This window comes from Pseudomonas sp. GW822-FHT04C11 (genome assembly GCF_058800905.1).
The window spans coordinates 283,628-341,042 of sequence record NZ_JBXAMS010000007.1; the positions used below are offsets into that span (position 1 = coordinate 283,628).

At 59.6% G+C, this 57,415-nt stretch carries 53 protein-coding genes (2 of these 53 cut by a window edge); 50 read left to right on the plus strand and 3 right to left on the minus strand.

The window, feature by feature from the left end; translation table 11 throughout:
• The 3 genes from tssC (AC1RJ3_RS14490) to tssA (AC1RJ3_RS14500) all read right to left on the minus strand — a co-directional run.
• On the minus strand, positions 1-1,246 hold the 5' portion of the coding sequence (tssC, locus tag AC1RJ3_RS14490) for a type VI secretion system contractile sheath large subunit (RefSeq protein WP_054598202.1). The gene continues 248 nt to the left of window position 1, outside the view; the window shows 1,246 of its 1,494 coding nt (coding positions 1-1,246); the start codon lies at positions 1,244-1,246; its stop codon lies beyond the left edge, outside the window.
• A 15-nt stretch (positions 1,247-1,261) separates the two neighbouring features.
• Positions 1,262-1,771: a type VI secretion system contractile sheath small subunit gene (tssB, locus tag AC1RJ3_RS14495; RefSeq protein WP_007894500.1), complete on the minus strand. Its 510-nt coding sequence runs from the start codon at positions 1,769-1,771 to the stop codon at positions 1,262-1,264.
• Positions 1,772-1,851: 80 nt separating this feature from the next.
• Positions 1,852-2,877, minus strand: a complete 1,026-nt coding sequence (tssA, locus tag AC1RJ3_RS14500) for a type VI secretion system protein TssA (RefSeq protein WP_054594706.1) — start codon at positions 2,875-2,877, stop codon at positions 1,852-1,854.
• Between the two features lie 403 nt (positions 2,878-3,280).
• On the opposite strand from tssA (AC1RJ3_RS14500), the gene tagH (AC1RJ3_RS14505) reads away from it, so the two are divergent.
• From tagH (AC1RJ3_RS14505) to AC1RJ3_RS14750, 50 genes are all read left to right on the plus strand, one after another.
• A complete protein-coding gene (tagH, locus tag AC1RJ3_RS14505; protein ID WP_493079340.1) occupies positions 3,281-4,702 on the plus strand; it encodes a type VI secretion system-associated FHA domain protein TagH in 1,422 nt (473 codons plus the stop codon).
• Between the two features lie 72 nt (positions 4,703-4,774).
• Positions 4,775-5,287, plus strand: coding sequence for a type VI secretion system lipoprotein TssJ (tssJ, locus tag AC1RJ3_RS14510; protein WP_054594704.1), 513 nt, complete (start codon positions 4,775-4,777; stop codon positions 5,285-5,287).
• Between the two features lie 15 nt (positions 5,288-5,302).
• Entirely contained in the window at positions 5,303-6,637 is a 1,335-nt protein-coding gene (gene tssK, locus AC1RJ3_RS14515) for a type VI secretion system baseplate subunit TssK (RefSeq protein WP_493079341.1), read from the plus strand.
• A gap of 6 nt (positions 6,638-6,643) precedes the next feature.
• Positions 6,644-7,942, plus strand: coding sequence for a DotU family type VI secretion system protein (locus AC1RJ3_RS14520; RefSeq protein WP_347928374.1), 1,299 nt, complete (start codon positions 6,644-6,646; stop codon positions 7,940-7,942).
• Entirely contained in the window at positions 7,939-11,439 is a 3,501-nt protein-coding gene (gene tssM / locus AC1RJ3_RS14525; RefSeq protein WP_493079342.1) for a type VI secretion system membrane subunit TssM, read from the plus strand. Before AC1RJ3_RS14520 ends, tssM (AC1RJ3_RS14525) begins: the two co-directional genes overlap by 4 nt.
• Positions 11,436-12,089, plus strand: a complete 654-nt coding sequence (gene tagF / locus AC1RJ3_RS14530) for a type VI secretion system-associated protein TagF (protein WP_493079343.1) — start codon at positions 11,436-11,438, stop codon at positions 12,087-12,089. The genes tssM (AC1RJ3_RS14525) and tagF overlap by 4 nt, the downstream gene beginning before the upstream one ends.
• A complete protein-coding gene (locus tag AC1RJ3_RS14535) occupies positions 12,090-12,821 on the plus strand; it encodes a PP2C family protein-serine/threonine phosphatase (RefSeq protein ID WP_054594699.1) in 732 nt (243 codons plus the stop codon).
• Positions 12,818-15,862, plus strand: coding sequence for a serine/threonine-protein kinase (locus AC1RJ3_RS14540; RefSeq protein WP_493079344.1), 3,045 nt, complete (start codon positions 12,818-12,820; stop codon positions 15,860-15,862). The genes AC1RJ3_RS14535 and AC1RJ3_RS14540 overlap by 4 nt, the downstream gene beginning before the upstream one ends.
• Positions 15,862-16,578, plus strand: coding sequence for an ABC transporter ATP-binding protein (locus AC1RJ3_RS14545; RefSeq protein ID WP_054594697.1), 717 nt, complete (start codon positions 15,862-15,864; stop codon positions 16,576-16,578). Before AC1RJ3_RS14540 ends, AC1RJ3_RS14545 begins: the two co-directional genes overlap by 1 nt.
• Positions 16,578-17,774 (plus strand): ABC transporter permease, encoded by a 1,197-nt coding sequence (locus tag AC1RJ3_RS14550; RefSeq protein ID WP_054594696.1) that lies wholly within the window; start codon positions 16,578-16,580, stop codon positions 17,772-17,774. Before AC1RJ3_RS14545 ends, AC1RJ3_RS14550 begins: the two co-directional genes overlap by 1 nt.
• Positions 17,775-17,817: 43 nt before the next feature.
• On the plus strand, positions 17,818-19,509 hold the full coding sequence (locus tag AC1RJ3_RS14555) for a formylglycine-generating enzyme family protein (RefSeq protein WP_489110841.1): 1,692 nt from the start codon (positions 17,818-17,820) through the stop codon (positions 19,507-19,509).
• A gap of 84 nt (positions 19,510-19,593) precedes the next feature.
• Complete coding sequence (gene tagQ / locus AC1RJ3_RS14560) at positions 19,594-20,523, plus strand: type VI secretion system-associated lipoprotein TagQ (protein ID WP_054594694.1); 930 nt, start codon at positions 19,594-19,596, stop codon at positions 20,521-20,523.
• Between the two features lie 434 nt (positions 20,524-20,957).
• Positions 20,958-21,341: a hypothetical protein gene (locus tag AC1RJ3_RS14565; RefSeq protein ID WP_489110817.1), complete on the plus strand. Its 384-nt coding sequence runs from the start codon at positions 20,958-20,960 to the stop codon at positions 21,339-21,341.
• Complete coding sequence (locus AC1RJ3_RS14570; RefSeq protein ID WP_489110816.1) at positions 21,338-21,733, plus strand: hypothetical protein; 396 nt, start codon at positions 21,338-21,340, stop codon at positions 21,731-21,733. The genes AC1RJ3_RS14565 and AC1RJ3_RS14570 overlap by 4 nt, the downstream gene beginning before the upstream one ends.
• Before the next feature lie 892 nt (positions 21,734-22,625).
• A complete protein-coding gene (locus AC1RJ3_RS14575; RefSeq protein WP_493079345.1) occupies positions 22,626-23,012 on the plus strand; it encodes a hypothetical protein in 387 nt (128 codons plus the stop codon).
• Positions 23,013-23,164: 152 nt separating this feature from the next.
• A complete protein-coding gene (locus tag AC1RJ3_RS14580) occupies positions 23,165-23,578 on the plus strand; it encodes a hypothetical protein (protein WP_493079346.1) in 414 nt (137 codons plus the stop codon).
• On the plus strand, positions 23,578-23,964 hold the full coding sequence (locus AC1RJ3_RS14585) for a hypothetical protein (RefSeq protein WP_493079347.1): 387 nt from the start codon (positions 23,578-23,580) through the stop codon (positions 23,962-23,964). Before AC1RJ3_RS14580 ends, AC1RJ3_RS14585 begins: the two co-directional genes overlap by 1 nt.
• The gene (locus AC1RJ3_RS14590; protein ID WP_054594690.1) at positions 23,964-24,395 is read left to right on the plus strand and encodes a hypothetical protein; all 432 of its coding nucleotides are present in this window, start codon (positions 23,964-23,966) and stop codon (positions 24,393-24,395) included. Before AC1RJ3_RS14585 ends, AC1RJ3_RS14590 begins: the two co-directional genes overlap by 1 nt.
• Before the next feature lie 80 nt (positions 24,396-24,475).
• A complete protein-coding gene (locus tag AC1RJ3_RS14595) occupies positions 24,476-24,619 on the plus strand; it encodes a hypothetical protein (protein WP_493079348.1) in 144 nt (47 codons plus the stop codon).
• Entirely contained in the window at positions 24,616-25,095 is a 480-nt protein-coding gene (locus tag AC1RJ3_RS14600) for a hypothetical protein (RefSeq protein ID WP_493079349.1), read from the plus strand. The genes AC1RJ3_RS14595 and AC1RJ3_RS14600 overlap by 4 nt, the downstream gene beginning before the upstream one ends.
• 90 nt (positions 25,096-25,185) lie before the next feature.
• Complete coding sequence (locus AC1RJ3_RS14605) at positions 25,186-25,404, plus strand: hypothetical protein (RefSeq protein ID WP_103314760.1); 219 nt, start codon at positions 25,186-25,188, stop codon at positions 25,402-25,404.
• Positions 25,401-25,826 carry a hypothetical protein gene (locus tag AC1RJ3_RS14610; RefSeq protein ID WP_493079350.1) on the plus strand — a complete coding sequence of 142 codons (426 nt, stop codon included), beginning with the start codon at positions 25,401-25,403 and terminating at the stop codon, positions 25,824-25,826. Before AC1RJ3_RS14605 ends, AC1RJ3_RS14610 begins: the two co-directional genes overlap by 4 nt.
• Positions 25,823-26,242: a hypothetical protein gene (locus tag AC1RJ3_RS14615; protein WP_102667305.1), complete on the plus strand. Its 420-nt coding sequence runs from the start codon at positions 25,823-25,825 to the stop codon at positions 26,240-26,242. The genes AC1RJ3_RS14610 and AC1RJ3_RS14615 overlap by 4 nt, the downstream gene beginning before the upstream one ends.
• Before the next feature lie 546 nt (positions 26,243-26,788).
• Entirely contained in the window at positions 26,789-28,345 is a 1,557-nt protein-coding gene (gene tssA / locus AC1RJ3_RS14620; protein ID WP_493079351.1) for a type VI secretion system protein TssA, read from the plus strand.
• 32 nt (positions 28,346-28,377) lie between these two features.
• The gene (gene tssB, locus AC1RJ3_RS14625) at positions 28,378-28,881 is read left to right on the plus strand and encodes a type VI secretion system contractile sheath small subunit (protein ID WP_054594684.1); all 504 of its coding nucleotides are present in this window, start codon (positions 28,378-28,380) and stop codon (positions 28,879-28,881) included.
• A gap of 28 nt (positions 28,882-28,909) precedes the next feature.
• A complete protein-coding gene (tssC, locus tag AC1RJ3_RS14630; RefSeq protein WP_054594683.1) occupies positions 28,910-30,385 on the plus strand; it encodes a type VI secretion system contractile sheath large subunit in 1,476 nt (491 codons plus the stop codon).
• 15 nt (positions 30,386-30,400) lie between these two features.
• Complete coding sequence (tssE, locus tag AC1RJ3_RS14635; RefSeq protein ID WP_054594682.1) at positions 30,401-30,808, plus strand: type VI secretion system baseplate subunit TssE; 408 nt, start codon at positions 30,401-30,403, stop codon at positions 30,806-30,808.
• Between the two features lie 10 nt (positions 30,809-30,818).
• Positions 30,819-31,343: a PAAR domain-containing protein gene (locus AC1RJ3_RS14640; RefSeq protein ID WP_493079352.1), complete on the plus strand. Its 525-nt coding sequence runs from the start codon at positions 30,819-30,821 to the stop codon at positions 31,341-31,343.
• 44 nt (positions 31,344-31,387) lie between these two features.
• On the plus strand, positions 31,388-32,341 hold the full coding sequence (locus AC1RJ3_RS14645; protein ID WP_493079353.1) for a DUF6402 family protein: 954 nt from the start codon (positions 31,388-31,390) through the stop codon (positions 32,339-32,341).
• Positions 32,328-32,741, plus strand: a complete 414-nt coding sequence (locus tag AC1RJ3_RS14650) for a hypothetical protein (RefSeq protein WP_493079354.1) — start codon at positions 32,328-32,330, stop codon at positions 32,739-32,741. The genes AC1RJ3_RS14645 and AC1RJ3_RS14650 overlap by 14 nt, the downstream gene beginning before the upstream one ends.
• Positions 32,742-32,877: 136 nt before the next feature.
• Positions 32,878-34,665, plus strand: coding sequence for a type VI secretion system baseplate subunit TssF (gene tssF, locus AC1RJ3_RS14655; RefSeq protein ID WP_493079355.1), 1,788 nt, complete (start codon positions 32,878-32,880; stop codon positions 34,663-34,665).
• Positions 34,629-35,636, plus strand: coding sequence for a type VI secretion system baseplate subunit TssG (gene tssG, locus AC1RJ3_RS14660; RefSeq protein ID WP_103314751.1), 1,008 nt, complete (start codon positions 34,629-34,631; stop codon positions 35,634-35,636). Before tssF ends, tssG begins: the two co-directional genes overlap by 37 nt.
• 13 nt (positions 35,637-35,649) lie before the next feature.
• Positions 35,650-38,304: a type VI secretion system ATPase TssH gene (tssH, locus tag AC1RJ3_RS14665; RefSeq protein WP_493079356.1), complete on the plus strand. Its 2,655-nt coding sequence runs from the start codon at positions 35,650-35,652 to the stop codon at positions 38,302-38,304.
• 10 nt (positions 38,305-38,314) lie between these two features.
• Positions 38,315-39,832: a sigma-54 interaction domain-containing protein gene (locus AC1RJ3_RS14670; RefSeq protein ID WP_493079357.1), complete on the plus strand. Its 1,518-nt coding sequence runs from the start codon at positions 38,315-38,317 to the stop codon at positions 39,830-39,832.
• 267 nt (positions 39,833-40,099) lie between these two features.
• A complete protein-coding gene (locus tag AC1RJ3_RS14675) occupies positions 40,100-40,240 on the plus strand; it encodes a hypothetical protein (protein ID WP_008030659.1) in 141 nt (46 codons plus the stop codon).
• A gap of 17 nt (positions 40,241-40,257) precedes the next feature.
• Complete coding sequence (gene tagH, locus AC1RJ3_RS14680; protein WP_493079358.1) at positions 40,258-41,457, plus strand: type VI secretion system-associated FHA domain protein TagH; 1,200 nt, start codon at positions 40,258-40,260, stop codon at positions 41,455-41,457.
• Between the two features lie 5 nt (positions 41,458-41,462).
• Positions 41,463-41,963, plus strand: coding sequence for a type VI secretion system lipoprotein TssJ (tssJ, locus tag AC1RJ3_RS14685; protein WP_493079359.1), 501 nt, complete (start codon positions 41,463-41,465; stop codon positions 41,961-41,963).
• Positions 41,964-41,965: 2 nt separating this feature from the next.
• Positions 41,966-43,297: a type VI secretion system baseplate subunit TssK gene (tssK, locus tag AC1RJ3_RS14690; RefSeq protein WP_493079360.1), complete on the plus strand. Its 1,332-nt coding sequence runs from the start codon at positions 41,966-41,968 to the stop codon at positions 43,295-43,297.
• Between the two features lie 5 nt (positions 43,298-43,302).
• Complete coding sequence (gene icmH / locus AC1RJ3_RS14695; RefSeq protein ID WP_054594672.1) at positions 43,303-44,178, plus strand: type IVB secretion system protein IcmH/DotU; 876 nt, start codon at positions 43,303-43,305, stop codon at positions 44,176-44,178.
• Between the two features lie 14 nt (positions 44,179-44,192).
• The gene (gene tssM, locus AC1RJ3_RS14700) at positions 44,193-47,726 is read left to right on the plus strand and encodes a type VI secretion system membrane subunit TssM (protein WP_493079361.1); all 3,534 of its coding nucleotides are present in this window, start codon (positions 44,193-44,195) and stop codon (positions 47,724-47,726) included.
• A complete protein-coding gene (locus AC1RJ3_RS14705) occupies positions 47,726-48,454 on the plus strand; it encodes a PP2C family protein-serine/threonine phosphatase (protein WP_103314744.1) in 729 nt (242 codons plus the stop codon). The genes tssM (AC1RJ3_RS14700) and AC1RJ3_RS14705 overlap by 1 nt, the downstream gene beginning before the upstream one ends.
• Positions 48,451-49,473, plus strand: a complete 1,023-nt coding sequence (locus AC1RJ3_RS14710) for a serine/threonine-protein kinase (protein WP_493079362.1) — start codon at positions 48,451-48,453, stop codon at positions 49,471-49,473. Before AC1RJ3_RS14705 ends, AC1RJ3_RS14710 begins: the two co-directional genes overlap by 4 nt.
• 21 nt (positions 49,474-49,494) lie before the next feature.
• Complete coding sequence (locus AC1RJ3_RS14715; RefSeq protein WP_493079363.1) at positions 49,495-51,576, plus strand: type VI secretion system Vgr family protein; 2,082 nt, start codon at positions 49,495-49,497, stop codon at positions 51,574-51,576.
• Between the two features lie 11 nt (positions 51,577-51,587).
• Entirely contained in the window at positions 51,588-52,394 is an 807-nt protein-coding gene (tla1, locus tag AC1RJ3_RS14720) for a toxin Tle1 chaperone Tla1 (RefSeq protein WP_493079364.1), read from the plus strand.
• An 89-nt stretch (positions 52,395-52,483) separates the two neighbouring features.
• Positions 52,484-52,960: a Tli1a family immunity protein gene (tli1a, locus tag AC1RJ3_RS14725; protein WP_493079372.1), complete on the plus strand. Its 477-nt coding sequence runs from the start codon at positions 52,484-52,486 to the stop codon at positions 52,958-52,960.
• Positions 52,961-53,135: 175 nt separating this feature from the next.
• Positions 53,136-53,780, plus strand: a complete 645-nt coding sequence (tli1a, locus tag AC1RJ3_RS14730) for a Tli1a family immunity protein (protein WP_493079365.1) — start codon at positions 53,136-53,138, stop codon at positions 53,778-53,780.
• Complete coding sequence (locus tag AC1RJ3_RS14735) at positions 53,765-56,398, plus strand: T6SS phospholipase effector Tle1-like catalytic domain-containing protein (RefSeq protein WP_493079366.1); 2,634 nt, start codon at positions 53,765-53,767, stop codon at positions 56,396-56,398. The genes tli1a (AC1RJ3_RS14730) and AC1RJ3_RS14735 overlap by 16 nt, the downstream gene beginning before the upstream one ends.
• A gap of 114 nt (positions 56,399-56,512) precedes the next feature.
• On the plus strand, positions 56,513-57,025 hold the full coding sequence (gene tli1a, locus AC1RJ3_RS14740; RefSeq protein ID WP_493079367.1) for a Tli1a family immunity protein: 513 nt from the start codon (positions 56,513-56,515) through the stop codon (positions 57,023-57,025).
• An 89-nt stretch (positions 57,026-57,114) separates the two neighbouring features.
• On the plus strand, positions 57,115-57,312 hold the full coding sequence (locus tag AC1RJ3_RS14745; protein ID WP_493079368.1) for a hypothetical protein: 198 nt from the start codon (positions 57,115-57,117) through the stop codon (positions 57,310-57,312).
• A gap of 70 nt (positions 57,313-57,382) precedes the next feature.
• On the plus strand, positions 57,383-57,415 hold the start of the coding sequence (locus AC1RJ3_RS14750) for a hypothetical protein (protein WP_493079369.1). 465 nt of this gene lie beyond the right edge of the window; the window shows 33 of its 498 coding nt (coding positions 1-33); it begins with the start codon at positions 57,383-57,385; its stop codon lies beyond the right edge, outside the window.

The window sequence follows — 57,415 nt, forward strand, 5'->3', positions numbered from 1 at the left end:
CTTTGAAGGAACCAATCTTGTCGCGCACGATGCACTTCAAGTAATGGGCGAAACGGCAGGTGGCAAACAGGTAGGGCAGGCGCGCGGCCAGGTTGGCGTTGGCGGTGGCATCCGGGTCGTCGTATTCAGCCGGTTTCTGCAACGACTGGGCGCCGATGAACGCGGCGAAGTCGGTGTTTTTCTTGTGCAGCAGCGGCATGAAACCGTTCTTCGCCAGTTCCGCTTCACGGCGGTCCGAAATGGCGATTTCGGTCGGGCACTTCATGTCTACGCCGCCGTCATCGGTCGGAAAGGTGTGAGCCGGCAGGTTTTCCACTTCGCCGCCAGATTCCACGCCACGAATGCGCGAGCACCAGCCGAAGTGTTTGAACGAGCGGTTGATGTTCACCGCCATCGCGTAAGCGGCGTTGGCCCAGGTGTACTTGGAGCTGTCGGCGCCGTCGGTGTTTTCTTCGAAGGCGAAGGCTTCCACCGGGTCGGTCTTGGCGCCGTAGGGCAGGCGCGCCAGGAAGCGCGGCATGGTCAGGCCGATATAGCGCGAGTCTTCCGATTCACGTAGCGAGCGCCAGCCGGCGTATTCCGGGGTGGTGAAGATCTTGGTCAGGTCGCGCGGGTTTGACAGTTCTTGCCACGAGCCCATGCCCATCACGGTCGGCGAGGCGGCTGCGATGAACGGCGAGTGCATGGCGGCGCAGACTTTCGACAATTCGCCCAGCAACTCGACATCCGGCGGCGACTGGTCGAAGTAGTAATCGCCCACGAGGCAACCGTAGGGTTCGCCACCGAACTGGCCGTATTCTTCCTCGTACATCTTCTTGAAGATCGGGCTCTGGTCCCACGCAGTGCCCTTGAATTTCTTCAGGGTCTTGTGCAGGTCGGTCTTGGAGATGTTGAGCACGCGGATCTTGAGCTGCTCGTCGCTCTCGGTGTTGTTGACCAGGTAGTGCAGGCCACGCCAGGCGCTTTCCAGCTGTTGGAAGTCCGGGTGATGGATGACCTGATTCACCTGGGCGGTGAGCTTGGCGTCGATGGCGGCAATGATCGACTCGATCGACTTGATCGCGTCGTTGGACACCAGGTCGGTCTGCGCCAGGGCCTGTTCGGCCAGGGTGCGCACGGCGGTCTCGACGGCTTCGCGAGCGCGGTCGGTCTTGGGTTTGAATTCTTGCAGCAGCAGGGAGGCGAACTCGCTGGCTTCTTCGGTGGTGCCCAGTGTCTGAGCGTCTGCACGTACTGAATCGGTCATGATCATTCGTCCTGATTAAGCCTGAGGCTCGGCTGGCTTCGGCGCACTGGCAAGTGCCTGGAGCAGCGCCGGGTCCTTGATGGCCTTCATGATGATTTCTTCGGCGCCAGTCTTGCCGTCCATGTAGGTCAGCAGGTTGGCCAGTTGGGTGCGCGCTTCGAGTAGCTTGTTCAGCGAGTCGACCTTGCGCGCCACGGCGGCGGGGCTGAAGTCGTCCATGCTTTCAAAGGTGATGTCCAGGCTCAGGTTGCCTTCGCCGGTCAGCTCGTTGGGCACGTGGAACGCGACGCGTGGCTGCATGGCCTTGAGGCGCGAGTCGAAGTTGTCGACGTCCACTTCAAGGAACTTGCGATCGGCAACAGGGGCCAGGGGCTCGGCCGGCTTGCCGGCAAGGTCAGCCATAACGCCCATTACGAAGGGCAACTGGACCTTTTTTTCGGCGCCGTAGAGCTCGACGTCGTACTCGATCTGCACTCGAGGCGCGCGGTTGCGCGCGATGAATTTCTGAGAACTTTGCTTCGCCACGTTGCTGCTCCTGGTCGCTCAAGCGACGGTGTTGGCGTCATCGGTGGTACCGGTGACGTGACTGCGTGATCCTTTCGCTTTTATTCGCTGTCTGGTCCGCGCAGGTTTTCAAATTGGCTCATGCCGTCGGGAATCAAATTGCGCACGATGGCCGCAAAGTCGGCGTGCACCAGATTCTTTGCCCGGTTCAGCAGCACCGGCAGCGGGCTGGAGGGCTCTTGACGCGTGTAGTACGCAAGAATCCGGTCCAGGCTGCGCAGCACGTCGTCGCGGTTGTTGATTTCGCCAGTGCCGGTACTGCGCGGTGCGCTCGGTGCGGTGGCGTATTCAACTGGCGCGGCGCTGTCGTCGCTAATGGCATCGGGCAGGGGGCCGTCGCCGCTCTGGGGGGCGAACTGACTGAGGATCTGCAGGGCCATTTTGATCGGCTGTTTCAGCGGGCCAAGGTCAACGCCCTGGGCGGAACCGACGTATTCGCTAACCTGTTGCTCAATGGTCTCGGCCGCATTGCGGGCCTCGTGCAAGGCCGCGCGGGTGATTTCCAGTTGCTCGGGATCGCTGCCGAGGAACGCCCCGGCGAGCTGCTCGGAGCCGAGGCTTTCGTCAGGGAAGCTTTGCAGGCCGCTGGCATTGGCGGCGGCGCGCAGGCTGACAGGGCCAAAGGTACGCGAGCGGGCCAGGATGCTTTCGCGCAGCAGGCGGATGGTGGTGTCCGACGTCAGGCCGGCAAGGGCATTGATGCGCACGGTAGGATCGTTGTCGTCATCGGCATCCAGTCGCGGATGCAGGTCGGCCCAGTATTGCTTGAGTAATTCGCCGATCAGCGTCAGGACGCGGGCCAGGCCCGTGACACCTTCGAGGGCAAGGGAGCTTTGCAAAAGGAAATGAGTGATACGCAGGTCTTTACTGCGTTGCAACAACTCCAGGCTTTGCTGCTGGATGCTGCTCCATTCAGGGGGTTCGGCAGGCAATATCGAATCGCCCATGCTGCGCTCGGGCTGGCCGCGGGAGTCGCGTTCCAGGCGCAAAAATGCCTGGTCATATTCCAGATCTTCACCGCAAGGCGAAGTCTCGGAAACGGCGGCGAGCAGCGAAGGTACTTCCACTGAATTTGATCTCCCTATCGCCCGCTGACAGAGTCGGGCATTTCACACGCGAGTTCGCGATGGAACTTCACATGTTTCCTTGACGGTAATTGCTCTTTTGAGGGGCAATGATCTTGAAGTACCGTCGCTCATATTCAAGAACTTGCGCATTTTTGGTGTAGTACTTATGCCTTGTCAAGGTAAGCTATTATCCTGTGCGACAGATGTGAGGTGCTTAACAACCCGCGCGACCGGTGGGTCGAGGCGGGCACTTATGCAGGTTTTTTGTCACGCAAGCCGGTTAAGATCAGCAATCATGCTGGTTGAAAGGCGTTTTCGACGTTGTTTGCAAGGTATGTCGGCGAGAGTCACTCGGGCGTAGGCCCTCACTCGCTGCGCGCAAAGTGTTCAGCAAGGAGGCAAGATGTCGCTGTGTTTGACTATCACTAGTTATCACAAGATTACCCCAGGTCAGTGCTCTGAAAAATCCATGGACCGGGGCATGATGGCAATTGGCCGCAATTCTGATAATGACTGGGTATTGCCTGACCCTCAGCGCCTTATTTCCGGCAAACATTGCGTTATTCAATACAAAGATGGCCGCTACTATTTAACCGATAACAGCACTAATGGTGTGGAATTGGTCAAGGCCGGCATTCGTCTGCGCAAGGGAAACAGCGAGCCGTTGCAGGATGGCGAAGTTATCCGTATCGGTGATTATGACATCCAGGCGCGCATCGATTTCAGTCTGCCGGTGACTGACAGCAACCCCTTCGCCGATTCGTCCAACAGCTTCGAGGCCCTGATGGGGCACCAGGGCGCTGCTGCGAATACGCCGACGTCGTTGCCCATGACTCCGCCCGCACATTTCCAGGGCGGGTCGGCCATGGACACAGTGTCGGACCTTTTCGACTTCCTGTCCCCGACCAGCGTCCCGCCTGCCACCCAGCCCGACCATGTTCCGGCCGAGCAGCATGACTTCCGCCCACCGACCCCGATTCCCAACCCAACGCCCGTGGCAGTGCCTGTACCGTTGGCGTCGGCCTCGGTGATTCCGGAAGATTGGGACCTGTTCAGCGATAAGTCTGCGCCGGTTGCGGTTGCCCCGCTGCCTGTCGCCCCCTTGCCTGTTGCAGAGGTTACGCCGTCACCCGCGCCTCAAATCAGCACACCGATCGCGCCGGCACCCCTGCATGAACCGCCCGTGGCCATCGTCGAACGCGAGGTCAATCCGGTCAGCCCGGCCGACAATGCTCAACCCGACCTGTTGCAAGCCTTCCTGCGCGGCGCAGGTCTGGATCAGTTGCGCCTGGACAAGGCCCAGGCCGAAGCGCAGATGGAAAGCATCGGCCGCAGTTATCGACTGATGGTCGAAGGCCTGATCGATGTCTTGCGCGCCCGCAGTAGCCTCAAGGGCGAGTTCCGCATTCAGCAGACGATGATTCAACCCGTGGAAAACAACCCGCTGAAATTCGCTCCCAACGTCGATGAAGCCATGCTGTTGCTGCTGCGCCACAGCAGTCAGGCGTTCATGGCGCCGGACCTGGCGGTGCGCGATAGCTTCGACGACTTGCGTGCCCACCAATTGGCGGTGATGGCCGGTGTGGAAGCAGCGATCAAGCATCTGCTGGCGCGCTTCGAGCCGGCGCAACTGGAAGAGCGCATGGGCAAGCCCGGTGGTCTGTCGAGCCTTTTCAATGGCTCGCGACAGGCCCAGTACTGGCAGCAGTTCACCGAGCTCTACAGCAAGATTTCCCGCGAGGCCCAAGAGGATTTCCAGGACCTGTTCGGTCGGGAATTCAGCCGCGCCTACGAAGAGCACAGTACAAGGCCGCGCCGCGGCTGAGCACCGACTCATAACGCGATACATAGCAACGAACGGAACAATGGATAGCTGAAACGTCATTGAGGACGCAGGATGATTCACAGGTTTTTACTCGCAGTTGCCACCGCGCTTCTGCTGACCGCGTGTGCGAAGGATACGGCCAAACCCCAGCCCGAAGTGGCTGAGGCCGAGGCCGACACCGCCGCCGTCGAGTTGCACTTCCACGCCATCGCCGGGCTCAACCCCGGTAGCACCGGCCAGCCGGCCCCGGTCCGGGTGCGCATTTTCGAATTGAAAAATGCCGCCACCTTCGGCCGTTCCGATTATTTCGCCCTGGCCGAACGGGCCCAGGCGACGCTCGGCGCGGATCTGCTCGACCAGGACGAAGTGCTGGTCGAGCCCGGCCAGCAATTGAGCTTGCAACGCGACCTCGACCCAGCCACCCGCCACATCGGTGTGCTGGTGGGGTATCGCGAACTGGATCAGGCGCAGTGGCGCACGGTGTTGAATGTCCCGCCGCGCCAATACACCGAATACCAGATCAGCCTCGATGTGCGCGCCGTGCGCAGCGCCGTCGTTGTTCCCCCATCCAGCCCTGCCCAATAAGCAATCGGAGCCCCCATGTCCTGGAACAATCGCGTGGTCTGGTCGGAAGGCATGTTCATTGGAACGCAGCACTTCCAGCAGCATGACCGTTATCTGGAAAACCTCATCGACGCCCGAAGCCGCCCGTTGTCGGCCGGCGCCTGGGGTTTTTCCGAATTGCTGATTGATCAGGGTCTGTTGGCCCAGGGCAAACTGGCAATCATCTCGGCGCGGGGCCTGTTGCCGGACGGCACGCCATTCAACATTCCCCAGGATGACCTGGCGCCGAGCCCGCTGAATGTCGATGCCGACCTGCGCGATGGCCTGGTGTACCTGGCCTTGCCGCTCAAGCGTGCCGGAGCGCGTGACACCGTTGATGAAGGCGAAACCCCGGGCGCTGCGCGCTACGTGAGCCAGGTGCGCGAAGTACGGGACGACAACGCGCCGTTTGAAAACCGTGCGCCGGTGGCAGTGGCTTCCAGGGCGCTGCGATTGTTGATTGCCGAGGATGGCATCAGCGACTACGCCGCCATCGGCCTGGTGCGAATCAAAGAGAAGCGCGCCGACCGCGCCCTGGTGCTCGACGACACTTACATCCCACCGCTGATGGATGTATCCGCCTCCAAACCCCTGGCCGCGTTTCGCAGCGAACTGCTGGGCCTGCTTCATCAACGCGGCGAAGCCCTCGCCGGGCGGGTGGTCGCTTCCGGTGCCGGCGGTGCCTCGGAAATTGCCGACTTCATGCTGCTGCAACTGGTCAACCGCGCTCAGCCGTTGATCCAGCACTTGAGCCAGTTGAGCCCGTTGCACCCCGAGCGGTTCTACAGCGAGTTGGTGAGCCTGGCCGGTGAGTTTTCGACCTTTACCGCTTCCGGGCGGCGACCGCAGGAAAACCCGCAGTACCAGCACGACAACCTGGCGCTGAGTTTTGCGCCGGTGATGCAAGCCCTGCGCGAGGCGCTGTCGATGCTGATCGACAGTAAGGCCACGCCGATTCCGATCGTCGAAAAAGCCTACGGCATTCATGTGGCAATGCTGGCTGACAAGGCCCTGCTCGACAGCGCCAGTTTCATCCTGGTGGTGCGCGCCGACGTGCCTGCCGAGACCCTGCGCAGCCACTTCGGCCAACAGAGCAAGGTCGGCTCGGTGGAGCACATCCGCAACTTGGTCAACCTGCAATTGCCGGGCATCGGCCTGCTGCCGCTGCCGGTGGCGCCACGGCAGATCCCGTATCACGCAGGCTCCACCTATTACGAACTCGACCGGGGCAGCGAGCATTGGCAGCAACTGGCCAACTCCGGAGGATTTGCGTTCTACATCGCGGGGCAATTCCCGGGGCTGAACCTGGCTTTCTGGGCGATCCGAGGATAAACCGCAATGAACAACGACGATCGTACCCAGTTCATGCCGACACCCGGTGGCCGTGGCGCCGACCCGGGCCGCCCGGATACTGGTCGCGCCCAGTCCACGCCGCTTTCGATGCCGGCCGCGCCGGTGTTGACCGGTAAAGCTGAAGGTCTCAACCCTCTGGAGAGCGCCGCGGGCCCGCTGCTGGCTTTGATGAGCCGCTTGCGCAACACCATTGCCCACCCGGCGCCGGCGAGCCTGCGGGCGCAATTACTGGCCTACCTGCGCCAGTTCGAGGAACGCGCCGAGGCCGCCGGTGTGGTGCGCAACGATGTGTTGCTGGCCCGTTACGCCCTGTGCACTGCGCTGGATGAAGCGGTGTTGAGTACGCCGTGGGGCGGCAGCAGCGACTGGGGCAAGCAAAGTTTGCTGATCACCGTGCACAACGAAGCCAAGGGTGGCGAGAAGGTGTTCCAGCTCTTGGAGCATTGCCTGCAAAGCCCCCGCGAACGGTTGTATCTGCTGGAGCTGTTGTACCTGTGCATGTGTCTGGGTTTCGAAGGGCGTTATCGGGTCATCAACGACGGTCGCAGCCAACTGGAGGCCTTGCGTGAACGCACCAGTGCGGTCATCCGCAGCGCCCGTGGCGACTATGAGCGTGAACTGTCGCCCCATTGGCGCGGCGTCGCCGTAGCCCGCGACCGGCTGACGCAATTCATGCCGCCATGGATCGCCGTGGCCATCGGCGTGGCATTGCTGCTGGCACTGCTGTTCGGCCTGCGCTTGAAACTGGCCGCCGATGCCGAGCCGGTGTTTAAAAATATCCATGCCCTGGGCGAGATCCCGGTGCAGGCGATCGACCGCCCGGTGGTGCAACCGAAACTGATCGAGCGCCCCCGTCTGGCGGGCTTCCTTGCCGATGAAATCAAGGCCGGTCGGGTGGCTGTGGAAGATGCCGTTGATCGTTCCGTGGTGACCATCCGTGGCGATGAGCTGTTCGCTTCGGGCAGCGCCAGCATCGTCGACAATTTCCAGCCGCTGATGCTGCGCATCGCCGAGGCCATTCGCATGGTCAAGGGCCAGGTCCGGGTGACCGGGCACAGTGACAATCGCCCGATTGCCACCCTGCGGTTTCCATCGAACTGGGCCTTGTCCGAGGCACGGGCGACTTCGGTGCTGCAAATCCTTTCGGCCAAGACCGGCCAGCCCGAGCGCTTCAGCGCCGAAGGCCGCAGCGACACCGAACCGTTGGCCTCGAACGCTACGACAGAGGGCCGCGCACGCAATCGTCGGGTCGAAATCACAGTATTGGCGGAGGGGGTCGAGTGAAGGCGTTTTTGAGTTTTATCGTCCGCTGGGTCATTCCGTTGCTGGGGCTGATAGCCCTGAGCCTGATCATCTGGTTTATCGGGCCGCTGCTCGAATTCCTGGTGCCCGAAGGCCGGCGCTGGGCGCTGATCATTCTGGTGTTCTCGGTGTGGATCGCCTACCGGGTGTTTCGAATCATTCAGGCCCGCCGTCAGGCCGCCGAAGTCATGCGCAGCCTGGCAGCGCAAACCCCACCCGACCCGACCAGCATCGCCACGGCGCAAGAGCTCGAAACCCTGCGCCAGCGCATGGACGAAGCCTTGGCGCTGTTGAAGAAAGCCAAGCTGGGCGGTGATGAGCGTCGCAATCTCTACGAACTCCCTTGGTACGTGATCATCGGCCCGCCGGGTTCGGGCAAGACCACTGCGCTGGTCAATTCCGGGCTGCATTTCCCGTTGGCGGCGCAGTTGGGCGCCGGGGCGGTACGCGGCGTCGGTGGCACGCGCAATTGCGATTGGTGGTTTACCGATCAGGCTGTACTGCTCGACACCGCCGGGCGCTATACCACCCAGGACAGCGATGCGACGGTGGATAAAGCCGCGTGGCTGGGCTTTCTCGGCCTGTTGAAAAAACAGCGGGCCCGTCGTCCGATCGACGGCGCGTTTATCGCCATCAGTCTTTCCGATCTGCTGCTGGGCAGCGACGCCGAGCGCGCCGCTCATGCCGCCGCGATCCGCCTGCGTATCCAGGAGTTGTACACCCAACTGGGCGTGCGTTTTCCGATCTACCTGATGCTGACCAAACTCGATCTGGTGCCGGGGTTCATGGAGTATTTCGATACCCTGAGCAAGGAAGAGCGGACCCAGGTCTGGGGTATGACCTTTGCCCTGGATGACGGTAAAAGCAATGACAGCCCGCTGGCCCATCTGCAAAGCGAATTCGCCGGCCTGGAACAGCGCCTCAACGATCGTTTAGTGGAGCGTTTGCAACAGGAACGCGACCCGGCGCGGCGCGAGTTGATCTACGGCTTCGCGCAACAGTTCGGCGCGTTGAAGGATTGCCTGCAAAGCTTCCTTGAGGGCGTATTCAAACCCAACGCCTTTGAAGAGCGGGTGCTGTTGCGCGGGGTGTATTTCACCAGCGGTACCCAGGAAGGCAGCCCTATTGACCGGCTGATCGGCTCCATGGCCCAGAGCATGAACCTGGACCGCCAACATCTGGCGCGCCAGAACGGCACCGGGCGCAGTTACTTCATCGAAAAACTCTTCAGCGCCGTGGCTTTTGCCGAGCGTGGGCTGGTGGGGGTGAACCCGAAAGTCGAACGTCGGCGCAAGTGGATCACTCGGGGTGTGCTGGCCTCGACGGTGGCCCTGGTGCTGGTGGTCGGGACCTTGTGGGTGGTCAGCTACCGCGCCAACCAGGCGTATATCGCGCAAGTCGATCAGAAAGTCGTGCCCCTGGGCCAGACCGTGCAAAACCTCAGCCCGGCCCAGCGGGACGTGCTCGCCGTATTGCCGTTGCTCAACGCGGTGAAGCACCTGGCCGGCGACGCACCGAGCTGGGCCGAAGGCCTGGGCCTGTATCAGGGCGACATGCTTGAAGCCGAGTCCGGCAGCGTCTATCGCAAGCTGTTGATCGCGGTCTTTGCGCCACGCTTGCTCACGCGCATCGAAGAGCAACTGCATGGCGGCGGCAATTCGGACTTCCTTTATGAAGGTTTGAAGGCCTACCTGATGCTCGCCGACAGCGAGCATTACGATGCCGACTTCATCAAAGCGTGGATCGCCCTGGACTGGGACCGCAATCTGCCGCGCGACTTGCCGTCCGAGCAGCGTATGGCCCTGGCGGAGCACTTGCAGGCCCTGTTCGAGCGCCATCCGCCCACTGCACGTCTGGACCCGCGCCTGATCGACGACCTGCGTCGGCAGTTGCAACAACTGCCGGTGGCCCAGCGTGTCTACGATCGGGTCAAGCGGCAGAAACTGCCGGACGGCATCCCGGACTTTCGTATCAGCGAAGCGGCCGGGCGCGATGCGGCGCTGGTGTTCAGCCGCAAGAGCGGCAAGCCGTTGGGCGAACCCTTGAGCGGCTTCTTCACCGCCAAGGGTTATCGCCAAGGGTTTTTGCTCACAAGCCTGAACCAGACCGGCACCCTGGCTGAGGAGCAGTGGGTGCTCGGTCGCGACCAGGCAGAACAGCAGAACGTCGCCAGTCTGGCCGCCGACGTGCGTCGCCTGTATTTCCAGGATTACCAGCGCCAGTGGGACGCCTTGCTGGCTGATATCGACTTCGTGCCGATCACCAGCGTAGCCCAGGCCGCCGATGTGCTGAGGGTGATTTCCGGCCCGACCTCGCCGTTGAAAAAACTGCTGGTGGCGGTGGCGAAGGAAACCGACCTGCAACAGGAAGAACGCCTGCTGGCCGCCAAGGGTGCGCCGGTGGACGGCGGGGTCGACAAGCTCAAGGAGCGCCTGGGCACCTTGCTCGGCCATGAGCAGGCGACGCAAAACACACCAGTGTCCAGCGAAGATCCCATCACCGCGCATTTTGCTGAACTCAACAGCATCGTCAGTAAAAACGAAGGCGAGCCGGCGGTCATCGACGGCCTGCTGGCCGACATGAATGCATTGTATGTGCAGGTCAGCGCCATGGTCGGCGCCAGCGGCGACGCCTTGCTTGGCGAAGCCAAGAACCAGGCCGCAGCGGCCGCGACACGGGTCAGCCTCAACGCCGAGCGTCAACCGGCGTTGGTGCAAGGGCTGGTCAAGTCGGTGGTCAACTCCACCACCAACACCATGATGGGCGGGGTACGCAATCAACTGAACGCGGCCTGGACCAGCGAAGTGCTGAACATCTATCGCCAGTCCCTGGCCGGGCGTTATCCGATGTCGCCAGGCAGTGCGCGAGACGCGACTCTCGACGACTTCGGCCAGTTCTTCGGCGTGGGCGGGGTGATGGACAACTACTTCCGCAAGTACCTGCAGCCGTATGTGGATACCTCGACCCAGGCCTGGCGCTGGCAACCGGGCGCCGCGCAGAAGCTCGGCATCGCCCCGGGCGTGCTGCAAACCTTCCAGCGGGCAGCGACCATCCGGGATGCATTTTTCCGTTCCGGCGGCACCCAGCCGATGGTGCGCTTCGAACTCAAACCCGTGGCGATGGACGCCAGCATCACCCAGTTTTTACTTGACCTCGATGGCCAGCAATTGAGCTACGACCACGGCCCGAGCCGTCCAACCGCCATGCAATGGCCCAACGCCGGCAGCATCGGCGTGGTGCGGATCTCGATCACGCCGCCCTCGGCCAGTGGTCGGTCCGGCATCACCCTGGATGGCCCCTGGGCCTGGTTCCGTCTGTTGGAGCAATCAGACCTGACCGCCGGCAACTCGCCGGATCGCTTCAATCTGCGGCTGCGGGTCGACGGCGCCAGCGCCTCTTACGAGCTGCGGGCCAACAGCGCCTTCAACCCGTTCAAGAGCCGTGTGCTTAGTGGTTTCAGCCTGCCGGAGCGGTTATGAGCACTCCGGGTTTCTATGGAAAGTTGGCCAGTCGCGGGGACTTTGTCAGCCGTGGCTTGCCGCAGAGTTTTATCGGCCCCTGGGATTCGTGGCTGGCGGCGGGTCTGCTCGCCAGCCAGGCCAGCCTCGGGGACCGTTGGCTGGACGCCTATCTGGTCAGTCCGCTGTGGCGCTTTATGGTCGGGGCTGGTGTATGTGGGCCGCAGGCCGCCGTTGGCGTGGTGATGCCGAGCATCGATCGAGTGGGCCGGTATTTTCCGCTGACCGTCGCGGTGCTGCTGGATCACGACGCTGACCCAGCGTCGGTGGTGGGCAGTTCGGATGTCTGGTTTGAACAGGTTGAGCAATTGCTGTTGAGCACGTTGAGCGTGGAGGCAAGCTTCGAAGCCTTCGGTGCAGGCCTTACGACGCTGGGCAGTCCGGCGTGCCTGCCACGCACGCCAAGCAGTCGTTTTGCCGGCCTGCATCGCTTTGATGCCACCGACCCAAAGGCGCGAATGACTGCGCTTGCCGAACAAGCCTGCGAAGGCGCCAGTCTGTGGTGGGGCCAGGGTTCGGAGCGTATCGCCCCCGCTTTATTGCGGTGTCAGGGACTGCCTGTCGCCGCCGATTTTGCGCAATTTTTGCTCGGCCAAGAAGGTGTTGTGTAGATGCGTCCAAGCGCTGGAAAGACGTTCAAGTCTGCAAGCAAGAGCCATGTCGGTATGGTCCGCCAGGTGAATGAAGACGCTTGCCTGGACCTGCCGGAAAACGGCCTGTGGGTGGTCGCCGATGGCATGGGCGGGCACGCGGCGGGCGACTACGTCAGCAGTCTGATCGTCGACAGCGTGCGCAGCATTGCCGTGGGCCGATCGCTGGACGAATACTCCGCAGCGCTGAAAAACGACCTGCTGCGGGTCAACGCTGCTGTGCGCGAAGAAACCGCCAACCGTGGCGTGACCATGATGGGCAGCACTGTGGTGTTGCTGGCGACGCGTGACTTGCGCGGGGTGTGTCTGTGGGCGGGCGATAGCCGCTTGTATCGCCTGCGTGACGGCCTGCTCGAAGGCATCTCGCGGGACCACAGTTACGTTCAGGATTTGCAGGACAGCGGCTTGCTCAGCGAAGCCGAGGCCCGCGTGCATCCACGGGCCAATATCGTCACCCGCGCCATCGGGGTCGATGCGCAACTGGACTTGGCGATGGTTGAGCTGCTGTTGATGCCCGGCGACAGTTACCTGTTGTGCAGCGACGGGCTGAACAAGACCGTCGAGGACCATGAAATCGCCGAGGTACTGAACCACGACGAGCCCGGGGAAATCGCCAGCAGCCTGGTGTCCCTGGGCCTGATGCGCGGCGCTCCGGACAACATCACCGTCATCGTCGTGAAGGTGCCTTCATGAACCCCACGGTGAACATTCTGATCCCGGGCTACGACATCGACGGTGAGATCGGCGAAGGCGCCATGGCCAGCGTTTACCTGGCGACCCAGCGCTCGCTGGAGCGCAAGGTGGCATTGAAAATCATGGCCGCCGCGCTGGCGGCCGACCCGAGCTTCTGCGAGCGCTTCCTGCGAGAAGGCAAAACCCTGGCGCGCCTGTCTCACCCGCATACGGTCACCATCCATGACATCGGCAATGTCGGTGAGCTGTATTACATGGCCATGGAATACCTGCCCAACGGCACGCTCAAGGAGCGTATCGCCGCCGGCCTGACGCCGGAGCAGGGTCTGATCTACATCCGCCAGATCGCCTCGGCCCTGGGCTATGCCCATGGGCTGGGGCTGGTTCATCGTGACGTCAAACCAGCGAACATTCTGTTCCGTGCCGATGGCACGGCGGTGCTCTCGGACTTCGGCATCGCCAAGTCCCTGGATGACCGCACTCAGTTCACCCAGGCCGGTTTCGCCGTCGGCACGCCCAGCTACATGAGCCCGGAACAGGCGCGCGGCCAGGACATTGACGGCCGGGCCGACCTTTATGCCCTGGGCGTGGTGCTCTACGAAATCCTCGTCGGCAAACTGCCTTACACCGGCAACGATGCGCTCTCCACGGCCTTGGCACATTTGACCGAACCCTTGCCGGAGCTGCCGGTGCACCACGGTCGTTATCAAGAGGTGCTGCGCCAGCTGTTGGCCAAGGACCCGGCCGACCGTTTCCCGGATGCGGCGGCGCTATTGCGGGCGCTGGATAATCTGCCCGGGGAATCGGTTGAAGCAACCACGATCCGCCCGTTGCCGATTCCGGCGTTGCTGAAGTCGACCGGCGATGACCTGGCGGGATTGACGCCGGTGTCTATCGACATACCCAGCGGCCCTGTGCAGCCGCAACCCCGACCCACGCCAACTCCGCCAACCGTGAAGCCGACGCCGCAGTCCTCGATCTCGGAGCCGCGAAAGGGCTCGATGTTCGCACTCGCTGCCGTCGCGGTGGCCGTGGCGCTGGCCTTGGGCGGCGTGGGTTATTGGTGGCTGGGCCGTGACGCTAAAGTCGATGCCGACGTGAAGCCGCCGCTGGTTTCCGCGCCGCCGACCTCTACACCCCAGGTCAATACGCCGCCCGCCGTGGCGACGATGGAGGTTGATGGCGGTCAGCGTCCGCTGCTGATGGCCGGCAAAAAAACCTTGTTCCAGCGGGTACTCAGCAAGCCGGGTGCGACGCTCGCCAGCGAAGCGGGGGCGGCGCCTGGCAAGGCCTTGCCGGCGTTTTCCGTGCTTTACGTCTATCAGCGCAAAGAGGTTGATGGCAGCCCTTGGCTGCGTGTCGGCGCGGCGACTGACGGGCGCAGTGACGGCTGGTTACCGGCCGCGCAGGTCAGCGACTGGAAGCAAAGCCTGGTGCTCAAGTTCACCGAACGCTCCGGCCGTGCGCCGGTGATGTTTCTGCGTCAGGCCGGCGACGTGGAGAAGCTGCTGGCCGACCCGTCAGCGGCAAAAAACCTGCTGCTCAAGACCCAGCAAAACCACGAAGACAATCAACGCGTGTTGGCCCTGGAACCGGCTGCGAGCGCGGTGCCGCAGAACCAGTTTTACCTGTTGCCGATCTTCGATTCGCGCGAGAGCTTCGATGAAAACGGCCAGCCGGTGCAGTTGCTGAACGTGGCGTCCATCGACCCCGGTAGTGCTCCGAAGGCTGCCGCCAGCAACACGCCAATCACTACCGCCAACGCCGACGCATTCCGCACCGCCGTGGTGCTGGTGGTCGATACTACTGTGTCCATGCAGCCCTACATCGATCAGGTGCGCGAGGTCGTGCACCAGCTGCAAACCCGCATCGCCGAGCGCGGCGAGCAGGACAGCGTCAGCTTCGGCCTGGTGGGGTTTCGCAACAGCATCAAGAAAACACCGGGTCTGGAATACGTCGCTAAAACCTTGATCACCCTGGAACAGGGGCGCGACCCTCAGCGCTTCATGGACTTGGCGCGGCAGGTCAAGGCGACCACGGTCTCGAGCCATTCGTTCAACGAAGATGCGTTTGCCGGTGTGATGGAAGCGGTCGAGGGCATGGATTGGTCCGGTTATGGTGGGCGCTTGATTCTGTTGGTCACCGATGCTGGCGCCCTGCGCAAGAACGACCCGTATGCCTCCACACAAATGAACGAGGCCGAAGTGCGTCAGGCTGCGCTAGGCAAGCAGATCAAAATCTACGCCTTGCACTTGCTCAGCGACGCTGGCAAGAAAACCCACGCCGGTGCGCAAAGCCAATATCGCACCCTGACCGCCGACGCCAACCCGCAGATCGGCGACCTGTACATTCCGGTACCGGGCGCCGATGTGCGCAAGTTGGGTGAGCGGGTGGACGAGATCGGTTCGGTATTTGCCGACCTGGTGCATCAGGTGCGCAGCAACAAGCCGCAAACCGTGCCGCTGCTGAGCGCGGCGCCGAGCCTGACCGACAAATCGGCAGCCGTCGGCTACGCGATGCACATGGACTTCCTGGGGCGTAAAGCCGCCAGTCAGGCGCCACAACTGGTCAGCGCCTGGACCGCCGACCGCGACCTGACCAACTCGGCACTGCCGGCGTTCCAGGTGTGCGTGATGCTGACCAAATTGCAGCTCAACGACTTGCAGCAATCGCTGAAAGTGATCGTCGATGCCGCCCGCAAGACCCAGACCTCGCCGAAGAATTTCTTCCAGGAAATCGCCAGTGCCAGTGCCTACATGAGCCGCGATCCTTCGGCCTTGCGCAAGGGCGGCAACCTGGCCGATGGCGGGGTTCTGGGTGAGTACCTGGAAGGGCTGCCCTACCGCAGCAAGTCGTTGAGCATGACCCAGGACTTGTGGCTTTCCCTGAGCGTGGCCGAGCAGGAAGACTTTATCGACGAGCTGGATTCGAAAATCCGCCTCTATGAAACCTTCCATAACGACTTGGCCAACTGGGTGCGTTTCGGCGATGCCGAGCCGGGTGATGCCTTGTACCGCGTTCCGTTGTCGACGCTGCCGTGATGCTGAACATGAGCGCGGTGCACAAGAGCCGGGGCGCCGGCAGCCAGCGCTACAGCCTGGTAATTCCACGGCTGCAACTGCGTGCCGGTGAACAACTGGCGGTGGTTGGTCCCAGCGGTTGCGGCAAAAGCACATTGCTGGATTTGCTGGCGCTGGTGCTGGCTCCGGATCAGGCCGGGCAGTTTGATTTTGCGCCCGGCCACACCAAGACAGACATTAGCGGGCTGTGGCGCGCAGATGCGCAAAGCGCCTTGGCGGACCTGCGTAGCCGGCACTTGGGCTACGTGCTGCAAACCGGTGGCCTGTTGGATTTTCTGGACGTGCGCGGCAACATCGACCTGTCGCGCAAACTGCTCGGCTTGAAAGACGACGGCAGCGTGGATCGTCTGGCCGGGGCGCTGGATATCGCCGATCAACTGGGCAAAAAGCCGGGTGATTTGTCCGTCGGCCAACGGCAACGGGTGAGTTGCGCCCGCGCCCTGGCCCATGGGCCGCGTCTGCTGCTGGCCGATGAACCGACCGCCGCCCTTGATCCGCTGAATGCTGCGCGAGTGATGCAATTGCTGGTGACCCAGGCCCGCGAACATGGCGTGTGCTGCGTTGTCGCTACCCACGACGAGTCGCTGGCACGCGCCAGCGGCTTGCAGGTGCGGCGCATCAGTTGTCGTCGCGACGTCGATGGCGGTGTCACCGCCACCCTCGGGGAGGCCAGCTGATGCGCAACACGCTAGTGGCTTCCCTGGCCTGGCAGGATTACCGCAACGATGTGTGGCTGTCGGCCTGTTCGGTATTGGCGTTGGTGGCGGTGGTCGCGCCGCTGCTGGTGCTGTTCGGCTTGAAATTCGGCCTGGTCAGCAGTTTGACCGAACGCTTGGAAAACGACCCGGCCACCCGGGAAATCATCCCCCTGGGTGGCGGCCGGTTCAGTGCCACGTTTATCGCACAGTTGAGCCAGCGCAGTGACGTGGCTTTCGCCTTGCCGCGCACCCGACAGATTGCCGCGACGGCGGATCTGACCGCTGGCGCCGCGACGGTGACCGTCGAAATGATCCCCACCGCGGCCAACGACCCCTTGCTCGGCAGTCTTCCGGTGCCCCAAGGGCTGGATCAGGTACTGCTCAGCCAGACCGCCGCGGAAAAGCTCGGGGCCAAGGCCGGTGATTGGCTGGTGGCCAGTGTCGGCCGGCAGGTGGCCGGTCGTGGCGAAGCGCAACGCACTCGCGTCCAGGTGCTGCAGGTTCTGCCGCTGGAAGCCTTCGCCCGGGACGGATTGTTCGCGCCCTTGACGTTACTGGAAGCGGCTGAAGACTACCGGGACGGCCGCGCCGTGCCGGCGTTCGGTTGGCCAGGCGACGCGGTGGGCGTGTCGGAGCAGCGGGTGTATCCGGCGTTTCGCCTGTACGCCCGCAGCCTCAAGGATGTCGAGCCGCTGCGCCAGTACTTTGCTGCGCAGAACCTGCTGGTCTCGACCCAGGCCCAGACCATCGCCCAAGTGCAATCGCTGAGCCGCAACCTGTCGATCGTGTTCTGGATCATCGCCGGATTGGCCTTGGCGGGAGCGTTCGCGGCGATTTTTGCCGGCGCGTTGGCGGCGGTCGAGCGCAAACGCCGAGACTTGTCGGTGTTGCGCCTACTGGGGTTTTCCACGGCGGCGTTGCTTTTGTTTGTGGTGTTGCAGGCGCTGTACAGCGCCGGCCTTGCCGCCCTATTGAGTGTCGGGCTGTATGGCCTGGCGCAATCGGGCCTGAACCATCTATTTGTGCAGATGCCAGGCGAGTACGCCAGCCATCTGCTGGCGCGTCACTACGCGTTTGCCATCGTCGCCGTGCTCGGCGTCAGCGCTGTGGCAGCGGCGTGTGGTGGCTGGCGAGTGGCGCGTATCCAGGCGTTTGAAGGAATCCGAGATGTATAAGTTACTGGGCGCCGCCGTGGCGCTGAGCCTGGCCAGCTTGGGCATGGCTGGTTTTGCGAGTGCCGATGAAGGCACAGACAAACTGGACAACCCCAAGCCGTTAGCCGATGACGTCAGCCTGCCGCTGCCGTGCGAAGGGCAGATGGTGTTTCGTTACGTCTACATCCTGGCCCAGGGCACTCTGGACGACCGCGAGATCAGCCTCGGCTATCCATTCAGTGAGGACGAGGCCGGTTATCAACAGTCGTTCATCTCCGGTTACCGCCGGGACTTTATCAACGGCCAGTTCACCCTCAAGGATCTGCCCAAGGATTGGGGCAAGACCATCACGCCGTTGATGCCCAAGACCGACAGCAAGACCCCGCTCAAACCGATGCTCTATTTCATCGGCAAATACGAGGTCACCGCCCGCCAATACGCCGAAGTCATGGCCCAGGCGCAATCGTTGGCCAGCGGCGAGCCGGCACCGGCCTGCGAGGCCTTGCAAGCCGAGGTCCCGCAAGGCATGGCCGGGCGTTTGCCCAAGGTGAAATTGTCGCGATTCGAGGCCGAACGCTTCTCTGCGGTGTACAGCGCCTGGCTGACGAAATACCACAAGGACCTGCTACCGGTGAGTGGTCGCGGCACCTCGGCTGAAGAGGGCGGGCTGGGTTTTGTGCGCTTGCCGACCGAGGTCGAATGGGAATTTGCTGCCCGTGGCGGGCAGGCCGTTAGCCGCCAGGAACTGGAAGGGCGCCTGTTTCCCCGTCGTCTGGAAGGCAGCGAAGGCGACGGGCCACTGGCGGACTGGGCGGTCTTCAACCAGGTGGCCGGTGGCACTGGCCAGGCAGCGCGGCTGATGCCGATCGGTACCAAACTGCCTAACCCTATCGGCCTGTTCGACGTGATCGGCAACGCCGCCGAGATGGTCCAGGAGTCCTTCCAGCTCGTGCACGCCGGACGTCGCCAAGGCGCCTACGGCGGCTTCGTGGTCAAGGGCGGTAACTACCTGGAAGGCGAGGGCACCTTGTTCACCGGGATGCGTCGTGAGTACCCGCTGTTCGCCGCCGACGGAACCGAGCAAAGCAACGAAACCACCGGGTTCCGGGTTGCGATTGGCGCGTTGTCGGCGCCACGTTCGCGCTACAAGGAACTGTTTACCCAATGGCAGAAAGAAGGTCGGCTGGCTTCGCTGACCGATGCCATCGACGACGCCCAGGATCCGACCAAACGCCTGGACAGCATCATCTCCGCCAGTATCGACCCGCGCCTGCAAGCCGAGTTGGGGCTGGTCAACGAAGAGCTCAAGCGCAACGTCTCGCTGATCGCCCAGCAGCGCGAGGAAGCGGCCGGCAACCTGATCCAGTCGGCGGCCCTGGTGGCCGAGACCGTCAACAACTACAACATTCGCCTGACCAATTTGCAGAAGAGTCGCCAGCAGGCCGTGGACGCCAAGGACGAGGCCAGCGCCAAGCTGTTCGCCACGGCCATCGACAACGGCCGCAGCGCGCTGGACGGCGCGGTGGCGATCTACATCGACAACCTGGCAACCGGCACGCGCTACACCGATGCCGTGATCCAGGCGCAGCTTCAACGTATCAAGGAAGAGTTGGATCGCAAGCCAGTACTGGGTAAGAGCCTGGTCACGCGCGCGACGTTATTCGTGCGCCATGTCGGTGATTATCGTCAGCAACGACGAGCCGACCCGGCGACGATATTAAAGGAATTGCTCGCATCGAACGCTCAGCGGTCTTGATCGTTCGTTGTACAGCAAGCTTGGAAGGGACTCAGGCGGCGATGGGCCGTGCTGAGCTGGTCAAACCTAAAAGAGAACACAACTATGCTTTCCTCCCGTAAACCTTTTGCTTCGCTTTCCAAGCGTCATTTGGTGCTGATTGCCGTCGGCTTCAGCACCGTACTGACCGGTTGCGCCACGTCGCCGACCGCCAAGGTCGCCTCGAGCACCAAGGTCGAGTACTACCCCAACTGCTACGAGCCGGTGCAGCACCTGCGTGCCACCGATTCGAACATGACCAAGTCGGTCGTCACCGGCGCGGCCGTCGGCGCTGTCGGCGGTGCACTGCTGGGCGCCCTGACCGATTCCGAGAACCGTGGCCGCAACGCCGCCATCGGTGCAGCGGGCGGTGCCCTGGCGGGCGGCGCGGCCGGTTACTACACCGAGCGTCAGAAGCAGATCGCCGATGACAACCAGCGCATCGCGTCCTATGCCACCGACGTCAACAAAAGCGCCGCCGACATCGACCGCAGCACCGCTTACGCCAAGGCTTCGCAGCAGTGCTACCAGAGCGCGTTCACCAAACTGGTCGCCGACCGCAAGGCCAAGACCGTCAGCGACACCGAAGGCCACAAGCGCCTGGCAGAAATCGTCGCAGGCCTCAAAGAGTCCAACGACCTGATCGTTGCGGTTAACGGCAAAGCCAGCGAAGACCTGAACAACTACACCCAGGCTTACGAAAAAGACCTGCAACAAGTTGGCGTGAAGCGCACCGACGTGGTCACCGTGGCGACCGCCGACACCACACCGGTCGTGACTCCGACCAAGAGCAAAAAAGTAGTGAAAGTGGCGAAAAAACCAGTGCTGCCAACCGTGCCGAAAGAAGCGGTCAGCACCGAGAAAACCCTGCAGACCGCCCAAGCCAAACAGGCTGAAAGCAAGCAGGTCGCCAGTGCCGGCACCACTCAGGTCAACAGCATGTGCAAAAGCCCGGACCTGGGCGACTGGGCACCAGTGCCTTGCCCGAATGTTTGATTGAGTTGTTGTAGGTCTTTGATCGTTCCTGCGCTTTGCGTGGGAACGATCTGTACGGGCTACGCCTTGGCGCTATGCGCCGCCATCTCCTGCACTGGCAAATACTCCAGCGCCCGCACTTCAAATACATGGGTGCCGATGGTTGTTTATCGATCGCCTTTATATGATATGCAGTCCTTGGATATGCACACCTTCGAAAATGAAAAAAAGTAGGTATTTATTGGATTGGTTTCGATCAAGAAAATAAGACGTTCAGTATGTCGATGCCAGAGTGGAAGGAAAGTTTGTTAAGCACATTTATCAGTAACCCCCCTTATAAGGTTTTGGAAAACTGATGTTTGATCTAAGTAAGGAGGGCAAAGTGATTTGGGTGAAACGCCCCCTCAGGGCAATGAATCTACTTGCCTGCCTTACGGTCATGGCTGCGGTTGGCCATGAATAGCCATCGAGTCGTGGGTCTTGTCGTTCATGCGATGGCCTGTGTGCTCTACATCGTCATGAATAACGTTGCCGTGCCTGTCTACAAGCAACTCGTTGGCGGGCTGACCTCTCGCGGTGTTGCCATCGGGATGGGCATGTACTTTATTTTTTACTTTTTCGTTTTTGTGAATTTTGTTTTGGTCTTCATCCATCGCCTGGCCATCAAGTTTGGCGTGGCGATCTTCATGATGCTATCAATCCTGTTTTACATGCTGCCGCAGTATCCCGTTCGCGGCATGGCGTACTGCGTGCTGGCAGGTGGTCTGACGGTTTGCGCCATTTTGCTCACCCACGCCGTCGACGGAGCCTTCACTCGCCGGCGCGGGAAACAATCGTGAATCACGACAGTCGAACAACATCAAGCCTCGTGCTGATTGCGTGCCTGATGGGTGTGTCCGTACTCATTGTTTTGCTGGGGCTGAAGGTGCAGAGCTCTTGGGTCGCAAAGCCCTTGCAAAGGGACTGGAATGATTCGGGCGAGTGTTACATCGCCACATATGCAGCTGATTACAAAGTGCTGGGTGTGGTGGCTGGGCGGATCTTTAAATTTTTCAGTAGTCCGTATTTTTATCGTGTTTATACGAAGAATGATGAGCTATTGAAAACGTCCGAATGGTATCTCTGGATGAGAGAAGGAAATGCCGGTGTTGCTCCAGAGTTTCACGGTGAGATGATCCTGTATCCAGGCGCTGAAGGTTGGGAAAGTTGGACGGTTGCGGAATGTCGTTAATGTTGGGGAACGGGAACTGCTCCCAATACCCTGGTCCGATTTATTTTGAAGAGTACCCGTCGCGCACGGGATCCAAGTGACTATGAAAAAACATCACTAGTGTTGAGTTTGATATTTCTGGTGCCAGGCTCCACTTGGCTGTACCTGAAGCAGGGAGCTGCTGCGGCGGCCGTTGTTTATTCCACAACCTGGAATGATCGGGGAACTTGTTATATAAATTCATATATTCCCCAGTATTCTAGATTTGGTGTTGCTGGAGACATCGCGAAGCTTTTTACGAGTGAAGCGTTTTTTCGGGTGTATACCAATGAAGGTAAACTATTGAGGTCATCTGAATGGTTGCTTTGGCAAAATGAGTTTACAACAGACGAACGTTCTCAATGGGTCGGTGGTCACGCAATTTACCCGACTGTTAAAGGTTATGACGGATGGTCTATTCCAGAGTGCTGAGTTTCACAAGTAAGGGTGGGTTGAATGAGCTTTGATGTGTACCTTGGGGTGGTTGCCGATAGCTTGTTTTTTGGCTCCTTGGCTTTACTTTGTCTGTTACTCGCCGTCAGCGGATTTTCATCAAAACTCCGTAATAGCTGCATCCATAGAATATTGATATTTCTCTCCCTGATATCAATTCCAGTGATTGAGTTGGTGGGTAGTTATTACGCAAATATGCCACCGGCCTAATGGCATATGAGGTTTAGCGGAATGCTGGGGCGGGAGGTGGAAAGTTATTTTTCCGAAATGGTCGATAACACTTATTTCGGTAGGCTTACTATCTATAGACGTTCAGGTGTGACGGTTGCGCTCTACGGGGCGTTTTGTTCATGAATACAGAAAGAGTAGAAAAGTGGACTGTTTCGAGTGCTTTTCTTGCCAAATATAAGGCATGGACGCCATGAGTTTAAGAATCGGTTTAGGCTTGGTTATTTATTTGTTGGTGGCGGCTCTGTATTTCTTTTCTCATGATTATGGGGTTATTTTTTATAAGACTCATATGGGCGGATTTACAGCGAGAGGGGTCGCAATAGGTGGCACCGCGGAACTGACATTTTATTTTTTTATTTTCGTAAACATTGTTGTATTTGTTATGCCGACGTTGGTGGCGAAAATTGTGCCGATAGTGCTGATGGTCGCTATCGTACTTTTCTATTTTCTTCCAGAAAATCCGGTTCGTGCAATGGCCTATAGCGGGCTTACGTTCAGTATGAGTATTTTGGCGCTGGTCACTCGTTTAATAGTGGATCGACAAATGCCCCAGCGGAAAATTTACTCTAATTCATGATCAGGCAGCCAACCCATGTCCTTTAATCACTACGACCAGAGCGAACTTACCTCACTTCGCCAGTTGGGCCGCTGTTTCGCTGAGCATAGTCCGGCGTTGGCGCTGTTTCCGAAAGTTGCGGCTGTCCCGAGTGCTCTTGAGATACCTGGAAAATGAACAGTGCCAGCAAATGTTTGGTGTATGCCGCTGCGCTAATGATCAGTTTGGTTATTGCAATTGCCATTATCGTGAATGGGATTTTGACTCGCGTCCCCGACGTTTCGAAGCTGAGTCCATCTGGCCGTTATCTTATTGCGTCGGTTCCTGCCAGCTCCCTTCTGACTCCTCGGGATGCCGTGTACTTGCGCTTTACCGATCGTGACCATCCCGATCAGGTGTACCGCGCTCCCTTGTTCTCTGACGTGTCTTTGGACATGGGTGCATTTGAGGACCCGCAAACAGTGGGTGTTGTATTCATTGATTTTGATAAGCAGGGCAAGAAGTTCACGCTCAGGTTGTCCAACCCGAGAGAGCATTGGCTGGACTTTTTTATCAGCAACACGCCTTACGAAATTGAGGCCAACTGATGTCGAACCGAAGTCTGTCTCTGCCAGTGTTTATTTCATCGCTGGTTGTAGTTTTACTGCTGCTGGCTTTGCTTGGACTGAAGGTGCAGAGCTCTTGGGTTGCGCAGCCATTAAAAAAATACTGGAATGATTCAGGCACGTGCTACATCGCCAGATATGCAGCTGATTACAGAGTGTTAGGTGGGGTGGGGAGTATTATCGAAATATTCAGCAGCCCGTATTTTTACCGTGTCTATTCAACGGATGGTGAGCTATTGAAAACGTCAGAGTGGTATCTGTGGATGCGAGAAGGTAATTCCGGAGTTGCTCCAGAATTTCAAGGCGAAATGATCCTGTACCCAGGTACTGAAGGCTGGGAAAGTTGGACGGTAACGGAATGTCGTTGATGATGACCAGTTCAGTAAAAAGGAAGCAGCCCCGAACCTTGATCGCAGGGTTGATGGTGTTGGTGGCGTGTTTTGTTTTACTTTTTTATGTTGTCAAGGCAATGCTTGGTTACCCTGCGAGTTCGATGATTGTGAGTCCTTCAGGGCGCTACATTTTTGAAAATGTTCACGTAGGTCGAGTCTTGACTTTGGGCGGGATGGCGTATTTGAGAGTGACTGATAGAGAGAGTCCCGAAAAGGTCTATCGCACGCCATTATATTCGACCCAATTGCTGGATATGCGCTCGGTTGAAGATGACAAAACGGTCGGCATTGCTTGGATGTATTTCAATAAGAAAGAAAGAACATTTGATATAGCCATGCCTAAGTGGGAGTGGCACTGGTTAAATATTTTTATCAGTAACACGCCCTATGTCCACATGGAAGACTGACGAACATGTTTGTGAGCGGTGAAATAGAAGGCTACTTGGCCGTTGTCTCCGACAGCGACTTGTTCGGGAGCTTCGCGTGCATGGCGCTGATTTTGGCCCTGACGGGCCTGCGCGCTGCGAGCCGGAACTCGAAGCTTCACTGCACGCTGACATTCGTCACCTTGATGGGCTTTGCGGTGATGCACGGCATTGGCACTTACTTCCTGAATCAACCGCTCGCATGAATATGACAGACCGCGTCGAAGCACGTACCGAGCTCACCAGAATTCAATACCAGGCAGCTCACTCATGTCCGGTAACCACTACTATCAAAGCGATGATTAAGTGCGCTGGCATCCTCCCGCTCTTCATCTCCCTGGCTAGTTGCGCGGCACAACAGGTTTACAACAACCATGTTTATGTCGAAAACCGCTGCGACCAACCGTTGGAAATGAAGATTTCCAACAGCTCCAATCTGCATTCACTGGAGCGCAACGTGAAGGCCGAAGCAGGATCGCGCGCCTTGGTGGCGAGCTTTGCCTCTTATGGCGAAGATGTGATCGAACAAATTCCGGGCAACTATTCGCTGACCATCACCGATGCCGTCGGCACCAAGGTGGTTGACGGCGCTCAGCTGCGACAACGCTTGAGCGGTGTAAAAAAGATTAATGACGGCACTCAGCGTGAGTGGACGATCAACGATGCGTCTTTTTGCCCATGACATTCACTATTTCAATGCCGCCGTGGGAAAAAGTTGGCTGAACGTACTCATCAGTAATACACCTTATACACACATGGAAAACTGACAGACATGCTTATACCAAGTGAAATAGAAGGTTACCTGGCCGTTGTGGCCGACAATGATTTGTTTGGCAGCCTGGCCATGTTCTGTCTGGTACTGCTCTTGACGGCACTGCATCGGGGCATCCGAGAGTCGCGCGTGCACCGAGCACTGACGTTCATTGCATTAGCGATTGTTGTCGCCATGCAAGTCGCGGGTTCCTACTACGGGACTATTAATCCGGCATGAATAAATACGTCCGCCTGTCCCTGTGCCTGTTTTTCCACGCCCTGGGCTGTGTTGCCTACGCGTTTCTGAATAAAGCGGTGGTGATTGGCTACAAAGCTTTGAACCAAGGTTTCACCTCGCATGGTGTTGCTATCGGAATGGCGAGCTACGCGCTCTTTTATATATTTCTGGTCGTCAATCTGGTGATTGCACTGGTACCGAATCTCGTGGCCAAGCTCCTGCTGCTGAGCGTGATGGTCGGCTTCATCCTGCTCTGGATGCTGCCTGAAAATCCGCTAAGGGCGCTGTTTTATGGTGTGGCTCAGGGATGTGTCACGTTGTTGGCGATTTTGGCGACGCAAGTCATTGAGTTGCGCTGGGAAAGGCGCACCTTCATGCGACGGGCAACACCTGCAGACCCTGTTAAAGGGGCAAACGCGTGATCAATGCAGGTCGCCGCCGACTGCTTGTCACCGCCCTGTGGATTCCGCTGGTCGTACTCCTGCTGATGGTGCTGGAAGATCGGCTGAGCAATTTTCCTACAACCGTCGAGTTGTTCGAGACCTTCGGATTGGCTTTTGGCATTCCCGCCTATATCGCTTTTGCCCTGGTGGAAATGCGCCTTCTGCGTGGCAAGAGCGAGCAGCGGATACTCAACCGAATCTGGCTCGGACCGTTGGTATTCATCCCGTTTTACGCGGCACCGTGGATGATCTTCGGGTTGGCAAAAATGCTCTGTGGTTCCTCCAGTAACATTGCATTGATGTTCGGTTGGGTGGTTTTCATTCCGTATGTACTCATCGTCGGCTATGTGGTGGCGGGGCTGACGATAGCGGTCTACAGGACGTTTTATTCATGAGATTCAATACCAGGCAGGTACTCCATTTTCTTTAAGGTCACGCTCAGTGTGGCGCCGTCCTCGCAACGGAACTCAAAGCTGTCCGAGCACCACAGCTGGGCAGTTCGCTGACCAGTTTCACTGGTCGTCCCCCGGTTCAAGGCTCTCGCGAACCATGGCCAGTTTTTGCTTTGGCTCCAGCGTCGCCGCCGCTCCTGGCCCAAAAGCTCCCCACTCTTATCGTTGCGGTTAGTCATCAACATAACCGTTTGCCTATCCCCCATCGTAAGGGGGAAATGGTGTCCTGTTTTTCATGGGGCTCGCTCAGTAGGAAGAGTCCAGAAGCCATATCTGAAATGTCCGGTTTCAGTTTAAGAATGTTCCTACATTCATAACTTTTTGTTTTTGGCATGCTTCACGCCCCATCAGGAGGGGGTCAGTTGCGATGCGGCCGCTTTTAAAAAAGCATGGCTTCAATTAGAGAAGGCTTTCGCCGTTTTTTTAATGCAATCCCGCGCCATTGGAATCCCAACGGGCGATGACAGTCGTTCTAACTAAAGGCCACGGATGTCCTACTCAAACAAACTTTCTGCCCATTACCTTGAACTCGCCAAAGCCTCTGTTTCCAAAGAGAATTTCGCGGGCGAGGATGTTCGTTTTTCGAGCGAATACGAGGCACTGGAAAGCGAGCTGAGCAAAGCCCAATCCATGCACGAAATCGGTCAGATCGACTGGCTGAAAATCCGCGAAAACAGCGAAAACCTGCTGCGCACCCAGTCCAAGGATTTACGAGTCGGTGCCTGGCTGACCTGGGCCCTGTACCAACGCGAATCCTTTCAGGGACTGCTGGCCGGCCTCGGATTTCTGCACCACCTGTGCGAGAACCACTGGACCGAGGTTCATCCCAACAAAGCCCGCACCCGCTCCGCTGCCATCAGTTGGCTGGTGCCGCGTCTCGAGCAGGTGCTGAACGAAAACGTCGCGATCAAAGAGCAATTGCCGCTGTTCCGCCGATTGGTCGAGCACCTGGAAGGTCTCGATGCTGCCTGCACCGAGCACATGGGCGACGACGCACCGCTGCTGCTGCCGATCTCCCGCCGTCTGAAAAACATGGTTCAGCGTGCCGCCGACAACCAGCCGGAGCCCGGTGCTGTCGGTGCGGTGGTGGCTCAGGTCAAGCAGGTCGCGACGCAACTGTTCACCCCCGGCGCGCCGATCGACAACGAAAAAGAAGCCCACAAAGCCCTGCGCGCGCAGCAGGAAAATGCGCGCCCACTGTGCGCCTGGTGGTTGAAACAGAAAACCACCGACCTGCGCGCCCTGCGCCTGAACCGCACGTTGCTGTGGCTGCCGATCGATGCCGTCCCCGAGCGCAACGCCGAGCAAATCACTGCTCTGCGCGGGCTGCCGGCGGACAAACTGAAAATCTACCAGGACCGTTTCGACCAGGGGCAATTCGCCGACCTGTTGGTGGAGCTGGAGGCGAGCCTGGCCAAGGCGCCGTTCTGGTTCGATGGCCAGCGGCTGGTCTGGGAATGTTTGCAAGGGCTGAACGCCGAGCTGGCCATGCGCGAAGTGGAAATCCACTTCGCGTTGTTGATTCAGCGCCTGCCGGGCATCGTCGAATTGCGTTACCACGATGGCGCGCCGTTCGCAGATCCGGCCACTCGCGCCTGGATCAGCGCCCACGTGATGCCCCATCTGCAAACCGCCAGCGCGCCGCGCAAAGTCGAAGTCAGCGCCAGCCAACCGGCCTGGGAACTGGCGCTCGAAGACGTCTTGCCGGTGCTGCGCAAGGACGGCCTCAAGGCCGCGGTGCAGATTCTCAAGCAAGGCCTGCAAGCTGCCCACGGCGGACGCGTGCGGTTCTTCTGGCAGTTCAGCCTGGCGCGGCTGTGCTTCCTGGCCAAGAAATACGAACTGGCCAAGACCCAGCTCGAAACCCTCGATTCAGAATTACAGAACTCAGGCTTGCACGCCTGGGAGCCTGATCTTGCGCTGGAAGTGCTGCACCTCCTGCATAGCTGCTGTGAGTTGTTGCCGCAGAACCACGCAGTGCGAGAACGCAAGGAAGAGATTTATCGCAGGCTGTGCCACCTCGATCTCGAAGTGGTACTCGAATAGGCCCCAGGGCCACAACCGCAAGGAGAAAAGCCATGGCCAAAGAAGGCTCGGTAGCCCCCAAGGAACGCATCAACGTCACCTTCAAACCTGCCACCGGCGGTGCTCAGGAAGAGATTGAACTGCCGCTGAAACTACTGGCAATCGGTGACTACACCCACCGCGCGGACGAGCGCAAAGTTGAAGATCGCAAGCCGATCAGCATCGACAAGATGACCTTCGACGAAGTACTCGCCAAGCAAGAACTGCAGCTGACGCTGAGCGTGCCGAACCGTCTTCAGGAAGAGGGCGAGACCGAAGAGCTGGCCGTGAAACTGCGCGTCAATTCGATGAAGGACTTCAACCCGGCCAGCCTGGTCGAGCAAGTGCCTGAGCTGAAAAAACTGATGGAACTGCGTGACGCACTGGTGGCCCTCAAAGGCCCACTGGGTAACACACCTGCCTTCCGCAAAGCCATCGAAGGCGTTCTCGCCGACGACGAATCGCGCGGTCGCGTACTGGGTGAGCTGGGCCTGAACGCCGCAGCCCAGGACGCCTGAGTCCCTATCAGCCAAGGAAGCCAGCACTATGAGCACCAGCGCAGCGCAGCAAAAGAGTAACGAGAACGGCGAATACAGCATTCTCGACAGCATCATCGCCGAAACCCGTCTGACCCCGGACGACGAAGCCTACGACATCGCCAAGCGCGGCGTGTCGGCGTTCATCGAAGAACTGCTCAAGCCGCAGAACAACGGTGAGCCGGTCAAGAAAGCCATGGTTGACCGCATGATCGCCGAGATCGATGCCAAGCTCAGCCGTCAGATGGACGAAATCCTCCACCACCCGGACTTCCAGTCGCTGGAATCGGCGTGGCGTGGCCTGCAGTTGCTGGTCGACCGCACCAACTTCCGCGAAAACATCAAGATCGAAATCCTCAATGTCTCCAAGCAAGACCTGCTGGACGACTTCGAAGATTCGCCGGAAGTGATGCAGGCTGGCCTGTACAAGCACATCTACACCGCTGAATACGGCCAGTTCGGTGGTCAGCCGGTGGGCGCGATCATCGCCAACTACTTCATGTCGCCAAGCTCGCCAGACGTGAAACTGATGCAGTACGTGTCGAGCGTTGCGTGCATGTCTCACGCGCCGTTCATCGCCGCTGCTGGCCCGAAATTCTTCGGCCTGGAAAGTTTCACCGGCCTGCCGGACCTGAAGGATCTGAAAGATCACTTCGAAGGCCCGCAATTCGCCAAATGGCAGAGCTTCCGTCAGTCCGAAGACTCGCGTTATATCGGCCTGACCGTCCCGCGTTTCCTACTGCGCAACCCGTACGATCCGGAAGAAAACCCGGTGAAATCGTTTGTGTACAAAGAAACCGTCGCCAACAGCCACGAGCACTACCTGTGGGGCAATACCGCCTACGCGTTCGGCACCAAGCTGACCGACAGCTTCGCCAAATTCCGCTGGTGCCCGAACATCATCGGCCCACAAAGCGGTGGCGCGGTTGAAGACCTGCCGTTGCATCACTTCGAAAGCATGGGCGAAATCGAAACCAAGATTCCGACCGAAGTGCTGGTGTCCGACCGTCGTGAATACGAGCTGGCCGAGGAAGGTTTCATCTCCCTGACCATGCGCAAAGGCAGCGACAACGCCGCGTTCTTCTCCGCAAGCTCGGTGCAAAAACCGAAGTTCTTCGGCATCAGCGCTGAAGGCAAGGCGGCAGAGCTGAACTACAAGCTCGGCACCCAACTGCCGTACATGATGATCGTCAACCGCCTGGCTCACTACTTGAAAGTGCTGCAGCGCGAGCAACTCGGTTCGTGGAAAGAACGCACCGACCTCGAGCTGGAACTCAACAAGTGGATCCGCCAGTACGTTGCCGACCAGGAAAACCCGAGCGCCGAAGTGCGTGGCCGTCGTCCGCTGCGTGCTGCCCAGATCGTCGTCAGCGATGTTGAAGGCGAGCCAGGCTGGTACCGCGTCAGCCTGAACGTGCGCCCGCACTTCAAGTACATGGGGGCCGATTTCACCTTGTCGCTGGTTGGCAAGCTGGACAAAGAGTAACCAAGGAGCTGGGTCATGACTGGATACGGCAGCCTTTTCGAACGCCTGGGTGGCGACGCGGACAAACGCGTCGGCTGGAGCCGCGAGGTCTCCGCCATGGCGTCGGTGGCTGCCCATCTGGCCAAGATGCTCAGTACCCGTGCGGGCAGCGTGCAAACGCTGTCCGATTACGGGCTACCCGATCTCAACGACATGCGCCTGAGCCTGCATGACTCCCTGAGTCAGGCCCGCCTGGCCATCGAACGCTTCATTGAAGCCTACGAGCCGCGCCTCACCAACGTGCGTGTCGTTTCCCTGCCGCGAGACAACGATCAACTCAGGCTGACTTTCAGTATCGAAGGCCTGCTGGAAGTTGAAGGTTTCAAGCGTCAGGTCAGTTTTGCCGCGCGCCTGGATGGCAGCGGTCAAGTCAAGGTCAATTAAGGAGACGACGATGTCCGGTAAACCCGCAGCCCGAGTTGGTGACCCAACCGCTTGCCCGCTCCCCGGCCACAGCACCAACCCGATCGCCGCCGGTTCCGGCGACGTATTCTTCGACGGCCTCGCGGCCGCCCGCGAAGGCGATGCCTGCGCGTGTGGTGGTGCGTTGGTCGGTGGCCTTGCAACAACCGTTTTGATCAACGGCAAACCGGCCGGCACCGTTGATTCCGTCGGTACTCACGGCAACAAGGTGACTGCCGGATCTTCGACGGTGATTATCGGGAATTCGCATACGCCGGCGCCGTTTGTAGCGCCGTTGCCGGTGGAGATTCAGTGGCCCTTCAATGAGCACTTTGTGATCAATTGCCAGGACAGCGGCGAACCCTTGGCCGGGGTTGAATACACGATCAAAACTGCTTCAGGAAAAGTCATCCAAGGGGTGACGGACACGAGTGGTCGAACACAAACCGTGTTTTCTGAAGTGCAGGAGGCGTTCGAGTTGGTAATTGAACCGCAATCGAGAGTATTGATCGCCTGATGGTCGCGCCCGTACTCGGGATTATTTTTGGATAGGAGTTTTATATGGCCACTACTACAGTAAGTTCGACAATGACTCCGGCCAGTAACAAGGTGGGTCGGTCGGTGGCAGTGCGCCTGTTCAAAGTGACCGATATTCCCGATGCCATGAGAAAGATGAACTGGCCTGTGGCGGCTGATTTGATGCAGCACTGGTTTGACGGAAAACCATGGCCGAACACAGACGATGGTGGAATGGCAGAACTCGTAAAGTCTCATGATGAATTCGCTCCCGAGGAATACATCAACGAAACTATTGTCACGATGAGTTGGGCAATGACTTTCGATCGAACCAAAGCCGCTGTTGATAGCTTGCGCAATCGTTGGAATAACCCGGCTGCCCAGGAACACCTGCGCAGGAAAGTATTATTGCCAGCTTATAAAGATAAAGAGCCTGGCGTGTATCCTTTCAAGTTCAGCAAGGCAAGTGAAGTAGAAAGGGTTGGTTACGCCAATAGTGAGACTATTGTATTTAATCAAAGTGGTGATGATGACGTTAACGAACTACGGGCGGCACTCGCTAACTTTAACGTACATGTTTTCGCGGACGGCAATATTAGCGTCACACAGGAAAGCATCACGCTTATCCCCGAACGGATTGGTTTTTATGTAGAGGACTCCTACGACTTCAATGACGGCTGGTTTGAACCTAGCCAGGCATTGGGCTACTGGAACTTCGATGGCCTGGAAACCAGTTTTAAAAAGGGGTTTTCTCAGAACTCAGATGTCCGAATGAAACAGAACAGCATTGCTTTTCAAGCAAGAGGCGGTCTTAGTCCTGAGCAGGCGCAGGAAATGAACGCGCTAGAGCACAAACATTACATGTTTGTGCAAAACGGAGACTTTCGAGACTATCGGAAGTCGAGCGGCAAGGGTGGTGACTTTCGTGTCTACTCCGATATTTTGTATGAGAACGTCAGCGCAGCGCCAATAGAGTTTCCAAAAAATGACGCAAACTAAGAAAATCATTTATTGTTTTTTTGCGCTGGTGATTGGCGTGATTCTTGGTTTTTTTGTTCTTGTCGCGGATGTGCTTAATCGTGAGTCATATGTTTCGAACGTGAGCAAGTCTGGTCGTTATAAAGTTGAGGCCGTTCGAGCAGGTCCCGTGCTTGTGTCGTCTAATCTGATTTATCTTCGATTTACCGATCTAGAACAGTCAGGGCAAATATATCGTACGCCATTGATGTCGAAAACTTCATTGGGCATGCAATCTTATGAGGATAAGAAAGTCGTGGGGATTACTTGGGTTGATTTCGATAAGTCCCGTCGCGTCTTTGTATTGTCCATTCCGAACTGGAAAGAGCATTGGGCGAATTTTTTCATCAGTAACATAGCCTATGAAGTGATACCTAACTAATGGTGCTTGATTTGTGTTCTGAGTCAGCGCCTATGAATTCTGCAACGTTGAAAGGCGCCGAGGTTGCGAGAGCCACTCTTGGAGTTGCTGCCACCTAGGCAACTTCACTTTAAATTCATGATCAGGCAGCTATTCCATGTCCTTTAACCACTACTACCAAAGCGAACTCACCGCACTGCGCCAGCTGGGTCGTCGATTCGCCGAGCGTAGCCCGGCATTGGCACCTTTCCTCGGTCAAGCCGGGCGTGACCCTGACGTGGAGCGGTTGTTGGAGGGTTTTGCGTTCCTGACTGGCCGCCTGCGCCAGAAGCTCGATGACGAGTTGCCGGAGCTCAGCCATTCGCTGATGCACCTGCTGTGGCCGAACTACATGCGGCCGTTGCCGGCGTTCAGTATTTTGCAGTTCGACCCGTTGAAGCGTTCCGGGCCGGCGTTGCGGGTGGAGCGTGATACGCCGATCGAGAGTGTGCCGATCGATGATCTGCGTTGCCGGTTTCGCACCTGCTACCCGACGGAAGTCCTGCCGCTGGACCTGACCGCGCTGACGTACTCGGTGAAGGGCGGCGGTTCGCTGTTGAGCCTGCGCCTGGAGATGAGTTGCGACGGGCATATCGGTGAGCTGGACCTGAGTCGTCTGCGCCTGCACCTGGCTGGCGAGCGCTATATCAGCCAGATGCTTTACCTGAGCCTGCTGCGCAACCTGGAAGGTATCGAGCTGATTCCGCTGGACGCGGCCGGCAAGCCGCTCAATGGTACTAACGGCACGCCGATGGCGTTCAAGATGCCTGGCGACCGCGTACAGCCGGTGGGTTTTGCCGAAGAAGAAGCGTTGATCCCGTACCCGCTGAACACCTTCCGTGGCTATCGCTACTTGCAGGAATATTTCGCCTTCCAGGACAAGTTCCTGTTCGTCGATCTGAACGGTCTGGACCTGCTCAAGTCTCTGCCCGAAGACACGCTCAAGCAGATGCACGGCCTGGAACTGCGCTTCGATATTCGCAAGAGCGGCATCCAGCGTCTGCGTCCAACCCTGGACAACGTGAAGCTCTACTGCACGCCCATCGTCAACCTGTTCAAGCACGACGCCTTGCCGATTCGCCTCGACGGTAAACAGGACGAATACCTGCTGCTGCCGGCTGAATACGACCTGGAAAACTGCGGGGTGTTTTCGGTTGAAGGCGTCACTGGCTGGAAGCCCGGCGGCCTGGGTTATCAGGAGTACGTGCCGTTCGAATCGTTCGAGCACGACCCGAGTTTCGACGTGCCGCAAAGCCGTCCGCATTACAGCATTCGCCAGCGCACCTCGCTGCTGCACGACGGCCTCGACACTTACCTGAGCTTCGGCATTCGCCACACCGAAGCCCATGAAACCCTGTCGATCGAGCTGATCTGCACCAACCAGAACCTGCCGCGCCGGCTCAAGCTCGGCGACATCTGCATGGCCTGCGAAGAGACCCCGGAGTTCCTCAGTTTCCGCAACATCACCCCGGCCACGTCGAGCTTCGCGCCACCGCTGAGCCACGACTTTCTGTGGAAGCTGATCAGCAACATGTCGCTCAACTACCTGTCGCTGGCCAACGTCGACGCGCTCAAGGTGATTCTCGAAACCTACGACTTGCCGCGCTACTACGACCAGCACGCGGAGAAGGTCAGCAAGCGCCTGCTGGGCGGGCTCAAGTCGATCAAGCATCAGCACGTTGACCGGTTGCACCGAGGGTTGCCGCTGCGCGGATTGCGCACCGAGCTGACCATCGACCCGGAAGGCTATATCGGTGAAGGCGACCTGTTCGTTTTCGCTTCGGTTCTTAACGAGTTTTTCGCGCTTTACGCCAGTCTCAATTCGTACCACGAGCTGCGGGTAAAAAGCACACAGGGAGAGGTGTACCAATGGACACCACGTATGGGCCTTCAGCCTCTGCTTTAAGCGGGCTGACCCGAGGAATACGCGAGTACTCGCTGTTTCAGGCCGTGCTGCTGGTCGTCGATCGGCTGCGCGAGGCCCACCCGTACCTGAGCGAAGAGGACCTCTACGACCAGCTGGAATTCCAGGCCAACCCGAGCCTGGGTTTCCCTGGCAGCGATGTCGATCGCGTGGAGTTTTTCCGTGAGCACGGGCAACTGCGCGCGCGTCTGCGTTTCAACCTGATCGGCCTGGTCGGTTCCGGTTCGCCGCTGCCGGCGTTCTACGGTGAGCAAGCGCTGGGCGACAGCGAAGACGGCAACCCGACACGGCATTTCCTCGACCTGTTCCACCATCGCCTGCAACGGCTGATGCTGCCGATCTGGCGCAAGTACCGCTACCGCGCCAGCTTCCAGAGCGGCGCCCTCGACCCGTTTTCCTCGCAGCTGTTTGCGCTGATCGGCCTGGGTGGCGAAGACATTCGCAAGGCCCAGGAACTGAACTGGAAACGCCTGCTGCCTTACCTCGGCCTGTTGAGTCTGCGGGCGCACTCGGCGGCGTTGATCGAAGCGGTGCTGCGTTACTACTTCAAGCACGCCGAACTGACCATCGAGCAGTGCATCGAGCGTCGCGTGGAAATCCTCGACGAACAGCGTAACTGCCTGGGCCGTGCCAACAGCGCGCTCGGTGAAGACCTGGTGCTGGGCGAGAGCGTGCGTGATCGCAGCGGCAAGTTCCGGATTCACATCCGCGAGCTCGACTGGCAACGCTTTCACGAATTCCTGCCGATCGGTTTCGGCTACCAGCCGCTGTGTGCGCTGGTGCGGTTCACCCTGCGTGACCCACTCGATTACGACATTCGCCTGGTCCTGCGCCAACAAGAAATCCGCGAACTGCGCATCGGTGAGCAGAACGCCTGTCGCCTGGGGTGGACCAGTTGGCTGGGCCGCGAACACGCGGACGGCGTGGTGACCCTGGGTAGCAAAATTCATTAAGGACGAGAGACCAATGATCAACGTAGACCTGCAACAACTGATCCAGGCGCTGGACGCCGAAACCCGTCGTGACCTGGAACGTTCGGCCGAACGCTGTGTCGCCCGTGGCGGCAGCAAGATCCTCGTCGAAGACCTGTTGCTGGGCCTGCTGGAGCGCCCGCAAGGCCTGCTCGCACGCGCGCTGCAAGACGCCGAAGTCGACGCTGGCGAACTCAGCGCCGCGCTGCAATCGCGGGTCGAGCACAGCGCCTCGCGCAACCCGGTGTTCGCCCCGGAACTGGTGCAGTGGCTGCAAGATGCGTTGCTGGTGGCTAACCTTGAACTGGGCCAGAGCCAGGTCGAACAGGCCGCGTTGATCCTCGCGCTGCTGCGCAATCCGATGCGCTATGCCGGCAGCCGCTACCAGCCATTGCTGGCGAAACTGAACATTGATCGCCTGAAGGATTTTGCCCTGTCGCAGAAGGAACAACCGGCTACCGGCAAACCGGCCGTACCCGGTGAATCCCTGCTGCAACGCTTTACCCACAACCTGACCCAGCAAGCCCGCGACGGCAAACTCGATCCGGTGCTGTGCCGCGATGGCGCGATTCGGCAGATGGTCGACATCCTTGCGCGCCGCCGCAAGAACAACCCGATTGTGGTCGGTGAAGCCGGCGTCGGTAAGACCGCGATCGTCGAAGGCCTGGCCTCGCGCATTGCCGCCGGTGAAGTGCCGCAAGTGCTCAAGGGCGTTGAACTGCTGTCGCTGGACATGGGCTTGCTGCAAGCCGGCGCCAGCGTCAAAGGTGAATTCGAACGTCGCCTCAAAGGCGTGATCGACGAAGTCAAAGCCTCGCCGAAACCGATCATCCTGTTCATCGACGAAGCCCACACCCTGATCGGTGCGGGCGGCAATGCCGGTGGTTCGGACGCGGCCAACCTGCTCAAGCCAGCCTTGGCGCGTGGCGAGTTGCGCACCATCGCCGCGACCACCTGGGCCGAGTACAAAAAATACTTCGAGAAAGACCCGGCCCTGGCTCGTCGTTTCCAGCCGGTGCAGTTGCACGAGCCGACTGTCAGCGAAGCGGTGACCATCCTCCGCGGTCTGGCTCAGGTGTATGAGAAGAGTCACGGCATCTACCTGCGCGATGACGCGGTGGTCGCGGCAGCGCAATTGTCGGCGCGTTACCTGGCCGGTCGGCAGCTGCCGGACAAAGCCGTCGACGTACTCGACACTGCCTGTGCCCGAGTGCGTATCAGCCTCGCTGCCGCGCCGGAAAGCCTTGAGCGCCTGCGTGGCGAATTGGCTGAAGGCGGGCGTCAGCGACAGGCCCTGCGCCGCGATGCCGAAGCCGGTTTGCTGATCGACCACGAAGCGCTCGATGCGCTGGAAGATCGCCTCGACGCCGCCGAAGACGAAAGGGTCGCCCTGGAAACCCTCTGGACCGAGCAAAAAGAACTGGCCGAGCGTTTGCTGGAGCTGCGTCAGCAACTGGCCAAGGCCCGTGAAGCCGCGGCCGTCGAGCCGACCGTCGCGGTTGAGGAGGACGCCGAAGGCACGATGATCGAAACCCTCGAGGCGAGCGTGGACCAAGCGCACAGCGTCGAAACCCTGGAAGCCGCGCTGAACGAAACCCACCGCGCCCTGACCGATGCTCAGGTCAAGGAACGCCTGGTGAGTTTCGAGGTGTGCCCGCGTCTGGTGGCTGAAGTGATCAGCGCCTGGACCGGCGTGCCGTTGGCGCAACTGGCCCGTGAGCACAACGCCAAGGTTGCGAGTTTCGCCACCGACCTGCGCACTCGCATTCGCGGTCAGGAACAAGCCGTCCATGCACTGGACCGCTCGATGCGCGCCACTGCGGCCGGCTTGAACAAACCCGATGCGCCGGTAGGCGTGTTCCTGCTGGTCGGCCCGAGCGGCGTCGGCAAGACCGAAACCGCGCTGGCGCTGGCTGACTTGCTGTACGGCGGTGATCGTTTCATCACCACCATCAACATGTCCGAGTTCCAGGAGAAGCACACCGTCTCGCGGTTGATCGGTGCACCGCCGGGCTACGTCGGTTACGGCGAAGGCGGCATGCTCACCGAAGCCGTGCGGCAGAAGCCGTACTCCGTGGTGCTGCTCGACGAAGTCGAAAAGGCCGACCCGGACGTGCTCAACCTGTTCTACCAAATCTTCGACAAAGGCGTGGCCAACGATGGGGAAGGGCGTGAAATCGACTTCCGCAACACGCTGATCCTGATGACCTCGAACCTGGGCAGCGACCGCATCAGCGAACTCTGCGAAAACGGTGCGCGGCCAACCGCCGAAGTCCTCGAAGAAACCATTCGCCCGGTGCTCAGCAAACATTTCAAACCGGCGTTGCTGGCGCGGATGCGCGTGGTGCCGTACTACCCGGTCGGTGGCCCGGTGCTGCGCGAGCTGATCGAAATCAAACTGGGCCGTCTGGGCGAGCGCCTGAACCGCCGCCAGCTGGATTTCACGTACTGCCAGAACCTCGTCGATCACCTGGCCGAGCGTTGCACCCAAAGCGACAGCGGCGCACGGCTGATCGATCATTTGCTTGACCTGCACGTGCTGCCGTTGGTGGCGGATCGTCTGCTCGACGCGATGGCCATCGGTGAAAGCCTCAAGCGCGTTCACGCAACGCTCGATGGTGACGCTAGCGTGACCTGCGAGTTCGCCTGAGGTGAGTGTGATGTTCACTCGAGTGCCGCAGCCGCTGGTCTATGCCGAAGCCTTGCTGGCGAAGTTCGCCAGCTTGTCGTGCGCGGCTGACGGCGCTGCGCTGCTGGGTGACTTCGTGCGCGCGGTCGCCGAGCTCAGTCGCTGTGAGCTGAGTCAGCTGTACCTGCTCGACGTTACCCACACCAGCCTCGGGCTGAACGCCGAGTGTTTGCAGGGCATCTTGCAGCCACGGGAAACCGCGAGCCTGCCGGCCGACTACAACGGTGAGCAACTGCTGCAGTTTTCCCTGTGCCAGAACCGTGTGCTCAGCCTCACCGGACTCAGTGGCAGCCTGCACGAAACCAGCTTCCTGCCGGAGCAGGCCGTACCGTGGCAGTCACTGCTGTGCGTGCCGTTGCTCAACCCGCAAAAAGCTGTGGTCGGTCTTTTACTGTGCGCCAGCCGCGAACAGGTCGAGTTGCAGGGGTTTTCCGATTCGCTCGGGCAACTGGGTTCGTTCGTGCTCGGGCAATTGCACTTGCTGCAACGGTTGCGCCGGCCAGTAGGCGATGTGTCGCCGATGCCCAGCAGTGTGCCGAGTGCCAGCGGTTATGGCTTGATCGGTAAGAGCTCGGCGATGCGCCAGACCTACCAACTGATCAGCAAGGTGCTGCACAGCCCGTACACCGTGCTGCTGCGCGGCGAAACCGGCACCGGCAAGGAAGTGGTGGCGCGGGCCATCCACGATTGCGGACCGCGCCGTTCCCAGGCGTTCATCGTGCAGAACTGTGCGGCGTTCCCGGAAAACCTGCTGGAAAGTGAGCTGTTCGGCTACCGCAAAGGCGCCTTCACCGGCGCCGACCGTGACCGCGCCGGGCTGTTCGATGCGGCCAACGGCGGGACCTTGTTACTGGACGAAATCGGCGACATGCCGCTGTCCCTGCAAGCCAAGCTGTTGCGGGTTTTGCAGGAAGGCGAGATCCGTCCGCTGGGCTCCAACGACACCCACAAAATCGACGTGCGCATCATCGCCGCGACTCACCGCGACCTGGCGGTGCTGGTCAGCGAAGGCAAGTTCCGCGAAGACCTGTACTACCGCCTCGCGCAGTTCCCGATTGAACTGCCGGCCTTGCGCCAGCGCGAGGGCGACATCCTCGACCTGGCCCGACACTTCGCCGACAAGGCCTGCACCTTTCTGCAACGCGATGCGGTGCGCTGGTCCGACGCGGCGCTCGATCACCTGTCGAGTTATGCCTTTCCCGGCAACGTTCGTGAACTCAAAGGCCTGGTCGAACGCGCCGTGTTGCTTTGCGAAGGCGGCGAGTTGCTGGCCGAACATTTCTCGCTGCGCATCGAGGTCGCGCCGCAGGAAAGCAGCCTGAACCTGCGCGAACGCCTGGAGCAGGTCGAGCGCAGTCTGTTGCTCGATTGCCTGCGCAAAAACGACGGCAACCAAACCCTCGCAGCCCGCGCACTCGGTCTGCCACGGCGCACGCTGCTGTACCGCCTCGGGCGCCTGAACATCAATCTCGGGGATTTCGATGCGTGACCCGCAAACCTGCCAGTCAAAAATTGTGCCTGGGATGCTCACTGTGGCGAGGGAGCTTGCTCCCGCTGGGTTGCGTAGCAACCCCAAAACCATGCGCTGCGGTGTTTCAGTAAAACCGCATCTGCTGTTTTACGACTGCTGCGCAGCCGAGCGGGAGCAAGCTCCCTCGCCACAGGTGATCGGCATTGATCTCACCTCATCCGCCTCTGTCAGTGCCGCCCTCAAGGGGCGGTGCTTTGTGCATTGTTTAGCCCTGGAGACCCTCTGATGTCTGTTCGTCACTGGCAAGCTGTCCTGTTGACCCTCGTCGTTCTATGCGGCCTCGGGGGCTGTAGCGGCAATTACAAATTCAACGACAACACCTATCGCCCTCTGGGTGATCCGCAGGCGGTCAATCGCGGCAAGTGACCGCAAGGAGCGACATCATGGAACTGGTTTTCGAAATGCTGAACACCAAGCAGTTCGTGCCCACGGATTTGTGCCAAAAGACCTTCAAGCAGGCTGGTGGCGTGATCGGGCGGGGCGAGGACTGCGACTGGATCATTCCTGACCGCAAGCGTCACCTGTCCAACCATCACGCGTTGATTAGCTACCGCGATGGCAGGTTTTTCCTGACCGATACCAGCAGCAACGGTATTCAGGCCAGCGAAAGCGGCGCGCGTCTGCGCAAGGGTGAAGCGCAGCACGTTGAACACGGCAGCGTCTACGTGCTGGGGGATTTCGAAATCCGTGCGCGGCTGGTACGCGCCCCGGCGACCTTCGATACCGAAGTCGGCCACCCGCAAGCGGCCGGCAGCACCATTCCGGACGATGCGTTTCTCGACCTTGATCCACTCATGGCGCTCGATCAACAGGAACGGGCCTACTCGGAAATCGATGAACTGAGCGCCCTCAATGCGCCGCGTCAGGAACCGCGCCAGTGTGCCGACTACGCGCGCATCGACATGGAAAGCCTGTTGGTGCCGGAACTGGTGGCCGCACCTGTCGCGCCGGAACCTGCGCCGGCACCCAAGGCGATCGAGCGTCAAAGCGAAGGCTTCTGGGAGCGTTTCGGTGATGCGCTGGGCGTCGACCTCAAAGGCCTCGATCACGACAGCCGCGAAGCCCTGGCGATCGACGCCGCACGTTTGCTCAAGCAAAGCGTTGGTGGTTTGCAGCAGAGCCTGCGCACCCGTTCGGAGCTGAAAAACGAACTGCGTCTGGCACAGACCACCGTTCAAGGTACCGGCAAAAACCCGCTGAAATTTGCCGTCGATGCCGGCGAAGCGCTGGGCATTCTGTTGCAGGGCGACAAACCCGGCCAGTTGCCGGCCGGGCAGGCGATCTCGCGGGCGTTCCGTGATTTGCAGGCGCATCAGGTGGCCTTGCTCACCGCCAGCCGCGCGGCGGTACGCGGCACCCTCGAACACTTCTCGCCACAGCAACTGACCTTGCGTTTCGAGCGCGACGGCAACAAGCCGCTGCTCGCCACCTCTGGCAGCCGCTGGAGAGCCTACGGCCGTTATCACCAGGCGCTGCGTCAGGACGATGACTGGAGCGAACGCCTGCTGGCGCGGGATTTCGCCCAGGCCTACGAAGAACAGATCCGCCTGATTTCCACCCTACACACCGACCACCAAGGATGATGCGCATGTCTCGCTTCAAGGCCGTAATAATCAACCTGCTGACAGCGTTCAGCGCTCTGGTGCTGCTGGCCGGCTGCTCGTCGATTTCGCCGTATTCCACCGTCACCAAGCTCAACCTCAAGCTGACCGCCAGCGATCAGGTCAACCCGGACCTGAATGGCCGACCATCGCCGATTGTCGTGCGGCTGATAGAGCTCAAACACCCGGTGGCCTTCGAAAACGCTGACTTCTTCAGCCTGTACGAGCGCGCCAAGGAATCCCTGTCGCCAGACCTGGTGGCCAGCGAAGAGCTGGAATTGCGCCCGGGTGAAGCCGTCGAATTCAAGCTCAGCGTCGACAGCGGCAGCCGCTACGTCGGCGTGCTCGCGGCGTATCGCGATCTGCGTGAAACCCAATGGCGCTACGTGGTTCCAGTCACCCCGGCCGATCTGACGGTGGCCGAGCTGACCCTCGATCAGACCGGCATCCATAACGAAAACCAAAAGCTCGCCAAGGCGGATGACTGAACATGAACGTGCATAAAGTCATTTGGCAGGAAGGCATGTTGCTGCGTCCGCAGCACTTCCAGCACAACGATCGCTACTACGACAACCAGATGAAAACCCGCACCCAGTTGCTGGGCAGTTACACCTGGGGGTTTCTGGGGCTCGAGATCGACTTGCAGTTCCTCAACATGGGCAAGCTGGTGATCAGCCAGGCCTCGGGGATTCTCCCGGACGGCAGCCTGTTCGAACTCGGTGGCAACACCGAACCGCTGGCCCTCGACGTCCCGCCGAACACTGGCAACACGCCGATCTACCTGGCCTTGCCGCTGGTGACCGGTAACCACATCGAGTCCCGTCGCCTGGAGCAATCCGACGTGCTGGCGCGCTACACCGCGTACGAAACGGAAGTCGCCGACTCCAACGCCGGCGATGATTCCAGCAGCCAGGTCAGCTGCGCGCGCCCGGACTTCCGCTTGTTGCTCGGCGAGCAGCAGAGCGACCAGGCTTACGTGAAGCTGAAGATCTGCGAAGTCCTCGACACCACGCCCGACGGCGTGATCAGCCTCGATCCGGATTTCGTCCCGACCTTCATCCACGCTCACGCGTCGGGCTACCTGCTGTCGTGCCTCAAAGAAGTCATCAGCATGCTCGGCCACCGTGGCGATACCATTGCCGACCGGATTCGCTCCAACGGCAAGGTCGGTGGCGCGGAAGTCGGCGACTTCATGATGCTGCAACTGATCAACCGCACCGAACTGGTCCTGCGCCATTACCTCGGCCTGGAACAGGTTCACCCGGAAGAGTTGTACCGCACGTTGCTGTCGATGCTCGGCGATCTGTCGACCTTTGCCAGTGACAGCAAACGCCCGCGTCTGGACAGCCGCTATCAGCACAGCGACCAGGGCGCGAGCTTCCGCAAACTGATGGAAGCGATTCGTCAGGTGCTGTCGATGGTGCTCGAACAGCACGCCATCGAACTGGAGCTGCAAGCCCGTCAATACGGGATCACCGTGTCGCCGCTGCACGATCACAAACTGCTGGGCACGGCGTCGTTCGTGCTGGCAGCCAGTGCCAACTGCGACTCCGAAGAGCTGCGTCATCGCCTGCCGGCACACCTCAAGGTCGGCCCGGTGGAACGCATCCGCCAGCTGGTCAACCTGCACTTGCCGGGCATCAAGGTCAAACCCTTGCCGGTGGCGCCGCGGCAGATCCCGTTCCACTCGAACAAAACCTATTTCATCCTCGAACTCAGTTCCGAAGACCTGGCACAACTGGAGCGCTCCGGCGGCTTCGCGTTCCACGTGTCCGGCGAATTTGCCGAGCTTGAACTGAAATTCTGGGCCATCAGGAACTGACCGACATGATCAAGGAAATGGATCACAGCCAGGATGACAAAACCGTCCTTCTGGATCGTCAGGGCCATGGCCCGGCACAGAGCCCGCTGACCGATTTCGCGGCACCGCCGCGTTTCGAGCAACTGGAAGAACGGATGATCTACGCCGCGCGCCTGCGCCCGGCGGAAGCCTTCAATATCAGCCTCAACTCGCTGGTGGCGGCGTCGTCCGACCTGCTGTCGGAAGTGGTGCGGCTCAAGCACAGCGCCACCCGCGAAGACATGCACGCGCTCAACCAGCGGCTGACGGCTGCGCTGAAACTCTTCGAAGTCCGTGCGCTGCACAACGGCGCCGAGAGCAGCCAGGTGATGGCTGCGCGTTACGTGCTCTGCACCGTCGTCGACGAAGCAGTGGTCACCACCCCGTGGGGCAACGAAAGCGAGTGGTCGCAGATGAGCCTGCTCAGCAGCTTCCACAACGAGACCTTTGGCGGCGAGAAATTCTTCCAGCTGCTCGATCGTCTGTCGAAGAACCCGATCAAACACCTGCCAATGCTGGAACTGATGTACCTGTGCCTGTCGCTCGGTTTCGAGGGCAAGTACCGGGTGCAGGCGCGCGGCATGCTCGAACTCGACGGCATTCGCGATGCGCTCTACCGGCAGATTCGCCAGCTGCGCGGCGACGTACCGCGTGAACTGTCGCCGCACTGGGAAGGCCTCAACGACAGGCGTCGCAGCCTGGTGCGTATTGTGCCGTGGTGGATGGTGGCGCTGTTTACGCTGGTGTGCCTGGTGGTGATGTATTCGGGTTTTGCCTGGGTACTCGGCGAGCAGCGCGACACTGTTCTGCAACCTTATCAGCCGCTTGATCCAGCCGCAGTTCAGCCGCTGTCGAAGCCGTAAAACAGGGACGTGTGATGAAAAAGCTTTTCAAGAAAGTCGGCGCGTTCTTGCGCAAGACCTGGGTCTGGACCCTGCTGCTGGTGCTGTTCGTGGCGCTGCTGGTGTGGTTCGTCGGACCGCTGCTGGCCGTCAACGATTACAAATTCTGGGAAGGCTCGACCTCGCGCCTGCTGACCATCAGCGTGCTGTTCCTGATCTGGGGCCTGACCATGGTCTTCGTCAGCTGGCGCGCCGGTGTGCGGAAAAAAGCCGTCGAAGAAACCGAAGACGGCCAGGAGCGTATTCACCGTGAAGAGCTGATCGACGAGGAACAAAAGGAGCTGCGTGCGCGTTTCAAAGACGCACTGCGTACCTTGAAAACCTCCAGCCTGTATCGCGGCCGCAGCGAACGCTGGCGCAACGATCTGCCGTGGTACCTGCTGATCGGTCCACAGGGCAGCGGAAAAACCAGCCTGCTGGACTTCTCGGGCCTTGAGTTTCCGATCAACAAGATCGACCGCAAACTCACCCGCGACACCATCGGCACCCGCCATTGCGACTGGTACTTCGCCGACCACGGCGTGCTGATCGACACCGCCGGGCGTTACCTGACCCAGCCGGACGTGGGTGTCGACGGCAGCGCCTGGACCACCTTGCTCGACCTGCTGCGCAAGCGTCGTCGCAACCGTCCGTTGAATGGCGTGCTGGTGACCATTCCAGTTGAGTTGCTGCTCAGTGGCACCGAGCAAGACCTCGACACCCTGGCGCGTCAGGTGCGTGCGCGCCTGCAAGACGTGCATCAGAAACTGCACGTCGACCTGCCGATCTATCTGGTGCTGAGCAAGGCCGACCAGTTGTTGGGCTTCGACGAGTTCTTCGATCAGCTGACCCGCGAAGAAAGCGATCAGGTACTCGGCACCAGCTTCCGCAAAGAGCAAAGCGGCACCGACGTGGCCGTGCTGCGCGCAGAGTTCGAAGAGCTGCTGCGTCGCCTCAACAGCCAGGTGATCATGCGCATGCACCAGGAGCGCGACACCCAGCGCCGTGGTCGCATTCTCGACTTCCCGCATCAACTGGGGCAGATCGGCGAGCACCTGTGCCTGTTTGTCGACATGGCGTTCACCGGCAACCGCTACCAGCGCGTCAGCCAGTTGCGCGGTTTCTACCTGACCAGCGCGCCGCACCTCAAGCAACAGATGGACCAGAGCACCGCCGGCATTGGCGCCAACCTGGGCATCGACAGCGGCGTGTTGCCGACCTTGCGCAGCGGTCGCTCGCGGTTCATCCACCACGTGCTCAGCCGGGTGATTTTCCCCGAGGCCGATCTGGCCGGTCTGGACAAGCGCGAGCGCAGCCGCATCCATTGGGGCCAGCGCGCGTTGTACGTCGGTGCACTGGCGGCGCTAGGGCTGTTCGGCCTACTTTGGGCAACGGGTTTCTCGGCCAACTACGAACGCCTGGAACACCTGCGTTCGCTGGCGCAAACCTGGACCCAGCAGCGCTCGGCGCTGACGGCACGCGATGACGCGATGGGCGTGCTTAAAACCCTCGATACCCGCTATGAAGCGACCAAGGTCTTCCCGCCTAAAGGCGATGTGTCGATGTTCGAGCGCGGTGGTCTGTATCAGGGACAAGAGAGCAACCCGGTGGTCAAGGACGCGTATCGGCGTGAACTTGAAACCCAGTTGCTGCCACGCGTTGCGCAACTGCTTGAAGGGCAGATCCGCAACAACATGAAGGACCGCGGTCGGCTGCTCAACAGCCTGCGCGCCTACCTGATGCTGAACATGAAGGACCGTCGCGATCCAGCGTGGCTGAAAGATTGGGTAGCTCAGGACTGGTCGGTCCGTTACACCGGCAACACCGCGGTGCAGAACGGTCTGAACGGGCACTTCGAACACCTGCTCAAGCAGCCGTTTATCTACCCGCTCAACGATGCATTGGTTGCCCAGGCGCGTCAGGTTCTGCGCAGCGAATCGCTGGCCACCGTGGTCTACCGGATGCTGCGTGAGCAGGCCCGCAATCTGCCGGATTACCGCTTCAGCCAACACCTCGGTCCACAGGGCGCGCTGTTCGTCGGCACCGACTACGTGATCCCGGGGTTCTACACCCAACAGGGTTATCAGCAGTACTTCTCGGTCCAGGGTTCGGCACTGGTCACCGACATCCTGCGTGACAACTGGGTGCTGGGCGAAGGCTCGGGCATGAGCGGCATGGACTTGCGCCGCCTGATGGTCAAACTGGAGCAACTGTACTTCCGCGACTACGCCAACTTCTGGAGCGAAGCGGTCGGCCAGGTGGCATTGCGGCCAATCAACGACGCCGGTGAAGGTGCTGAACAACTGGCCGGGCTGACGTCCGCCAATTCGCCGGTCCTGCAGATGCTGGTGGAAGTGCGCGAGAACACCCGTTTCCCAGCCACCGTCGACAACACTGAAGATGTCACGGATGCCGCGGAAAAACTGCTCGCCAAGAAGGGCGGTGCGCTGGGTAAAGTCGCTGCAGCCGTGGCAGGCAAGGCGGGCGATGCATTGGCCACCAAAACCTTGCCGGACACCGCGAAGAAATCCCTGCAACGGCGCTTCGAACCGCTGCACCGTTTGCTCGATGACAACAACGGCCCGGCTGCCGACCTGACCCCGGCGCTGCAAGCGCTGAACGACCTGCAACTGCAACTGTCCAGCCTGGCGCGAGCCAGTGCCCCGGATCAGGCCGCGTTCGAAATGGCCAAGACCCGCATGAGCGGCCAGCGCGATGCGCTGAGCAACTTGCGCAACGCCTCGGGTCGCCTGCCGCGCCCGATCAGCGTGTGGTTCAACGTGCTGGCCGAAGACACCTGGCGTCTGGTGCTCAACGATTCCTACCAGTACCTCAACCAGCGCTACCAGAGCGAGCTGTACAGCTTCTATGGCAAGGCGATCAACAAGCGTTACCCATTCAACGCCCACAGCACCAGCGACGTTGCGATCAGCGACTTCCGCGAGTTCTTCAAGACACAGGGCATCGCCGACCGCTTCTTCGACACCTACATGCGGCCTTTCGTCAGCGGCGATCCGGGCAACTACCGCCTGCGCAGCATCGACGGTCACAGCCTGCCGATGTCCAAGGTCTACCTCGACCAGATGGCTGCGGCACAAGTGATCCGCCAAAGTTTCTTTGCCGAAAACCCGGCCGAGCCGCAGGTGCAGTTCAAACTGGAGCCGTACACCCTCGACCCGACTGTCAGCCGTTCCGAGTTCCGCTTTGGCGACAAGACCATGGAATACCGCCATGGCCCGATCGTGCCGGTGGCCTTCAAATGGCCAACCGACGCGCAAGACGGCCGCACCAGCCTGGTCCTCGAAAAAATGGCCGGCCGCCCGATCGGCATCGAGAAAAACACCGGCCCATGGTCGCTGTTCCGTCTGTTCGATTTGATGCAGACCGAATACCTGACCGGTCGCGACGTGCTGGTGCTCAAGGCTGATGTGGGTGGCCTGCGTGCCAACTACCTGCTGATGAGCCAGCGCACGCCGAACCCGTTCGACATGGGCGTGTTGCGCACCTTCCGTATGCCGGTGCAGCTCTGATGCTGGTTGCCAGCCCCTGGCGCAGCGCGGCGCGTACCGATCCGGGCAAGGTTCGGGCGCGCAACGAAGATGCCTTCCTCAACAGCCCACAGCAGGGATTGTGGGTGGTCGCGGACGGCATGGGCGGTCATCAGGGTGGCGACATCGCCAGCCAGTTGATCGTCGCCAGCCTGGCGGAATTGCCCATCGAAGACAGCTTCGACGAGCGGCTCAAAGGCGTGCGCCAGTGCCTGCACTGGCTCAACCGCCGCTTGGGCCAGGAATTGACCGTCACCGCCGGGCGCCATGACAGCATCATGGGCAGCACCGTGGTGGCGTTGTTGGTGGACGGTAATCGCGCGGCTTGCATCTGGGCCGGCGACAGCCGTTGTTACCTGTGGCGTGGGCAGCGTTTGTATCAGCTGTCCAAAGACCATTCGCTGATGCAACAACTGATCGACGAACAACAGATGGGCGTCGAGCAAGCCCGGGCTCATCCGACCGCCAGCGCCTTGACCCGTGCGGTTGGGGCCAGCGAGCAATTGACCCTGGACGTGCTCGAACTCGAGGTTTATCCCGGTGACGCGTTTCTGCTGTGCAGCGACGGTTTGTACCAGGGCTTGAGCAGCGACGCGCTGGGCAACGCCTTGAGCCTGACCGCGCCGCAGGTGGCGCTGGAGCGTTTGTTCGACAGCGCGTTGCGCGGTTCGGCACGGGACAACCTGACTGCCGTGGTGATCCGCCAATGAGTGAACTCAATCCTGTGCTCGACGAGCTGCTGGTCAGCGACGAAGAAGCTGCCAACCTGACCTACTTCGCCTTCGCCAAATCCCATGCAGCACCGCGTACCGTGGCGCCGACCCGGGCCAGCGTTGGTGCGTTGCCGGACGTGCTGGTGGGGCGTTACCGCATCGAGCGTTTGCTCGGTGCCGGTGGCATGGGCGCGGTGTATCGCGCACGGGACCTGCTGCACGAACAGTTCGGCGACCCCAACCCGTATATAGCGCTGAAAATCCTCAGCGAAGAATTTGCCGAATCGCCGGACGCCAGCGCCTTGCTCTACAGCGAGTTCGCCCTGACCCGACGCCTGCGCCACGCCAACGTGGTGCGTTTGCACAGCTTTGAAGTGGACACCGAGTGCCAGCGCGCCTTCATCACCATGGAACTGATGCGCGGGCTGACCCTGGACAAACTGCTCTGCGAACGGCCTCTGGGCCTGCCGTGGCAAGAATTGCCTGACATCGCGCTGCCGCTGCTTGATGCGTTGACCTATGCCCACGGACGCGGCGTGCTGCACGGTGATTTGAAACCGAGCAACGTGATGCTCAGCGAGGAGGGTGTGCGCCTGTTCGACTTCGGCCTCGGCCAGGCCGAGGAGGGCGTATTGCCCGGCCTGCCGCATTTGAGCCGCAGCCGTTTCAACGCCTGGACCCCGGGCTACGCCGCGCCGGAACTGCTGGAAGGCGCGCCGCTGACCGCCAGCGCCGACCTCTTCGCGGTGGCCTGCGTGATCTATGAACTGGCGGGCGGTAAGCATCCGTTCCGCCGCTTGCCGTCGACCCAGGCTCGTGACGAACGCCTGGACCGTGAACTGCAAGCGCCCAAGCACCTACCGAAACACTGCTGGCCCGCGCTGCGCACGGCGCTGGCTTTCGATGCGGCGCAACGCACCATCACCGTCATCCAGCTGCATGACACATTGGCGCGTGCCGCCATGGGCGCCACTTCGTCCTGGCTGCAACGTCTGCGCAGCAGGCGCAACGGATGACTACCGAACAGGGAGCAAGCAATGTTCAACCCTTCTAACGAAACCCATTTCAGCCTGACCGTGGCTGACTTCCAGGGTGACCTGCACGTGCTGTCGTTCACTGGCACCGAAGGCATCAGCCAGACCTTTCGTTTCGACTTGGAACTGGTCAGCGAAAACCACGATCTGGACCTTGAGACGCTGCTGCACAAGCAGGCATTTCTCGCCTTCGATGCGGCTTCTTCCAAAGGCGGAGGCAGTGGCATTCACGGGCAGATCTATCGTGTTGCCCAAGGCGATGCCGGCAAGCGCCTGGCCCGCTACAAAGTGTCCCTAGTGCCACAACTCGAATACCTGCGCCACCGCACCAACCAGCGCATCTACCAGCAGATGTCGGCGCCGAAAATCATCGCGCTGATCCTCGAAGAACACGGCATCAAGGGCAACGCCTACAGCTTCCAGCTGAGCCAGCCGTGCCCGGATCGCGAGTACTGCGTGCAGTACGACGAAACCGACCTGCATTTCGTCCAGCGGCTGTGCGAGGAAGAGGGCATTCACTACCACTTCCAGCACTCGGCCTCCGGCCACAAACTGGTGTTCGGCGATGACCAGACCGTGTTCCCTAAACTCGGCCAGCCCACCGCCTATGTGCAGGGCAGCGGCATGGTCGCCGACGAGCCGGTGATCAAAGGCTTCACGCTGCGCCTGGAAACCCGCACCAGCCGCACCACGCGCCGCGACTACGATTTTGAAAAGCCGCGCCTGCAGCTGGAGGCGGCCTACAAACCCGACGGCAAACGTGACGAGCTAGACCTGGAAGACTACGACTACCCGGGCCGCTTCACCGAGCGCCCACGCGGCAAGTTCCTCAGCCAGCGGGCGCTGGAACGCCACCGCGCCGACTACCAGCAAGCCGAAGGCCATGGCGACCAGACCGCCCTGGTCAGCGGCCACTTCCTGGAGATCTCCGATCACCCGCGCAGCGAGTGGAACGACCTCTGGCTGCTGACCGAAGTCATCCACGAAGGCAAGCAACCGCAAGTCCTCGAAGAGTCGGTGACCAGCGACACCACCGCCAACAAGGACGACTTCCACCAGGGCTACCGCAACCGTTTCCTCGCCACCCCGTGGGACGTGTTCTACCGCCCGGCGTTGCTGCACCCCAAACCCCGCGTGCTCGGCAGCCAGACCGCCCAAGTCACCGGTCCCAAAGGTGAAGAAATCCACTGCGACCAATACGGCCGCGTGAAAGTGCAATTCCACTGGGACCGCATCGGTGTGGCCGACGACAAAACCAGCTGCTGGCTGCGTGTCTCCAGCAGCTGGGCCGGCGACCGCTACGGCGCCATCGCCATCCCGCGCGTCGGCATGGAAGTACTCGTCACCTTCCTCGAAGGCGACCCCGACCAACCGCTGGTGACCGGCTGCCTGTACCACAAGGAAAACCAGGTGCCATACGCCTTGCCGGCGAACAAAACCCGCAGCGTCTTCAAAACCCTCAGCTCCCCCGGTGGCGGCGGCTTCAACGAACTGCGCATCGAAGACAAAAAAGGCGCCGAACAAATCTTCATCCACGCCCAACGCGACTGGGATGAAAACATCGAACACGACCAGAAAATCCGCGTCGGCAACGAACGCCACGACACCGTCGAAAAAAACACCTACACCGAACTCAAAGCCGAAGAACACCGCACCACCCTTGCCGACCGCAAAGTTGAAGCGCGGATGGACGACCACCTGACCATCGGCCAGAGCCAACACATCAAAATCGGCACCGCCCAACTCACCAGCGTCGGAAGAGAAATCCACCTCAAGGCCGGCGACAAAATGGTCATCGAGGCCGGATCGGAACTGACGATCAAGGGCGGTGGGAGCTTTATCAAGCTGGATGCGGGTGGTGTGACGGTGGTTGGGCCTGTTGTGAAAATTAACGCTGGGGGCTCTGCGGGGAGTGGGACGGGGATTGGGATTAAACCGCCGCGCTTGCCCGGCGCCGCAGACAAAGACCTTGCCGGTGCGCCGCCGGTGCAGGCGCTGGGCAACACGCCCATGCCGCCACCGCCGGTTTGCAAGGAATGCCTGGCCCGGGCCAAACGTAATAGCCAAGCCCTGGCGGCACGATAAAGGACGCTTTCATGTACGCAAGCAATGCGCAGTGGCATGACCAACTGTGGGCCAACGCCGAGCAGTTGGGCCACAACCACCTTGACCTCTTGATCGACGCCACCAGCCTCGACTCCCCGCTGCTGGAAGAGCTGGCGAGCCTGCCCGATGCACCGAAACTGGCGAAGCTGTTCGACAACACCCCGGAGGTCGCGATTGCCGATTTCGGGCCGTTGCTGCTGCGCGTGGACAAGGCCCAAAAGCCCTGGCTGAAAACCTTCATCAACGCCGTCGACTGCAATCAACATGTGCTCGCGTTGTTCAGCCCTTGGGACTTTGACGTGCTCAGCGAACACCTGCGCGGCTGCACTCAGGCGCAGTGGAACCAGGGCCGTTCCGAAGGCGTGTTGCGCTACTACGAACCGCGGATGTTTGTGCCCGTGTGTGAAACCCTCACCCCGGCACAGAGCCAGGCCTTCCACGCCCCGGCCATCGCCTGGCACTGGCTGGACCGCGACCAGCAAACACAAAGCCTGCCCGGCAACTACGTGCGCCACACACCGCCGCCGGCTACCAAGATGATCGTGTTCGACCACCCACAAGTCGCCAACCTGCTGGCCTGGACCGAAGCCGACACCTACCGCATCGACCGCTGCGCCATGCCACAAGACTACGGCATGAGCCGCAAGGAAGGCCTGATCCGCCACCTGTTCCACAGCCAACTGGCCGCCAACCAGAAAGGCCTCAAGGAACCGGAACAACGCCAACCCTTCATCGAACAATGGCTGCGCGACAACTCACCCTTCGTTATTGATGAACCGCCGAGGCCGTTGATATGAAGCTTATCCGTGGTCATGAACTCGCTGCGTTGGCCGGGAAGGAATTGCCTTCATGGTGGGCGCGTGGGTGGGTTTTGCTGGGCGTGTTGATGGTGGGTGGATGCTCGACGAGGAGTGAGATGGTGAGTGCACCAGTGGAGGGGTACAACCACACCTCGGCGTCGATAAATCGGTTTTCTATCAATGGAGCGGGTGGGCCGAACATTGGGCCGTATCAAGGAGGGGGGAGCCAAGTCTGCTGCAGTGCTATTCCCAGTCAATGGAACTCGGGCCTTAGGGCAATTATTGAGTGGGACAAAGATCCGAAACCACGCGAGCCCATCAAGCGTGATCAGTATGGACAACTCGATAAAGAGGACTATAAGCGTCATGCTGCTAGTTACTCTCACCATGAAGTAACTGTAGAAATTCCTAAATACGCAGAAAAGGTATGTGCCTTACAAGTTCACTTTCTTCCTTGCGATCAGGTGCGTGTTTCGACGACCTGTTACACCCCTTCAAATCCCAAGTACCCCGATAGGGCGTATTTCCAGATGAAGGAGTCGGCGACATGTCCGGTGCTTTGATCAAAGACATGGTGTGCATGAGTGTTGTTGGTGCTCGTGGATTTGCACCTCTCGCGATATTGCGGATGTTGAGCGCTTTTAATCGCGAGCTGAAGATTCTGGTCACGTCAGCGAGGGGTTTCAGCCACACCTCTTATCCCTATAACTACCCGATGAACATGGAGGAACCGAAGGTATGTCCACACTCATAAATACCGGCATCAAGGCGCGATTTTTCGCGGCGCTGATGCCAGCCAAGTTTTCGTGGGGGCGTCGCTCGCCCACGCGATATCTGTCAGAAGTTGCTGGTTATCGAGACTCGCATTGCGCACGTTCTCTTCTGTTACTCATTGGCGTGCTGACATTGAGTGCCTGTCAGGCTGAATCGAAGATGTTGTCTGCGCCTGTGACTGGGTACAACCATACATCCGCCAATATCAACAGTTTTAGCGTTAATGGTGCGGGTGGAGGGAACGTGGGACCTCATGAGGGTGGTGGTAGCGAAGTTTGTTGCGGCATGGTCCCCCGTCATTGGACGCCGGGCTTGAGGGCTATTGTCGAATGGGAGAAGGATCCTGATCCCTATGCCTATGGGAAATGGACCGAGCGACCTTATTCCGACGCTTGGAGAAAGCGTATGGCGGAGCAGAAAAAACAATACTCCCGTCATAAAGCTGTAGTTGATATCCCACAGTACGACATACCGGGAAGTCTGAAAGTCCACTTTCTCCCGTGTGATCAGGTACGCGTCACTGCTGCTGGAACCAGTCCGGGTTACCCCGGTTATCCCTACAACTTTCCAATGAATATGCCGGAGCCAAAAGTATGTCCGAGCCCATAAAAAAAAGCATCAAGCCACTTCCAAGCTCCGCATCGGTCGCTCCGGTCTTTCCATTAAACAGACGGTTGCCTACGGAGCCCACTCAGCTTTCAAAAAACATAAACCAGCAAAAACGTGACGAAATAGCTTTTGGCAATCAACAACGAAAAAAACTTGAAGCCAATGGCCAGGCAAGCAGTGGTACCCCTTGCTGCAAAACCTTGCATATCACCATGGCGTTTGATGGTACCAACAACAACGACACGGCAGACAGCGCATCGGATCCCTCATCGTGCAGTAATATAGCGAGGATCTATCATGCCAGTCTTGGTGGGGTGCCAGGATCTCAGTTAATGGGGTTCTATCGTTACTACAGCCCCGGGGTAGGGACCGTATTCCCTGATATCCGCGAGTTCACGCCGAGTAGCATGGGGCTGATGAGTGCCAGCGGGGGTGAAAACCGCATCAATTGGATGCTTACCCGGTTAATTGATGTACTAAGAAAAGTACTGACACCAGAGAAGCCACTGCTGTTGCCGGAGACACAGACGCTTGTAGACGGTATGGCTACTTGTTGGGGTGGCAATGCACTGACTGCCGGGCTCTTGGAAAATGGCGAAAAGAAACGCGAAGCTACTATGCGTCCGTATATGGAGGAGATGGAGAAGCTGCTGAATCAACGCCGAGATGCTGAAGAGAAGCCGCATATTCTGGCTATGCGCTTGTACGTCTATGGATTCTCCCGCGGTGCAGCACAGGCACGAACTTTCGCCAACTGGTTGCAAACCCTTACGCGTTGCAAAGGCAGTAATGGAAAGGTGGAATACCGCTTCGCGGGGTTGCCGATTTCCATTGAGTTCCTCGGTATTTTCGACACTGTGGCCGCTGTGGGAATGGCAGACAGCATACCATTCGCTGCCGGACACATGGACTGGGCTGATGGCACCATGCGTTTGCCCGACGAGGCAGTAGAACAATGCATGGACACTTCCCTGCCAGATGACTGTCACTTTCTGAAGCGCTGCGTGCACTTAGTGTCTGCACATGAGCAGCGGGCCAGTTTTCCGTTGGACTCTATCCGCCGTCGCCCAAAAAGCGTCGATGGTCAGCGGGATACAAGCAAACCGTCCAGTTACCGCAGTGGTACCGTCGAGTATCTCTATCCTGGTGTGCACTCGGATGTGGGGGGCGGTTATTCGGCAGGTGATCAAGGCAAAGCTAAAGCCGGTACTGACCATTTGTTGTCACAGATCCCCTTGCAGCACCTTTACGCCGAAGCGTTCGTGGCCGGGGCACCTTTGCAAGTGCCGGAACTAGCGCGACAGGAGGGCATTCATGAAAAGTGGCGGGCGATGGGTGGGGAAACATTCAGCGAGTTCGACATTTCCGACGACCTCATCAAACGTTTCAACGCTTGGCAAGCCGATGCCGCCAGCCAGACCGGCCCGCTTGAAGAAATGATCAAAAAGCAACAAGCGCTGATTACTGCTTGGCGTATCGACCGCTACGCTGGTGGCCTCGCACAACGTGACTTCTTCAAAAACGTGTCCCCGGACATGCCTGAAGCCAAGCAGGACGCCTGGAAAGCATTGGAAAAACGTCATACAGCTGAAGTGACGGCGGCTGCGAAGGGCAAACCGGCGCCGACTTATACCGAGGCCGAGGAAAAAGAACATCAGCTGAACATCCAAATTGTCGGCCAGGAAAAGTACGATAAAGCGCGTTGGGAAAAGGGTTTTGAACCGCCGCTCGACCAAAGTCAATTGCTCGGCGCCGCCGCAGAATTCCGACACGATTACCGCCGCGAATGGGGCTTGGTGGGTGATGGTCATACGACTGTGGCCGTAGTCGACATGCTGCTTGGCGGCACGGTGTACCTGATCAACGAAGAGGACGAGGCCGAGGAGTACGCCTACCTTCACGAGAATGGTACGAAGCGTTACGAGAAAATGTTCGGTGCGCCCAACAAGCCGAAACCCGGTCAGGAAGACCTGGTGGCCCTGTTCGATGATCAGATTCACGACTCTCGCGCCTGGTTCATGAACACCACCGGGATTGTGCCGCGTGAGCCTTTTACCGACTACTTCCGCATCCGTTTGGTGCACTTCGACAATGAGTCGAACAAGCAGCTGTCGTTGCTGGCCACTGCCGGCCGTGTGATTGGTCTCGGTATTGCCATAGCCAGCGTTGGCCTGAGCATCAAGAAAAAGGACCCGCGCATGTTGTTAGGGCTGTTCTTGCCGTCCCTGGCCCTGCCAGTGCTCAGCGGTAAAGTCGGTATGTCGGATTTGCCAGAGATCAGCGCCTTCGACCCGCTCACCGGTATCGCATTGCCGATGCTCGACAGCCTCGACTCTTTGCGGACATTCACCAAGGCGCCGGGTGATATGACGGCCAAGGTTGCCGCCTTGCCACCGTTGAAACCGTTGACGGCCAGTACGGCCAATACCCCGGCGTTGCAGAAAATCCTGGCTGCGCATCAGGCGCTCGAAGCGGTGGAAGCGGCTCGCAAGAAAGACGTTGGCGCGCTGGCCGGTTTGGTGGCGAAAGCGGCGAACGACGAGGACAAGCCCGGTGGCTGGCTGGATATGGTGGCCGATCAGGCGGGCAAGCTGAAGTCGTCTGAAAAGAACGTGTAACCACACGATGAAAAGGGCGGCTCTGGATGAGCCGCCCTTTGCATGTGTACCTTCAGGTTCTCGAGACGAGGCCTGCTATCAGAGGAAGGAGTCGACGATATTTCTGGTTTCTTGATGAGACACGCAGCGTTGCTGCTCAGCCTGCTGGCGCTGACAGCCTGCAACACTCCGTCGAAGATGCTGGCCGCGCCGGTGACGGGGTACAACCACACCTCGGCGGCGATCAATTGGTTTAGCGTCAATGGTGCTGGCGGTGGGAATGTGGGGCCGCATCAGGGTGGCGGCAGTGAGGTGTGCTGTGGGATGGTTCCGCGTCATTGGGTGCCGGGGTTGAGGGCAATTGTTGAGTGGGAGACGGATCCTGATCCCTATTCCTACGGTAAGTGGACCGAACGTCCTTACTCAGATGCTTGGTCAAAACGCATGGAGGAACATAGGCGCCAGTACTCACGCCATAGAACCGTTGTCGATATCCCGCAATACACCGAAGCAGGCACGTTGAAAGTCCACTTTTTACCCTGCGATCAGGTACGTGTTTCGGTGGACAACATCAAACGGGGTGATCCGCGTTACCCCTACAACTACCCCATGAGCATGGACGAGCCGAAAGTGTGTCCTGGCGCTTGAGTGCACGTCGTGATGATGTGTTTGGGCTTTGGATCTTGACGTAGGACCGGCTAATGGGTGTCCCCTTTGGTTGGTGTATGGGAGCTCCGGTGAATCTTGCTATCAACAAAAAGACTCCGATACACAGCTCTCCTGTGCTGGCAGACGTTACCCGTATGTATCTAGTCGCGGGAGATAAGGTGAAGCAAGAAGGCGTTGAGGCAGGATGGCTATCAATCATGTTCAAAACGCCCAAAGGGAAAGAGATTCGTGGTTGGATTAAATGTGAAAATGCTGATGGTTGTTGACTGAGGACGAGGCCAGGTTTATTTGGGCGGTTTGTCCTGTTTTATTTTTGATATTTAGGGAAGGATCAGAGTGAAAGGACTTTCAGCGTTATTTGGCAGCTTT

Excerpts from the sequence above, each read along its gene's own strand:
- tagH (WP_493079340.1), top strand. The coding sequence starts at position 3,281 with ATGTCGCTGTGTTTGACTATCACTAGTTATCACAAGATTACCCCAGGT.
- tssJ (WP_054594704.1), top strand. The coding sequence starts at position 4,775 with ATGATTCACAGGTTTTTACTCGCAGTTGCCACCGCGCTTCTGCTGACC.
- tssK (WP_493079341.1), top strand. The coding sequence starts at position 5,303 with ATGTCCTGGAACAATCGCGTGGTCTGGTCGGAAGGCATGTTCATTGGA.
- AC1RJ3_RS14520 (WP_347928374.1), top strand. The coding sequence starts at position 6,644 with ATGAACAACGACGATCGTACCCAGTTCATGCCGACACCCGGTGGCCGT.
- tagF (WP_493079343.1), top strand. The coding sequence starts at position 11,436 with ATGAGCACTCCGGGTTTCTATGGAAAGTTGGCCAGTCGCGGGGACTTT.
- AC1RJ3_RS14535 (WP_054594699.1), top strand. The coding sequence starts at position 12,090 with ATGCGTCCAAGCGCTGGAAAGACGTTCAAGTCTGCAAGCAAGAGCCAT.
- AC1RJ3_RS14540 (WP_493079344.1), top strand. The coding sequence starts at position 12,818 with ATGAACCCCACGGTGAACATTCTGATCCCGGGCTACGACATCGACGGT.
- AC1RJ3_RS14545 (WP_054594697.1), top strand. The coding sequence starts at position 15,862 with ATGCTGAACATGAGCGCGGTGCACAAGAGCCGGGGCGCCGGCAGCCAG.
- AC1RJ3_RS14550 (WP_054594696.1), top strand. The coding sequence starts at position 16,578 with ATGCGCAACACGCTAGTGGCTTCCCTGGCCTGGCAGGATTACCGCAAC.
- AC1RJ3_RS14555 (WP_489110841.1), top strand. The coding sequence starts at position 17,818 with ATGGCTGGTTTTGCGAGTGCCGATGAAGGCACAGACAAACTGGACAAC.
- tagQ (WP_054594694.1), top strand. The coding sequence starts at position 19,594 with ATGCTTTCCTCCCGTAAACCTTTTGCTTCGCTTTCCAAGCGTCATTTG.
- AC1RJ3_RS14565 (WP_489110817.1), top strand. The coding sequence starts at position 20,958 with ATGAATAGCCATCGAGTCGTGGGTCTTGTCGTTCATGCGATGGCCTGT.
- AC1RJ3_RS14575 (WP_493079345.1), top strand. The coding sequence starts at position 22,626 with ATGAGTTTAAGAATCGGTTTAGGCTTGGTTATTTATTTGTTGGTGGCG.
- AC1RJ3_RS14580 (WP_493079346.1), top strand. The coding sequence starts at position 23,165 with ATGAACAGTGCCAGCAAATGTTTGGTGTATGCCGCTGCGCTAATGATC.
- AC1RJ3_RS14585 (WP_493079347.1), top strand. The coding sequence starts at position 23,578 with ATGTCGAACCGAAGTCTGTCTCTGCCAGTGTTTATTTCATCGCTGGTT.
- AC1RJ3_RS14590 (WP_054594690.1), top strand. The coding sequence starts at position 23,964 with ATGATGACCAGTTCAGTAAAAAGGAAGCAGCCCCGAACCTTGATCGCA.
- AC1RJ3_RS14595 (WP_493079348.1), top strand. The coding sequence starts at position 24,476 with ATGGCGCTGATTTTGGCCCTGACGGGCCTGCGCGCTGCGAGCCGGAAC.
- AC1RJ3_RS14600 (WP_493079349.1), top strand. The coding sequence starts at position 24,616 with ATGAATATGACAGACCGCGTCGAAGCACGTACCGAGCTCACCAGAATT.
- AC1RJ3_RS14605 (WP_103314760.1), top strand. The coding sequence starts at position 25,186 with ATGCTTATACCAAGTGAAATAGAAGGTTACCTGGCCGTTGTGGCCGAC.
- AC1RJ3_RS14610 (WP_493079350.1), top strand. The coding sequence starts at position 25,401 with ATGAATAAATACGTCCGCCTGTCCCTGTGCCTGTTTTTCCACGCCCTG.
- tssA (WP_493079351.1), top strand. The coding sequence starts at position 26,789 with ATGTCCTACTCAAACAAACTTTCTGCCCATTACCTTGAACTCGCCAAA.
- tssB (WP_054594684.1), top strand. The coding sequence starts at position 28,378 with ATGGCCAAAGAAGGCTCGGTAGCCCCCAAGGAACGCATCAACGTCACC.
- tssC (WP_054594683.1), top strand. The coding sequence starts at position 28,910 with ATGAGCACCAGCGCAGCGCAGCAAAAGAGTAACGAGAACGGCGAATAC.
- tssE (WP_054594682.1), top strand. The coding sequence starts at position 30,401 with ATGACTGGATACGGCAGCCTTTTCGAACGCCTGGGTGGCGACGCGGAC.
- AC1RJ3_RS14640 (WP_493079352.1), top strand. The coding sequence starts at position 30,819 with ATGTCCGGTAAACCCGCAGCCCGAGTTGGTGACCCAACCGCTTGCCCG.
- AC1RJ3_RS14645 (WP_493079353.1), top strand. The coding sequence starts at position 31,388 with ATGGCCACTACTACAGTAAGTTCGACAATGACTCCGGCCAGTAACAAG.
- AC1RJ3_RS14650 (WP_493079354.1), top strand. The coding sequence starts at position 32,328 with ATGACGCAAACTAAGAAAATCATTTATTGTTTTTTTGCGCTGGTGATT.
- tssF (WP_493079355.1), top strand. The coding sequence starts at position 32,878 with ATGTCCTTTAACCACTACTACCAAAGCGAACTCACCGCACTGCGCCAG.
- tssG (WP_103314751.1), top strand. The coding sequence starts at position 34,629 with ATGGACACCACGTATGGGCCTTCAGCCTCTGCTTTAAGCGGGCTGACC.
- tssH (WP_493079356.1), top strand. The coding sequence starts at position 35,650 with ATGATCAACGTAGACCTGCAACAACTGATCCAGGCGCTGGACGCCGAA.
- AC1RJ3_RS14670 (WP_493079357.1), top strand. The coding sequence starts at position 38,315 with ATGTTCACTCGAGTGCCGCAGCCGCTGGTCTATGCCGAAGCCTTGCTG.
- AC1RJ3_RS14675 (WP_008030659.1), top strand. The coding sequence starts at position 40,100 with ATGTCTGTTCGTCACTGGCAAGCTGTCCTGTTGACCCTCGTCGTTCTA.
- tagH (WP_493079358.1), top strand. The coding sequence starts at position 40,258 with ATGGAACTGGTTTTCGAAATGCTGAACACCAAGCAGTTCGTGCCCACG.
- tssJ (WP_493079359.1), top strand. The coding sequence starts at position 41,463 with ATGTCTCGCTTCAAGGCCGTAATAATCAACCTGCTGACAGCGTTCAGC.
- tssK (WP_493079360.1), top strand. The coding sequence starts at position 41,966 with ATGAACGTGCATAAAGTCATTTGGCAGGAAGGCATGTTGCTGCGTCCG.
- icmH (WP_054594672.1), top strand. The coding sequence starts at position 43,303 with ATGATCAAGGAAATGGATCACAGCCAGGATGACAAAACCGTCCTTCTG.
- tssM (WP_493079361.1), top strand. The coding sequence starts at position 44,193 with ATGAAAAAGCTTTTCAAGAAAGTCGGCGCGTTCTTGCGCAAGACCTGG.
- AC1RJ3_RS14705 (WP_103314744.1), top strand. The coding sequence starts at position 47,726 with ATGCTGGTTGCCAGCCCCTGGCGCAGCGCGGCGCGTACCGATCCGGGC.
- AC1RJ3_RS14710 (WP_493079362.1), top strand. The coding sequence starts at position 48,451 with ATGAGTGAACTCAATCCTGTGCTCGACGAGCTGCTGGTCAGCGACGAA.
- AC1RJ3_RS14715 (WP_493079363.1), top strand. The coding sequence starts at position 49,495 with ATGTTCAACCCTTCTAACGAAACCCATTTCAGCCTGACCGTGGCTGAC.
- tla1 (WP_493079364.1), top strand. The coding sequence starts at position 51,588 with ATGTACGCAAGCAATGCGCAGTGGCATGACCAACTGTGGGCCAACGCC.
- tli1a (WP_493079372.1), top strand. The coding sequence starts at position 52,484 with ATGGTGGGTGGATGCTCGACGAGGAGTGAGATGGTGAGTGCACCAGTG.
- tli1a (WP_493079365.1), top strand. The coding sequence starts at position 53,136 with ATGTCCACACTCATAAATACCGGCATCAAGGCGCGATTTTTCGCGGCG.
- AC1RJ3_RS14735 (WP_493079366.1), top strand. The coding sequence starts at position 53,765 with ATGTCCGAGCCCATAAAAAAAAGCATCAAGCCACTTCCAAGCTCCGCA.
- tli1a (WP_493079367.1), top strand. The coding sequence starts at position 56,513 with ATGAGACACGCAGCGTTGCTGCTCAGCCTGCTGGCGCTGACAGCCTGC.